Annotated in this window: 38 protein-coding genes, 1 rRNA gene and 1 pseudogene; 18 read left to right on the top strand and 22 right to left on the bottom strand. The window is 54.5% G+C overall.

From position 1 onward, the window contains the following. From PGR23_RS23870 to mdh, 8 genes and pseudogenes are all read right to left on the bottom strand, one after another. A pseudogene (locus PGR23_RS23870) lies at positions 1-200 on the bottom strand (hypothetical protein); the annotation flags it as partial. A 15-nt stretch (positions 201-215) separates the two neighbouring features. Beyond that, complete coding sequence (locus tag PGR23_RS23865; RefSeq protein ID WP_045398376.1) at positions 216-464, bottom strand: oxaloacetate decarboxylase subunit gamma; 249 nt, start codon at positions 462-464, stop codon at positions 216-218. A 140-nt stretch (positions 465-604) separates the two neighbouring features. Continuing rightward, complete coding sequence (gene ttdB / locus PGR23_RS23860; RefSeq protein ID WP_015703618.1) at positions 605-1,222, bottom strand: L(+)-tartrate dehydratase subunit beta; 618 nt, start codon at positions 1,220-1,222, stop codon at positions 605-607. Further along, complete coding sequence (gene ttdA, locus PGR23_RS23855) at positions 1,222-2,121, bottom strand: L(+)-tartrate dehydratase subunit alpha (protein ID WP_045397212.1); 900 nt, start codon at positions 2,119-2,121, stop codon at positions 1,222-1,224. Before ttdA ends, ttdB begins: the two co-directional genes overlap by 1 nt. Positions 2,122-2,153: 32 nt before the next feature. Further along, entirely contained in the window at positions 2,154-3,422 is a 1,269-nt protein-coding gene (locus PGR23_RS23850; protein ID WP_047047149.1) for an SLC13 family permease, read from the bottom strand. A gap of 200 nt (positions 3,423-3,622) precedes the next feature. Next, positions 3,623-4,288: a GntR family transcriptional regulator gene (locus PGR23_RS23845; protein WP_045397216.1), complete on the bottom strand. Its 666-nt coding sequence runs from the start codon at positions 4,286-4,288 to the stop codon at positions 3,623-3,625. After that, a complete protein-coding gene (locus tag PGR23_RS23840) occupies positions 4,275-4,904 on the bottom strand; it encodes a GntR family transcriptional regulator (RefSeq protein ID WP_047047146.1) in 630 nt (209 codons plus the stop codon). Before PGR23_RS23840 ends, PGR23_RS23845 begins: the two co-directional genes overlap by 14 nt. A gap of 131 nt (positions 4,905-5,035) precedes the next feature. Further along, positions 5,036-5,974: a malate dehydrogenase gene (mdh, locus tag PGR23_RS23835; RefSeq protein ID WP_045397222.1), complete on the bottom strand. Its 939-nt coding sequence runs from the start codon at positions 5,972-5,974 to the stop codon at positions 5,036-5,038. A 540-nt stretch (positions 5,975-6,514) separates the two neighbouring features. On the opposite strand from mdh, the gene argR reads away from it, so the two are divergent. From argR to yhcN-B, 3 genes are all read left to right on the top strand, one after another. Then, entirely contained in the window at positions 6,515-6,985 is a 471-nt protein-coding gene (gene argR / locus PGR23_RS23830) for a transcriptional regulator ArgR (RefSeq protein ID WP_015369474.1), read from the top strand. A 380-nt stretch (positions 6,986-7,365) separates the two neighbouring features. After that, a complete protein-coding gene (gene yhcN, locus PGR23_RS23825) occupies positions 7,366-7,629 on the top strand; it encodes a peroxide/acid stress response protein YhcN (RefSeq protein ID WP_015369473.1) in 264 nt (87 codons plus the stop codon). 100 nt (positions 7,630-7,729) lie between these two features. Then, the gene (gene yhcN-B / locus PGR23_RS23820) at positions 7,730-7,996 is read left to right on the top strand and encodes a DUF1471 family stress response protein YhcN-B (protein ID WP_015369472.1); all 267 of its coding nucleotides are present in this window, start codon (positions 7,730-7,732) and stop codon (positions 7,994-7,996) included. Positions 7,997-8,046: 50 nt separating this feature from the next. On the opposite strand, the gene PGR23_RS23815 is transcribed toward yhcN-B, so the two are convergent. The 4 genes from PGR23_RS23815 to aaeX all read right to left on the bottom strand — a co-directional run bounded on the left by PGR23_RS23815 (position 8,047) and on the right by aaeX (position 11,523). Further along, a complete protein-coding gene (locus PGR23_RS23815; RefSeq protein WP_045380213.1) occupies positions 8,047-8,322 on the bottom strand; it encodes a barstar family protein in 276 nt (91 codons plus the stop codon). A gap of 84 nt (positions 8,323-8,406) precedes the next feature. After that, positions 8,407-10,374, bottom strand: coding sequence for a p-hydroxybenzoic acid efflux pump subunit AaeB (gene aaeB, locus PGR23_RS23810; protein WP_047047143.1), 1,968 nt, complete (start codon positions 10,372-10,374; stop codon positions 8,407-8,409). 5 nt (positions 10,375-10,379) lie between these two features. Beyond that, on the bottom strand, positions 10,380-11,312 hold the full coding sequence (gene aaeA, locus PGR23_RS23805) for a p-hydroxybenzoic acid efflux pump subunit AaeA (protein ID WP_045397228.1): 933 nt from the start codon (positions 11,310-11,312) through the stop codon (positions 10,380-10,382). A 7-nt stretch (positions 11,313-11,319) separates the two neighbouring features. Beyond that, positions 11,320-11,523 carry a p-hydroxybenzoic acid efflux pump operon protein AaeX gene (aaeX, locus tag PGR23_RS23800; RefSeq protein ID WP_002918640.1) on the bottom strand — a complete coding sequence of 68 codons (204 nt, stop codon included), beginning with the start codon at positions 11,521-11,523 and terminating at the stop codon, positions 11,320-11,322. Positions 11,524-11,653: 130 nt separating this feature from the next. Here aaeX and aaeR point away from each other — a divergent pair, with 130 nt between their 5' ends. Beyond that, complete coding sequence (gene aaeR, locus PGR23_RS23795) at positions 11,654-12,583, top strand: HTH-type transcriptional activator AaeR (protein ID WP_015703623.1); 930 nt, start codon at positions 11,654-11,656, stop codon at positions 12,581-12,583. A 44-nt stretch (positions 12,584-12,627) separates the two neighbouring features. Here aaeR and tldD read toward each other — a convergent pair whose 3' ends face one another. The 8 genes from tldD to csrD form a co-directional block, all read right to left on the bottom strand. Continuing rightward, positions 12,628-14,073, bottom strand: a complete 1,446-nt coding sequence (tldD, locus tag PGR23_RS23790) for a metalloprotease TldD (RefSeq protein WP_015369467.1) — start codon at positions 14,071-14,073, stop codon at positions 12,628-12,630. Positions 14,074-14,187: 114 nt separating this feature from the next. Further along, a complete protein-coding gene (gene yhdP / locus PGR23_RS23785) occupies positions 14,188-17,985 on the bottom strand; it encodes an AsmA2 domain-containing protein YhdP (RefSeq protein ID WP_396279355.1) in 3,798 nt (1,265 codons plus the stop codon). Between the two features lie 89 nt (positions 17,986-18,074). Next, positions 18,075-19,544 (bottom strand): ribonuclease G, encoded by a 1,470-nt coding sequence (rng, locus tag PGR23_RS23780; RefSeq protein WP_015369465.1) that lies wholly within the window; start codon positions 19,542-19,544, stop codon positions 18,075-18,077. A gap of 2 nt (positions 19,545-19,546) precedes the next feature. Beyond that, complete coding sequence (locus PGR23_RS23775) at positions 19,547-20,128, bottom strand: Maf family protein (RefSeq protein ID WP_015369464.1); 582 nt, start codon at positions 20,126-20,128, stop codon at positions 19,547-19,549. 8 nt (positions 20,129-20,136) lie between these two features. Further along, complete coding sequence (gene mreD, locus PGR23_RS23770; protein ID WP_396279354.1) at positions 20,137-20,625, bottom strand: rod shape-determining protein MreD; 489 nt, start codon at positions 20,623-20,625, stop codon at positions 20,137-20,139. Next, the gene (gene mreC, locus PGR23_RS23765) at positions 20,625-21,623 is read right to left on the bottom strand and encodes a rod shape-determining protein MreC (RefSeq protein ID WP_015369462.1); all 999 of its coding nucleotides are present in this window, start codon (positions 21,621-21,623) and stop codon (positions 20,625-20,627) included. The genes mreD and mreC overlap by 1 nt, the downstream gene beginning before the upstream one ends. A gap of 70 nt (positions 21,624-21,693) precedes the next feature. After that, the gene (mreB, locus tag PGR23_RS23760; protein WP_002918653.1) at positions 21,694-22,737 is read right to left on the bottom strand and encodes a rod shape-determining protein MreB; all 1,044 of its coding nucleotides are present in this window, start codon (positions 22,735-22,737) and stop codon (positions 21,694-21,696) included. 300 nt (positions 22,738-23,037) lie between these two features. Beyond that, on the bottom strand, positions 23,038-24,978 hold the full coding sequence (csrD, locus tag PGR23_RS23755) for an RNase E specificity factor CsrD (RefSeq protein ID WP_015369461.1): 1,941 nt from the start codon (positions 24,976-24,978) through the stop codon (positions 23,038-23,040). A gap of 214 nt (positions 24,979-25,192) precedes the next feature. On the opposite strand from csrD, the gene PGR23_RS23750 reads away from it, so the two are divergent. The 11 genes from PGR23_RS23750 (at position 25,193) to fis (ending at position 34,707) form a co-directional block, all read left to right on the top strand. Further along, a complete protein-coding gene (locus PGR23_RS23750; protein WP_047047136.1) occupies positions 25,193-26,167 on the top strand; it encodes an MDR family oxidoreductase in 975 nt (324 codons plus the stop codon). Between the two features lie 77 nt (positions 26,168-26,244). Further along, entirely contained in the window at positions 26,245-27,246 is a 1,002-nt protein-coding gene (gene msrP / locus PGR23_RS23745; RefSeq protein ID WP_396279353.1) for a protein-methionine-sulfoxide reductase catalytic subunit MsrP, read from the top strand. Continuing rightward, positions 27,246-27,845: a protein-methionine-sulfoxide reductase heme-binding subunit MsrQ gene (msrQ, locus tag PGR23_RS23740; RefSeq protein WP_047047133.1), complete on the top strand. Its 600-nt coding sequence runs from the start codon at positions 27,246-27,248 to the stop codon at positions 27,843-27,845. Before msrP ends, msrQ begins: the two co-directional genes overlap by 1 nt. Before the next feature lie 233 nt (positions 27,846-28,078). Then, positions 28,079-28,531, top strand: a complete 453-nt coding sequence (aroQ, locus tag PGR23_RS23735; protein WP_047067131.1) for a type II 3-dehydroquinate dehydratase — start codon at positions 28,079-28,081, stop codon at positions 28,529-28,531. A 22-nt stretch (positions 28,532-28,553) separates the two neighbouring features. After that, positions 28,554-29,015, top strand: a complete 462-nt coding sequence (accB, locus tag PGR23_RS23730; RefSeq protein ID WP_015369456.1) for an acetyl-CoA carboxylase biotin carboxyl carrier protein — start codon at positions 28,554-28,556, stop codon at positions 29,013-29,015. 10 nt (positions 29,016-29,025) lie between these two features. After that, positions 29,026-30,375 (top strand): acetyl-CoA carboxylase biotin carboxylase subunit, encoded by a 1,350-nt coding sequence (gene accC, locus PGR23_RS23725; protein ID WP_015369455.1) that lies wholly within the window; start codon positions 29,026-29,028, stop codon positions 30,373-30,375. Between the two features lie 110 nt (positions 30,376-30,485). Continuing rightward, a complete protein-coding gene (locus PGR23_RS23720; protein ID WP_015369454.1) occupies positions 30,486-30,728 on the top strand; it encodes a DUF997 family protein in 243 nt (80 codons plus the stop codon). Continuing rightward, entirely contained in the window at positions 30,718-32,169 is a 1,452-nt protein-coding gene (gene panF / locus PGR23_RS23715; protein ID WP_045397242.1) for a sodium/pantothenate symporter, read from the top strand. The genes PGR23_RS23720 and panF overlap by 11 nt, the downstream gene beginning before the upstream one ends. An 11-nt stretch (positions 32,170-32,180) precedes the next feature. Further along, positions 32,181-33,062: a 50S ribosomal protein L11 methyltransferase gene (gene prmA, locus PGR23_RS23710; RefSeq protein ID WP_015703628.1), complete on the top strand. Its 882-nt coding sequence runs from the start codon at positions 32,181-32,183 to the stop codon at positions 33,060-33,062. Positions 33,063-33,420: 358 nt separating this feature from the next. After that, complete coding sequence (gene dusB, locus PGR23_RS23705) at positions 33,421-34,386, top strand: tRNA dihydrouridine synthase DusB (RefSeq protein WP_015369451.1); 966 nt, start codon at positions 33,421-33,423, stop codon at positions 34,384-34,386. A gap of 24 nt (positions 34,387-34,410) precedes the next feature. After that, complete coding sequence (gene fis / locus PGR23_RS23700; protein ID WP_000462905.1) at positions 34,411-34,707, top strand: DNA-binding transcriptional regulator Fis; 297 nt, start codon at positions 34,411-34,413, stop codon at positions 34,705-34,707. 85 nt (positions 34,708-34,792) lie between these two features. On the opposite strand, the gene envR is transcribed toward fis, so the two are convergent. Further along, the gene (gene envR, locus PGR23_RS23695; protein ID WP_047047122.1) at positions 34,793-35,449 is read right to left on the bottom strand and encodes an acrEF/envCD operon transcriptional regulator; all 657 of its coding nucleotides are present in this window, start codon (positions 35,447-35,449) and stop codon (positions 34,793-34,795) included. A 355-nt stretch (positions 35,450-35,804) separates the two neighbouring features. Here envR and PGR23_RS23690 point away from each other — a divergent pair, with 355 nt between their 5' ends. From PGR23_RS23690 to PGR23_RS23680, 3 genes are all read left to right on the top strand, one after another. Next, positions 35,805-36,944 carry an efflux RND transporter periplasmic adaptor subunit gene (locus PGR23_RS23690; protein ID WP_047047118.1) on the top strand — a complete coding sequence of 380 codons (1,140 nt, stop codon included), beginning with the start codon at positions 35,805-35,807 and terminating at the stop codon, positions 36,942-36,944. A gap of 13 nt (positions 36,945-36,957) precedes the next feature. Then, positions 36,958-40,068, top strand: coding sequence for an efflux RND transporter permease subunit (locus PGR23_RS23685; RefSeq protein WP_047047116.1), 3,111 nt, complete (start codon positions 36,958-36,960; stop codon positions 40,066-40,068). Between the two features lie 277 nt (positions 40,069-40,345). Beyond that, positions 40,346-40,567, top strand: a complete 222-nt coding sequence (locus PGR23_RS23680) for a hypothetical protein (RefSeq protein WP_015369447.1) — start codon at positions 40,346-40,348, stop codon at positions 40,565-40,567. Positions 40,568-41,333: 766 nt separating this feature from the next. Here the strand turns inward: PGR23_RS23680 and rrf are convergent. Further along, positions 41,334-41,420 (bottom strand): 5S ribosomal RNA (gene rrf / locus PGR23_RS23675); the annotation flags it as partial.

The following is a 41,420-nucleotide window of genomic DNA, read 5'->3' as shown; positions in this document are numbered from 1 at the left end:
TCGCGCAGGCGGACCCACGGGTCCTCGCCGAGGAAGCGGATGCAGGCGTCAAAGGTGGCGCCGCCCCAGCATTCCAGCGAGCGGTAGCCGACGTCATCCAGCTGAGCGGCGACGGGGAGCATATCGTCAAGGCGCAGACGGGTGGCGAACAGGGACTGGTGGGCGTCGCGCAGGACGACATCGGTAATGGCAACGGTCATGAATTCCTCCGTGAATTAAGGATTAAGGCGGCGATGGTGGTGAATAGCGGCGACAATCGCCGGTTTTAAGCGGGCGAAGTCGTCGGCGGGCGCGACGGCGGCCGGCGCCGCTTTGGACGCGGCAGGCGGCTCAGGGAACAGACGGGTAACGGCGAGAGACATCCCCCGGATGGCGAAAATGAGCAGCAGCAGGAACGCCAGCACGAAGCCCATGCCAAGAAACATCAGGGTGAAGCCCTCGCCTAACAGCGCAGCATCAGTCATAAAATAGCCTTTGGAGGGGCGCAATAATGGCGTAATGAACCCGCGATAGCAGAGTGGATTTCCCCAGACCACATGGTCAGAAGCCTCTTTATCGCGGAATTTAATTCTCGCCACTACTGCGCAATATATTTAGCCAGGAGTTATTTAATAAAACTTACGTGCTGACAGATCTCATCAGCGACAATCTCTTTGCGCTGATTAAATATCACTTTATTCTGCTCAAACAGGTTATTTCCATGGGTATCGATCGACACAATAAGTGGGCCGAATTCTTTTACCCGGCAAACCCATAAGGTTTCCGGCATACCTAAATCACGCCACTGGGCGTCTTCAATTTCTTCCACACAGACCGCGGCAACCACCGCGCAGCCGGCCGGGAATACGCAGTGCAGCGCTTTATGTTCGGCGCAGCCTTCTTCGGTACCTTTGCCCATGCCGCCTTTACCGACAATGAGTTTCACACCGGTCTTAGCAATAAATTCTTTTTCAAATTTCTCCATACGCATACTGGTGGTTGGTCCAACAGAGACCATTTCAAATTTATCTTCTGTACCTTTAATCGGCCGCACAATTGGCCCGGCATGTAATATCGCGCCGCCGGCAACGTTGACCGGCAATTCGCGACCGCCTTCAATTAAACGACGATGAGCAACATCACGACAGGTAACAATATGACCATTAAGATAAATAATATCGCCCGCTTTAATATCAGCTAAATCTTCATCTTTAATTGGCGTAGTAAGTATTTTTTTAGTCATCAGAAAGCCACTCCTGTGTGAGACGTAATGGTGTAATTCAAATCTTTATCGAAAACGATATGTCCTTTGCGGTGCGACCAGCAGCCGACGTTGACCGCCACGCCAATGGTGGAAGGATGGCGTGCGGTATTTTCGATATTGACGCCCATCACGGAGGTATTGCCGGACATCCCCTGCGGGCCAAGGCCAATTTTATTAATGCCGTCTTCGAGCATTTTCTCCAACGATGCGGCGCGTTCATTCTCATTGCGCGATCCCACCGGACGCATCAGCGCTTTCTTCGACAACAGCGCCGCCGTTTCAACGGAAGTCGCGACGCCAACGCCAACCAACAACGGCGGACAGGCGTTCAGGCCATAGCTGGTCATGACATCCAGCACGAAACGGGTTACGCCTTCGTAACCAGCGCCCGGCATCAGCACCATCGCTTTACCCGGCAGCGAGCAGCCGCCGCCGGCCATATAGGTGTAAATACTGCACTGGTCAGAATCAGGGACAATCTCCCAGAATACCGTCGGCGTACCTTTACCCACGTTTTTACCGGTGTTGTATTCGTCAAAGGTCTCAACGCTGTTGTGACGCAGCGGAGAATCCACGGTGGCTTTAATCACCGATTCGCGCAGCAGCGCTTCCAGCTCGCCAATCAGCGGGAAATTAGCGCCGCACTCAACCAAAAACTGAATGACGCCGGTGTCCTGGCAGGAGGGACGATCCAGCTCCTTCGCCAGACGCTGGTTTTCAATCATGGTGGTGAAGATGACGTCAGCCAGCTGGCTGGTCTCTTTCTTATGCAATTCTTTCAGTTTTGCAGTGACGTCATCAGGCAATACTTTGCCGGTATATCCCACGAATTTGGCCATAATATCGGTCATTCGGGATATCTGTTCGCTTTTGCTCATAAAGGCTCCTTAGTCAGAACAGCGTCCGTAAATTACGGGTGAAAAGGGAAAAGAATTGGCAGCAGTACGAGGCTGACAATGGTAGAAACGATAATCAGAGGAAGGCCCGATTTGGCGTAATCGACAAACTTATAGCCGCCTGCCGATAGCACCATCATGTTGGCGGGCATACCGATCGGCGTCGCGTAGGCGCAGGAACTGCCGATTACGGTCGCCATCAGAACCGCTTTCGGATCGGCGCCCATTCCGGCCGCGATCGACAAACTCACCGGTACCAGTAGCGCGACGGTGGCGGTATTGGACATAAAATTGGTCATGATGACGGACAGCGCAAAGACCACCACCATCAACATGAACGGGGAAGAGTTCTGGCCCAGCATGCCGATGACATGATCGGCAACCAGCTTGCCAGCACCGGTCATTTCCAGCGCTTTTGCCAGCGCCAGCGTGCCGCCAAAAATGAAAATAGTCTGTGAATCAATCGCCTTATAGGCCTGCTTTTCCGTCAGCACGCCGGTAAACACCAGTACCAACGCACCGATACAGCCTGCCACCGTCAGGCTAATGCCGGTCTGTTTCTCAAAAATCATGCCGAGGATCGTGGCGATCAGCACCACCAGCGACAGGATCTGTTTCCTGCGCGGAACGTGGCTGTAATCACGCTGTTCGCCGACGCTACCGACTTCACCGCTATTAGCGGTAGCAGGCAGAAATTTATAGCCGATAGTCAGGAAATAGAGGATGCCGCATAGCAGCATCGGTAAACCCACTTTCGCATACTCAAAGAAGCCAAAGCCGCTACCGATATTCTGCAACGCCGATTGCGCGATCAGGTTGCCGGGCGCGCCAATCAGCGACAGGTTGCCGCCGAGCGCGGCGGCAAATACCAGCGGCATCAGCAGACGCGAGCGGGCAAAACCCGATTTCGCCGCGACGCCAATTACTACCGGGATCAATACCGCCGCCGTACCGGTGTTGGAAAGAAAACCCGACATCACGCCGACGACCACCATGATGGTGAAGATCAGCTGTTTTTCGGTTTTGGCGAAGTGAGTGATCACCCCACCGACTTTATTGGCCATCCCGGTTTCAAATAACGCCCCGCCGACGATAAACATGGCGACAAAAAGAATGACGTTGGAGTCGATAAAACCGGCAAAAGCTTGTTTTAGATCCAACACGCCGGTGAGCACTAACGCCACGCAGACCACCATGGAAGTCACTGCCAAAGGCACCTTCTCCCAGACAAACATGACGATAGCGAACACCAGCAAACATAAGGTGATGGTAATCGGTTCCATATTTATAATTATCCCTATCAATGATATATGATATTGTATCCAATATTGACGAGGGAGAAATTATGCCCATGCAAAAAGTAAGTCAATGCGTTTTTAAACAAAGATCGCGCAGTGCGATCTGCATCAAGATCCTCTGCAGATCGTCACAAGAGATGATTAATAGCGTTGATGAATACGACTAAAACCAACAGGCTTTAGCGCTATACAGAGGTTTCGGGAAGGTATCGCGTGAGCATATTTTCCATTGAGCGAATAATATGCTCGCGCATGCGCTGACGCGCCAGTTCTTCATTATGCTGTTCAAGTGCCTGTAAAATCTCCTTATGTTCGCGAATGGAGATAGCGGCGTATTCTGCTTCGGTGACCTTGTGCCCCATCGACAGTCCGTTCCACATATTACAGAGCAGCATCTTCATTTTTTCGTTGCCCGCGGCGTTCCAGATCTCCATATGGAAGGCCTGGTTCAGGTCGGAATATTCAGTGAAGTTATTATCGGCCAGCGCTTTTTCCGCCGCATCGTGTACCCGGGCAATGGACGAAATATCCGTGCCGGGACGGGAGGCTTTCGCCACCGCCTCACTTTCCAGCAGCGCGCGAATTTCATAATGCTCGCGAATCGTCTGTTCGTTGATCCCCAACACCACCGCGCCTTTATTAGGGCGGACTTTAATCAGGCCATCGGCGGCTAAAATCTGAAACGCTTCGCGCACCGGCATGCTGGAAACGCCGACCATCCGGGCAATGCCTTCGAGAGTTATCTCCTGCCCTTCCACTAAATCCCGCGAAAGAATCGCTTTGCGTAATACCGCAGCGACCTGCTCTTTCGCCGAAAGAAGCTTAATTTTCCCTAATTTAGGCTTCTGCACTTTCCCAATCCTTCATATGTTGACGCATAATTTCCGCAAGCATGAGGAAATAACGCTGTGTTGCCTGAGCAATATTGCCCACATCGCCGCGGCTAATGGCTCCAGCCAGTTCATGTAGTATCAGTGCCGATTCCTGGCTATCGTCTTTCAGATACAGGATGACATAAGAAATATATCCATCCAAAAATTGCTGATACGCCTTCGCCAGATAGCGGTTATCGAGATAAGAAATCAGCAACTGATGAAATTCCAGTTCGCGAGTTTTGTCGCCAGGCTGCGCCAGCGCTTGCGCGCGCCCGAGCAGCAATTCCCCCTGGTTTGCCGGCACGAGAGTGAACAATTCGGCAGCCATCACCGCGATCACGCGAAAAATATGGCTAACATCATCGGGCACCAGCTTTGATACCTGCATATGACGGTTAGGCAAGCGCACCAGAAACCCCTCTTGTTCAAGAGACTGCAACGCTTCTCTAACCGGCATACGTGAAAGCCCTAGCTGCTCAGCAATACTCTCCTGCGCCAGCTCATCTCCCGGTTTTATCGCTCCGGAAAGAATTTGATAGCGAATGATTTGCGTAATGTGGTCCCTGGTCTGCTTTCTTTCGATCTTTTTCACAACGTCCTCATTGCGTGGGGCTTAAGACGCGGGGATTTTAGCAGATTTAGCCGCCAGGCGGCGCATTCGGCAGGGAGATGAGGCGATAAAAAAGCCGGAACGACGGTTCCGGCTTTTCTGCTAAGGAGATGTTACTTGTTGACGAAATCCTCGCCGAGGGCGATATCTTTCTTCAGCGTATCCAGCATGCCTTCCAGCGCCTGCTGTTCAAAAGCGCTGAGTTTACCGATAGACTGACGCTCTTCCACGCCATTTTTGCCCAGCAGCAGCGGCTGCGAGAAGAAACGGGCATACTGGCCGTCACCTTCGACGTAGGCACATTCAACCACGCCTTTTTCACCCTGCATGGCACGCACCAGTGAGAGCCCGAAACGCGCAGCCGCCTGGCCCATCGACAGCGTCGCCGACCCGCCGCCCGCTTTCGCTTCCACGACTTCCGTCCCGGCGTTTTGAATACGTTTGGTGAGATCCGCGACTTCCTGCTCGCTAAAGCTGACGCCAGAAATCTGCGACAGTAAAGGCAGGATAGTGACGCCAGAGTGGCCGCCAATGACCGGAACTTCAACCTCGGTTGCCGACTTGCCTTTCAGCTCGGCGACAAAAGTATTAGAGCGAATAATGTCGAGCGTGGTGACGCCAAACAGTTTGTTTTTATCGTACACGCCGGCTTTTTTCAGCACTTCGGCGGCGATAGCGACGGTGGTATTTACCGGGTTGGTGATAATACCGATGCAGGCCTGCGGACAGGTTTTTGCGATCTGCTGCACCAGATTTTTAACGATACCGGCGTTAACATTAAATAAGTCGGAACGATCCATGCCGGGCTTGCGCGCGACGCCGGCGGAAATCAGCACCACATCAGCGCCTTCCAGCGCCGGGGTTGCATCTTCACCGGAGAAACCTTTGATTTTTACATCTGTGGGAATATGACTTAGATCTACCGCCACGCCCGGCGTAACCGGAGCGATGTCGTACAACGAGAGCTCTGAACCTGAAGGCAGTTGGGTCTTAAGTAGTAGGGCAAGCGCCTGGCCGATGCCACCAGCGGCGCCGAGGACTGCAACTTTCATCCTAAACTCCTTATTATGGTTAATTTACACCCTGAATAATTCGAGTTGCAGGAAGGCGGCAAGAGCGTGAATCCCCAGGAGCTTACTGAAGTAAGTGACTGGGGTGAACGATTGCAGCCAACGCACATGCAGCTCGAAGTATGACGGGTATAGTCTTTCGTTATTCCGTCGCCTGGACCTTAATTCACAAGATGAACAATTACAATAATTATGGCTGAAGAATGCGGGGTACGCGCAATGATGCAGCAAATTCGCATTTTTCTTCCTGAGACTGGCCATCCAGCAAAGCCGTAGTACCGGATCGACTATTGGTTACAATACACCCAGCTCGCTCGGCAAAACAATATCAATTTCATAACATTTATTTCACTTTTACAGCAATTTACCCGCTGTGATGCAGGCATGTTCCTCATCAGGGTTATTTGCTAAAATATGCGCCTTTCATAACATTATTTACGCTATTCCCTTGCGGATTATTTGCATAAAAATGCACTTGTATGCATAATGATGTTGTTTTTACCACCATAATCTGGGTGACTTATGCGTAGTTCGGCAAAACAAGAAGAACTGGTTAAAGCGTTTAAATCGCTGCTTAAAGAAGAAAAATTCAGCTCGCAAGGCGAAATCGTTCAGGCGCTGCAGGAAGAAGGTTTCGAGAACATCAACCAATCGAAAGTTTCCCGCATGCTGACAAAGTTTGGCGCCGTTCGCACGCGTAACGCCAAAATGGAAATGGTCTACTGTTTGCCTGCCGAACTCGGCGTGCCGACGACCTCCAGCCCGCTGAAAAACCTGGTGCTGGACATCGATTATAACGATGCGGTGGTAGTGATTCACACCAGCCCCGGCGCGGCGCAGCTGATCGCACGCCTGCTGGATTCCTTAGGTAAAGCCGAAGGTATTCTGGGTAGTATCGCGGGGGATGACACTATCTTTACCACCCCTGCCCGCGGTTTTTCCGTTAAAGATCTCTACGACGCGATCCTGGTCCTGTTCGAACAGGAACTCTAAGCGCTCCCCCTCTGGTTCCCGCCAGAGGGCTCTTCCCCGCAAAACGCTCCCCCTCAAACCTTCAAATAAAGCAGCATTTTTTTAACATTTAGTGTGGTTTTCCACCTCTATACATTCCTTTACCGAATGATAACGGCTAAAGCGCACAAAAGATCAAAGCGCAATATCTATTTGATTTAAATATAAATAATCATGACATTCACCCCATGAATGACATTTCTAATTCTTATACGTTATAAAAACGACATTTCTTGGAAATTATTTACACTGAAAACAATTAGCATGGTATTAATATTTTTGGTGATTAGTGTATACTTGATTTTGTGATGAGGGTCACGAAACAAAGCCCCCTAATAATAAAATTCGACGAGGTGAACATCATGAAAATCAAAACCACTGTAGCCGCACTCAGCATGCTATCCGTACTGTCCTTTGGCGCTTTCGCCGCTGATTCAATCAACAGCACTCAAGCGGAAAGCCGCCAGTCACTGGGCACCGTATCTATCGGCGCGGTAGGTTCTTCCCCGATGGATATGCACGAAATGCTGAACAAAAAAGCACAAGAAGAAGGTGCTTCTTCTTATCGCATTATCGAAGCTCGCACCGGCGACCACTGGCACGCCACTGCTGAACTTTATAAATAAGCTTTAACGATTGTCGGTCATTAACTGAAACAGTATCTCTTCAGCGGCCTGGGTTCATACGAAATCTCCCGCCGCTGCACAAATGGTTGGAGTAAAGATTATGAAAAGCGCAATTATCATCGCATCCCTGGGTCTGGCATCTGTTCTCTCTTTCGGCGCAAGCGCAGCCGTACAGCAAGTGAACGCCGATCAAGCACAAAATCTGCAACCAATGGGCACTATCTCTGTATCTCAAGTAGGTAGCGCGCCAATGGATATGCGCCAGGAACTGGCGGCTAAAGCCGAGAAAGAAGGCGCCAGCAGCTACCGCATTATTGAAGCTCGTACCGGCGACAGCTGGCACGCGACTGCTGAGTTGTACAAATAAACCCTCGTCGTCTTATCCGACGACTTGCCCCCGCCCTGCCGGGGGCTTTTTTATGCCCAACGGGCATTGAAACGTAGTAGTCCTTCCAGCTCCTCTTCCGCTTCATCGAACAGCAAAATTAACGCGCCAAAGCGACGACGCTGTTTTTCATCCAGATGAACAAATTCAATCTCCAGCGGGAACGGTAAGCGCCCTCCCGTCACCGCGCTCCACAGCGCGTCGAGGTTATCCACCTGCTTATCCGGTAGCGCGAAGGCGCGGGAAAACTCGCGATAGAAATCCTGTTGCTCAGCTATTTCATCAAAATCAAAGGTATAAATAGTCATTGCCCGGCGCCCCTTAAGCTCTGTCCCTCTACACCAAATAAGTATAGCGATAAAAAAACCGACGCCGGGGCGTCGGTTCGCAGCTTAGCTGTTGGTGAGCACGTGCTGATATTTCTTCAGCATATCGACCAGCCGTCGCACCGGCTCAGTGACCTGGGGCGACGCCTGCCAGTGAAGGAGTTTTTCCTGATAAACATCAAGCTCTTCCAGCAGACGGGTAAAGTAACGGCGGCGCTTATCATCGCTGCCGGCGGAGATAACGTGATCGGCGGTTCGCCGCAGCTGGCGGTGGAAGGCCGACAGATCCTCGTTTACCGGCACCGGGGCATCGCGTAGACGCTGGTGCGCAATAATCAGCGTCAGCGCCAGCCGGAAGCGGGCGATATCGCCGGGAAACTTGTTCAGCAGTAAAAATAGCTGTTGATACAGCGCCGGCAAATGGTTCTCTTTACGCCGGGCGCTATTCGTGGTCAGCGAAGAGACCGCCGCCGAGACGAACTGGTTCAATAGCACCCGTCCGGTGCGGGCCTGCGAGTTATCACGCACTAACAGAATCACCATCAGCGCGAGGAAACAGCCGACAATCTGCCCCAGGGCGCTATCGAGGAACTGGCTAAACTGGAACTGCATCGGGTTATCCAGCACCAGAATATTGATGGTGCTCGCCAGGGCCCCAAGCGATCCCAACCGCCGCTTTTGTACCTCAATGCCGATAAAGAACGCCATCGCGGCAAGGCTGATACACAGCAGCAGCATGCTCTGCTGCGTCGCAGGCATGACGACAAGGAAGAACAGCGCGCCGAGCGGTAGAGCGGCAAGGGTGCCATAGAGGAAGTCTAAGGCCACCATCCGCGGGTTAGGCAGACGCATCGCCAGCGCGGTCACCACGGCAATCATAACCATCGCCCCGCTACCGGATGTCCAGCCGGTCCACAACCAGAACAAGGTGCCGAGAATACAGGAAATAGAAGTTCGCCAGAAATTGACCATCGCGTGGTGACGCTCGGCGGACTCAACCTTCACCACCGTTTCGCCGCGTAAGACTTCATCTTCGATACGGCTGATTTTGGTATTGCCGACCACGCCGCGCTTCAGCAGCAGGTAACGCGTCGCCGCGCCGACCCAGCTATAAATCGTAACTGGCGTATTGTGTTCACCTTTCCAGGTCAGGAAGCGGCGCATACGCTTAAGCTGTTGATGCACATCCTGTACGGTTTCTACGGGCTCGGCAAACAGCTCGCGGTAGTCGTCAGTCACCATCTCCGGGCGAGAGTTCTGGATCAGATAGGTTTCGCAGGCCTGAGTAATCAGCGTCAGCGATAGCGTGTTGATCGCCTTTAGCCGCTGGTTTACCTTCGCCCAGCGCGAAGATTCCATGATCAGGTTGCCGCGCATCCCCTCCAGCGCGGCAGTACGACGCACCAGCGCTCCCCAGGCTTTATCCACCACCTCGCTATCGCCATGGGCGACACAAAGCTGCATCAGGCGATACTGATCCAGCAGCAGGTTATCCAGTTCGAGGTCGATCTCTTTTTTGATAGAACGCGGAGAAAATAGCAGGTCAGCGACGATGGCGCTGACGATCCCGATGACGATTTCGCTGCAGCGCTCGACGGCAAACTGCGGCGCCAGCATCGGGTCGGTATGAATGGTGATGATGATAATCAGCGCCGTATAACCCGCCAGCCCCCAGGCGTAGGAGTTTTCGACCTTCACCAGCGAGGAGATCCAGGTGCAGAAACCGGCCCAGAGACAGCAGACCAGCATCATCAATAGCGGCGCGCGGATCATGAGGATGATGATCGCCAGCGCGGCAATACAGCCGATAAACGTCCCGGCAATACGCAGCATCCCGCGGTAGCGAATCGCCCCGGAATAGGGCTCACCGCCAGCGGCAAATGCCGGACCGGCGGTCACGATAGCCGCGGTCAATACGGCCCAGCGCGGCGTCTCAAGCTGAAAATGAAAGCCGACGAACAGCGCCAGCACCACCGCGCATGCAAGCTTAATGGCAAAGCGGAGATGCCGGGGAGCAATGGTATAGGTCCCCATGGCGATTAACCAAACTCACGCAAGCGCATGGCGACTTTCTGGAAGAAGTTGGCCTGGCTGGCGTCGCGATCTTCTTTGCCGGTGATGACAACGGTCGCAGTGGTGCCCGACGGCCAGAGGTTGCCCTGCTGCTGGTCAAGACGGATACGTACCGGCACGCGCTGCGCCAGACGTACCCACTCAAGGTTGGAGTCAACGGAAGCCATGCCTTTCGCATCGCTGCTGCTGCTGGCGTTGGTTACGCCCGCGGCAACGCTGTCGACGGTACCTTTTATCACCTTACTACTGCCGAGCGGGGTGATTTCGGCGCGGTAGCCTGGACGCACGCCTTCCAGCTTGGTCTCTTCCAGATAGGCCATCACGTAGAAGGTATTTTGTTTCACCAAAGCGACCGCAGTCGAACCGCGGGTGATGAATTCGCCGGAGTAGACGTTCAGGTTGGTCACCCAGCCATCGGCAGGCGCACGGATAACCGTACGTTCAAGATCCAGCTTGGCTAAGTCGCGGCTGGCCACCGCTTTCGCCAGCTGATGCTCAACGGTTTGCAGTACGTTGTTGGCCTGGTCAATCTCTTCGCGCGACATGGCCTGCACGCCGAGCCTGTTACGGCGCCCGGCTTCAACGCGTTTTTCCTGAGCCAGCGTCTGGTAATAAGAGACGTCGGCTTCCGCCTCCGCCAGCGCTTTTTGGTAACGAGGTTGGTCAATAACGAACAATACCTGGTCTTTCTTAACCAGTTGGTTATCCTTGACATTCACTTGCGAAATGAGCCCCGACACGTCCGGCGCGATGGCGACGATATCGGCGCTAAAGCGCGCATCGCGCGTCCACGGCGACGCGGTGTAGTACACCCATGCGCGAAAAATAGCGATAAACGCCAGAATAACCAGTATCACAGTGATGGCAGTACGCAGGATATTTCTTGTTAGTGTTTTCACATCGACCTCAAACGAACAAGCGCGATATCAGATAAAACAGACAGCAATACAGCGCAGTATTAAACAGTGCAGGGTGCCAGACAAAATCATAAATACCGGTCGGAACCAGCAAACGGTGCACCAGCCAGAAGATGGCTAGCGACAATAGCAGCTCAAAGAAGATCGGCGGAAACGATAGGCCGAAAATCACTATGACAGGAAACAGACTCATGATGACCTTGATAAGAAGCGTACAGGTGGTAGCGTGATGCGTTTATTATGTAGCTAACTATATATTAACGTAACAATTGCAGCCTTATCTATAATATGTGATCTAAATCACTTTTAAGCCAGAGTGAATAATGGAACGACTAAAACGCATGTCGGTGTTCGCCAAAGTGGTTGAGCTGGGCTCTTTCACCGCCGCCGCACGCCAGCTCCAGATGAGCGTTTCATCTATCAGCCAGACCGTTGCTAAACTGGAAGACGAGCTTCAGGTAAAGCTGCTCAACCGCAGCACCCGCAGCCTGGGCTTAACAGAAGCGGGTAAAATTTATTACCAGGGCTGCCGAAGAATGCTCTTTGAAGCGCAGGACGTCCATGAACAGCTGTATGCCTTCAACAATACCCCCATCGGCACGCTGCGCATCGGTAGCTCTTCAACTATGGCACAGAATGTGCTGGCGCGCATAACCGCCGAAATGCTCAAAGAATATCCGGGTTTATCGATTAATCTGGTGACCGGCATTCCCGCGCCGGACCTGATTGCCGACGGCCTCGACGTGGTGATACGCGTCGGCGCATTGCAGGATTCCAGCCTCTTCTCGCGGCGGTTAGGCTCAATGCCAATGGTGCTCTGCGCGGCGAAAAGCTATCTTCAGCACGCGGGATGTCCGGAAAAACCAGCGGATCTTGCCAGCCACTCGTGGCTGGAATACAGCGTACGGCCAGATAATGAGTTCGAAATTATCGCTCCGGAGGGGATCTCAACGCGCCTGATCCCACAAGGACGCTTCGTCACCAACGACCCGATGACGCTGATCCGCTGGCTGACTGCCGGCGTTGGCGTGGCCTACGTTCCGCTGATGTGGGCGATCGACGAGATCAACCGCGGCGAACTGGAGATCCTGCTGCCGAGCTATCAATCGGATCCGCGACCGGTCTATGCGCTGTATACCGAAAAAGATAAGCTGCCGCTGAAGGTGCAGGTATGTATTAACTATCTGACGGATTATTTTGTCGAGGTGGCGAAGATCTATCAGGGAATGCACGGGCGCGGGATGACCCGTTAACTGACATCCCGGCAGCGGCTTCGCGCCGCCGGGACCAGCCGTTATCAGGCGGTGCCGCCAACGGTAAGGTTGTCGACTTTCAGCGTCGGCTGGCCGACGCCGACCGGCACGCTCTGCCCTTCTTTACCGCACACGCCAACGCCGCTATCCAGCTTCAGGTCGTTACCGACCATGGAAATCTGCTGCATCGCTTCGATACCGGAACCGATTAGCGTCGCGCCTTTGACTGCCTTGGTCACTTTGCCTTTTTCAATCAGATAGGCTTCCGAGGTCGAGAAGACAAATTTACCGGAGGTAATGTCCACCTGACCGCCGCCAAAGTTCGGCGCATAGATACCGTAATCGACCGATTCGATAATCTCCTGCGGCGTCGACTTCCCTGCCAGCATATAGGTGTTGGTCATCCGCGGCATCGGCAGATGCGCATAAGATTCGCGGCGACCATTACCGGTCGGCGCGACGCCCATCAGACGCGCGTTGAGCTTATCCTGCATATAACCTTTCAGGACGCCGTTTTCGATAAGCACGTTGTATTGACCCGGCGTACCTTCGTCATCAATCGCGACCGAACCACGGCGATCGGCCATGGTGCCGTCATCCACGACGGTGCACAGTTCAGAGGCGACTAATTCGCCCATGTGACCGCTGAAGACCGAGGTGCCGCGACGGTTAAAGTCACCTTCCAGGCCGTGGCCGACGGCTTCATGCAGCAGCACGCCAGGCCAGCCCGCGCCAAGCACCACCGGCAGCATACCGGCTGGCGCGGCAACCGCGGACAGATTGACTAATGCCATACGTACCGCTTCACGCGCCCAGACATCCGCCCGTACGTCGCCATCCAGCGGCGCGAGGAAATAATCATAGCCAAACCGTCCTCCGCCGCCGCTGGCGCCGCGCTCGCGTTTGCCGTCTTCCTCCACCAGCACGCTCACGGAGAGACGAACCAGCGGACGGACATCAGCGGCCAGCGTCCCGTCCGTTGCCGCTACCAGGATAAGCTCGTAGACGCCGCTCAGGCTGGCGGAAACTTCCTGCACGCGCTTATCGGCGGCACGCGCCACCTTATCGACGCGGCGCAGAATATCCAGTTTCTCTTCGCGGCTCATGCTCTGCAGCGGATCGACGCTGGTATAGAGAGAGCTGTACTCCACCGCGCCGAGCGTCTGCACTTTGCCGTCGCCATGGTCGCGGACGATAGTACGCGCCGCCTGCGCGCTCTGCTCAAGCGCCAGTTTGCTGATTTGGTCCGCATAGGCAAAACCAGTTTTCTCGCCGCTTACCGCCCGGACGCCTACGCCCTGGTCAATATTGTACGACCCATCTTTAATGATGCTGTCTTCCAGAACCCAGGATTCGTGATAGCTCGACTGAAAATAAAGATCGCCGTAATCGAGACGGCGCTCAGCCAGTTGGCCAAGAATGGCAAACAGGTCCTGATGATTCAGGCCATTTGCCGACAGTAATTGTTCACTTACCAGGTTCAAACTCATCGTTACGCTACTCGTTTGTTGCCGCCTGACACAGGGGAATGCCATGCGGCGAAAAAGATGACGGGGAGAAAATGCCCTCTATTGAGAGTGCGATAATTCCCCGTACTCGTCAAATCATTGCTTTTTGTTGCTGCGAGCCTGGCGCAGCACTTCGTTGATTTCCGGCTGATCGATTGGACCCGTAATGCGATAGCGCAGAATCGACACTTTGTTCCACAGCGGCCCAAGCACCTTGCTGGCGGCAAAAACCGCCGCGCCGACGATCGGGTTGACGGCGAATGCCGCCGCTACGCCCACGGTCGCCGATATTTCCGGCGCCACCACCGCTTGTAAATCTAAACGACGGCGCACCAGATCGACCGAACCTTTCATCGCGATGTCGGCTTCAAGGCCATCCACCAGCGTATCATCCGTATTCAATACGCCGTCTTTAATCCATGCCGTACTGCGAATCGAATCAAACCAGAAGCCTTCCTGGAAGGTGTCGCTGAAATCGAAGCGTAGCTTACGCAGCAGCGCGTCAACGCTCAATAGCCGTAACAGCTGACCGGCATGACCGGTGCTCAGGTCAGTAAACTCGCCTTTGCCGAGGCGGCTTTTGAGGATCCCGTTCAGCGAAGCGACATCAGGCTGCCATGGCGGCGCGCGCCAGTGCAGATCGTAATCGACATCAAACGACGAGCCTTTTACCGGCGTCGAAACGCCAAAGAAGTTCACGAAGTCATCCGTTTTATTACCGTGCAGCTTGCCTTTCAGCGAGGTACGCACGCCGCCGGGCGCATTCACCCAGACGCCATCGGTAGTGAGTCGGCCAAAGCCGGTATCCACCAGGCCATTACTGAGGGTGAGCGTATCGCCCTTGATATCGAAGTCACCGTCGATTCGCCCATATTTTTGCCCCCACAGCCAGCACTCTTTACAGCGCAGCTGTAAATCAGGCCAGCCGCGGAAATCCAGACGGGTATCAGCCAGCGGGCCGCTCTCTTTTTTCGCCGTGCCGTTGTTATCGCTGGAAGGGTTGTAATAGAGATAGCGAATAGCCGCCAGCCAGGGCGCGTTCTTATGCATCGTCAACGTAGCGTTGATTTCGCGCCCCTGCGCCTCCACCTTCGAGCCGCTACCGTCAGGCTGGGAGACCAGACTGACGTTATTCCAGTTCTGCCCGGCGAACGCCAGCGACGGTGTACGAAGCGTCACGCGCTCAGGGAAAGCCATATTACTGCTCACTTCGTTGACGGCCCCCCGCTGGAACAACGCCAGCCATTGCGCGCCATCCATCGCCGGCATGTTCAGCTCGACGCCTGATGCTTCAGGCAGCGAAGGAATCGCTTTGCTGTCGGAGGTCAGAATCGCCCGATCGAGCGTCAGCTTATTATTCAGTAACCAGCGGCTATTGACGTGGTTCTTGCTGCCGATATTGCCGGTCAGGTCGAAGCTGTTTAAGCCACCGGTCACGTTGATTTTCACCGGCAACGGTTCGCCCGCCGATTTATTCACCGGCGCAGGTAAGTGACTACTCACATTTTTCAGATCGCCGTTGATATCGACTTTGTAGCTCGCGCTACCGCGATACGGTAACTCAATGGCCACTTTGCCATCCCAGGGGACGCTGCCGCTGAGTTCATCATTGACCGCTTTCGGCAGCAGGCCGGTACGCGTCGGCTGCCAGTTAGCGTTCATGCCGACGTCAACGAGGAAGGCTTTCGCCCCTTCAGTAGTGGTGAAATTGAGGTTCAGCGGTTGATTAAACCAGGTCGCGCTTAGCGGCCCGCTTTTTAAATCTCCGTTCTCAAAGCTGAACTGACCATTGAGGTTCTTCAGCGTCGCGTCAATCGGCTTGATAAACAGATCGTTATTTTTCAGCCGCACATCGCCTTTGGCGGTGGTCATTTCGCCATCGAGCGGGATAGCAAGATGTAAGCGAGCGCTCACATTACCATCCAGCTGCAGTTCATCCAGCGCCGAGCCGAGCGAATCCTTCAGCGGGGTCTGTTTGAAATAAGGGCCGACCTCTTTGCCCGGTCCGTTAACATCGGCATCAATAAACAGTTTTTCATGGGAATAGTCGGGGATCACCGCGTCAAGGTTGCTGGCGGTGACGTTGCCCAGCATCGCTTTATCCGCTTTCATCCATAGGCCGTTATTAACGAAGTTAAGATTGATATCCAGGCCGGTCAACGCCGGCCAGTCCGGCTGGAAGGCGAAGGTTGCATTCTTCAGCGGTACCGAGACCTGGAATTGGCCTTCGTTATGCTCATAAGGGAACAGATGCGGGTTGCCGCCGTAAACCAGGGTGGCATTGCTGGCCTGGCCACCCTTAATTGCGCCGCTCAGGTAATCCACCAGCGCTTTGCCCATCAGGTTTTCCGGGAAATAACGCCACGCCTGGCCGCCATCGTTGGTACTGATACCCGCCAGGATGCCTAACCACGGCTCATCGCCTTCCGGCTGCAGATAGCGGAAGCCGCCGCGCGCGCGAACGCCGGTAGCCTGTACATCGATATCGCGGCCATCCAACATAAAGCCCTTGCTGTTCTTCTCCCAGCTCAGAGTCGCATCGCCCTGGGCTATCTCCAGCGGCGCGCGAAAGACCGTTTCATAGGGCATTTTCGCCTGGGTCATATGCGCGCGCAGTTCGCCGTTTTCAACGCTGCCGCTCAGGCTGCCGGAAAAGCGCTCGGCCCCCGGCAGCAGCTTCCACTGCTTCCACGCCAGATCGCTCCAGTCGGCCTGGAAACGGGTCTTTTCCGTTGCCTGCAGCGGGATATCCAATGCCAACAGGTTGATTTTGCCGCTCGGCTGGGTAGTTCGCCACACTTCGCCAAAGCTCGGCGCCAGCTTATCGGCCATCGGCTGCAGACCGGTCAAGCCGCCAAGCTCGAGATTGCTGGCGCGGATGCGCAGCTCATCGCTACGCTGATTGTTATTACCACCCACTTCCTGCGCCGGGATCCACGCCATCGCCAGCGCGCCGCGCGGCCAGGCTTTACCGTCTATCGAGATCCGCGTGTCGGGGATATGAAATGCCCAGCTTTGATTTTCGCGTGTAATATGCGCCGTCAGGTTATCCACCGACAGCTGATGCAGATGCTTGTCACCCTGCCAGCTGGCGCCGCCTTTTTTCAGCCACACATCGCCGCTGGCGACATCGCCTTTATCGATGGTCATCCAGCCTTCGAGACTAAAGCGCGCGCTCTGCAGGGCGATGTTGTCCTGCATCCAGCGCCCGAGCCAGGGCTTAACGTCGATGTCGTCGGCCTGTAACCAGAGACGCCCCTTATTGAGCAGGCCGTTCTCGTCACGTAAATCCATCCGCACCTGCATGACGCCGTGCTGGCCGGTGAGACTTGAAAGGCTCAGTTGCCCCTCGGCGCGGTGGCGGTTTTTACCGTTAAGCCAGGTAAGCTGCGGGATCGCCAGCTCCGCGCGCTGACCGGAAATCGTCAGGAAGCTCAAATGGCTATCGCGGAGAATAAAGTGGTCAAACTGACGCAGGAACAGATCGCTGATGCGGTCGGTCTTCAGGCTGGCGCCGTCGTCGTTGGTCTGGATGGGGGTATTGGTGTGGATTTGCAGCTGCCAGAAGGTCAGGTCGCGGAACTGCCAGCGCATATGTAGCAGGCTTTGCCAGACGTCGAGCGCAAGGGTAACCCGTTTGATCGTCATTTCGCCACCGTCTTTCAAGGTGGCTTTAATATCGCGAACGTCCAGCGTCGGGCCGAAGTTTTCCCAGTTGGCGTTGATCTGCGAGGCATCGACCGCCACCCCGGATACCGCGGTAATTTTCTCCAGCAGTTGGGGACGCCAGTTATTTAGCTGCGGCAATGCCAGACGCAGGCCGCTCACCAGCAGCGCAACAATCACCACCACGGTTGCCACGGTGAGCAGTAATATCCCGGGCCATCGCCTCAACGCATCTCTCCTTGTCAGCCTGTTACGCCTCATCCTTCAGCCCGCCTGTTTACCGCCCCCGACGCCATCGGGAACGACGGGCTGAATGATTACATCATTACCACATCGAACTGCTCTTGATTATAGAGCGGCTCAATTTGCACTTTGACCTGCTTGCCGACAAAGATTTCGACTTCCGCCAGCGCGTGGGACTCTTCCCCTTTCAGAGCTTCCGCGACGGCAGGTGAAGCATAGACCAGGAAGCGGTCTGAGTCATACGCATGATGCACGCGGACTATCTCGCGCATGATCTCATAACAGACCGTTTCGACCGACTTTACCGTGCCGCGCCCATGACAGGTAGGACACTCGTTACACAGCACATGTTCCACGCTTTCGCGGGTGCGTTTACGGGTCATCTCGACCAGCCCCAGCTGCGAGAAGCCGTTAATGCTGGTTTTCACCCGGTCTTTACTCAGCGCCTGCTCCAGCGAGTGCAGTACCCGACGACGATGATCTTCATTATTCATATCGATAAAATCAATGATGATAATGCCGCCCAGATTACGCAGACGCAGCTGGCGCGCGATGGCCTGCGTGGCTTCAATATTGGTATTGAAGATAGTGTCGTCGAGATTGCGGTGGCCGACGAACGCCCCGGTGTTGATATCGATGGTGGTCATCGCTTCGGTCTGATCGATGATCAGATAGCCGCCTGATTTCAGCTCGACTTTACGCTCCAGCGCGCGCTGGATTTCGTTCTCAACGTCAAAGAGATCGAAAATTGGCTGGCGGCCGCTGTAATGTTCCAGCTTGCTGGTCATTTCCGGGATGTATTCCGCGGTGAACTCCAGCAGCGCCTCGTAGGTCAGGCGCGAATCCACGCGAATGCGGTCAAGCTGAGCATCGGCGAAATCGCGCAGCACGCGCTGGGCCAGCGCCAGCTCGCCGTACATCTGATAGCGGGTCTGGTTACGCTTTTTGCGTTCCATCACTTTGGTCCAGACGCGCTTGAGGTAGGCCGCATCCGCCGCCATCTCTTGCTCATGCACGCCTTCCGCCGCGGTGCGGATAATAAACCCACCCTGCTCGTCGCAATATTCGGTGACCACGCTTTTCAGACGTTCGCGCTCGGCCTCGCTTTCAATACGCTGCGACACGCCGACGTGCGAAGCGCCGGGCATAAAGACTAAATAGCGGGAAGGTATCGTAATGTCGGTGGTCAGACGCGCGCCTTTGGTGCCCAACGGGTCTTTCACCACCTGCACCATCAGGTCCTGGCCCTGACGCACCAGTTCGGAAATATCGCGAACGGTAAACTGCTTCTGCTCTTCACCCGCCACGCACTCGGTGTGCGGCATGATATCGGAAGCATGCAGGAAGGCGGCCTTATCCAGGCCAATATCTACAAAAGCCGCCTGCATTCCAGGCAACACACGACTGACACGACCTTTGTAGATATTGCCTACGATTCCGCGCCGCGCTTCTCTCTCAATATGAATTTCCTGCAGGATCCCGCCATCGATATACGCGACGCGCGTCTCGGATGGCGTTACGTTAACTAATAATTCAGCCGTCATCTTTATCCCTTTTCTTCACGCAGTGAGTTAAAGTTACTCAGCAACTCATACGTTTCCACCAGCGGTAAGCCGACTACGGCGTGATAGCTGCCATTTATCTTCCTGACAAAACAACCACCCAACCCTTGAATACCGTATGCGCCTGCTTTATCTAAAGGTTCGCCGCTGGCTACGTAGGTAGCGATATCCTGCTCGGAGAGCAGACGGAAGGTCACTTCCGTCACCACCAGACAATCCAGCGTTTGCTGTTTATCCGCCAACGCCACCGCGGTCATCACCTGGTGGGTTTTTCCGGAAAGCATGCGAAGCATTTCTGCGGCGTGCCCGGCATCGCGCGGCTTTTCCAGCACTTCGCCGTTAAGAATGACAATCGTATCCGCTCCCAACACCGGCAGATCGCGCGGCGCCATCGCCACGCCAGCCAGCGCTTTTTCACGCGCCAGACGCGCAACATAATGCGCAGCGCTCTCCTGCGGGCCGCGCCGTTCCTCAATACCCGGAACCAGGCGTTCGAAAGAGAGGCCAAGCTGAGTTAACAGTTCCTGCCGACGCGGGGAACCAGAAGCCAGATACAGAGTTGTCATATCAACCTTTATTGAACCGCAAATTGCTGACGCACTTTACGCATTAGCAGGAATAGCCACGGCCAGAGCACACCGTTTACTACACTACTCCAGAACACTTCCGGACGGAAAGAGACGTTGATCACTAAAAACTCTGCCCAGAAAACAATGATATCAACGGAAAGAGACAACAGCATGACCACCAGCGCCTGTTGCCAGAGCGCCAGATTACGGAACAGCTGATATTTTAAAGCGACCAGATAGGCAACGATACTTAACGACAGCGCGCGTACGCCAAGCGTTGAACCGCTGATGAGGTCGAGAATCGCCCCCATCACAAAGCCGGTACCGACGTTAACCCGATGCGGCAGCGCCAGGATCCAGTAAAGCAGAATCAACAACACCCAGTTTGGCCGGAAGACGGTGATGTCCTGCGGCCAGGGCATAATCTGCAGCAATAGCGCAATAAGAAACGAGAGCCAGATAACCCAGCGTCCCTGGCTACGATAACTTGCCACTATTGCCCCCCTGCTGGCAGAGGTTGCGCGGACGGCGGCGGCGTCAGGCCCGTCGCCGGCGCCGGCATCTGCGGCCCCATCGCATCAGGCGCAGGCAGCACCTGCGGCATCATTTGCATCAGGCGTTCATTGGCAACGCGGTGAACCTCTTCCGGGGTCATTGGGTTGGCGCCGTTACGATCGGCGCCCCACAGCAGCAGCAGATAGCGTAAACGCTGCAGCCCGGCAGTCGGACGAGCCTGGATTACCGTGTAAGCACGCTGAGTATCCAGACGTACCGAGGAGACCACCCCAACCGGATACCCTTCCGGGAAGCGTCCGCCGAGCCCGGAAGTCACCAGCACATCGCCGACGCGAATATCGGTATTCGCCGGCAGATGTTCAAGCTGTAAATCATCAGTGCAGCCGTTGCCGGCGGCAATCACGCGAATATCGTTACGCAGTACCTGAATCGGCAAGGCATGGGTCGCATCGCAAATAAGCAGCACGCGGCTGGTCATTTTCGCAACCGCCACCACCTGACCGACAACGCCCTTGTCGCTGATAACCGGCTGGCCTTCATAAACGCCGTTGACGCTGCCCTTGTCGATAACGACCTGATCGCTGTAGGGGTCGTTAACCGTCGAGATAACCTGAGTTACCATCTTCTGCTCGTCCTGACGCAGCGGCGAGCCTAGCAGTTCACGCAGGCGGGCATTTTCTTGTTTGTATTGGCCAAGCATCAGCAGATCGCTGTTTTTCAGCAATAACTCCTGACGCAGCGCGCGGTTTTCCAGTTCGAGCTGATCGCGGGTCGCCAGCGATTGCGATACGCTGTCGAGCAGTTCCCGGGGACCATTTGAGATAAAGTAGAAAGGACTGACGGCAGTATCCATGTACGTTCGAATCTGGCTGAACGTACCCAGGCGGCTGTCGGCGATAATGACGCCAAGCGCCACCAAAACCGCCAGAATAAGGCGAATCTGTAGCGACGGGCCACGGCTAAAAATTGGCTTCATAGGCTATGCGTATTCTCGTGTCAGTAAAGACCAGAGGCAGCCCTTAAGCTGCCCCAGACCTTCAGGCTGACTACTCTTCGCTGAACAAGTCGCCGCCGTGCATATCGATCATTTCCAGCGCCTTACCGCCGCCACGAGCGACGCAGGTCAGTGGATCTTCTGCAACTACGACAGGGATCCCTGTCTCTTCCATTAACAGACGGTCAAGGTTGCGCAGCAGCGCACCGCCGCCGGTCAGGACCATACCGCGCTCGGAGATATCGGATGCCAGCTCCGGCGGGCACTGCTCCAGCGCGACCATAACGGCGCTGACGATGCCGGTCAGCGGCTCCTGCAACGCTTCGAGGATTTCGTTGGAATTCAGGGTGAAGCCGCGTGGAACGCCTTCAGCCAGGTTACGGCCGCGCACTTCGATTTCGCGTACTTCATCACCCGGGTAAGCGGAACCGATTTCGTGTTTGATACGCTCAGCGGTCGCTTCGCCGATCAGGGAACCGTAGTTACGACGCACGTAATTGATCACGGCTTCATCGAAACGGTCGCCGCCGATACGTACGGAAGAAGAGTAGACCACGCCGTTCAGGGAGATAACCGCGACTTCGGTAGTACCGCCGCCGATATCAACAACCATAGAACCGGTCGCTTCAGAAACCGGTAAGCCTGCGCCGATCGCGGCCGCCATCGGCTCTTCGATCAGGAAAACTTCACGGGCGCCAGCACCCTGCGCGGATTCGCGGATAGCACGACGCTCAACCTGGGTCGCGCCAACCGGCACGCACACCAGCACACGCGGGCTCGGGCGCATAAAGCTGTTGCTATGCACCTGTTTAATAAAGTGTTGCAGCATCTTTTCAGTCACGAAGAAGTCGGCGATAACGCCGTCTTTCATCGGGCGAATCGCCGCGATGTTGCCCGGCGTACGGCCCAGCATCTGCTTCGCTTCATGACCTACAGCGGCAACGCTTTTCGGCGAACCGGCACGATCCTGACGAATGGCCACAACGGAAGGCTCATTCAATACGATGCCTTGTCCTTTTACATAAATAAGGGTATTCGCGGTACCCAGGTCAATGGACAGGTCATTGGAAAACATGCCACGAAATTTTTTTAACATACTAAGGGATAATCCTGAAAGCTGGGGCGGAAAACAAAATCCGCTTACTTTACCAACCACACGCAGCAGCGACAAGGCGCAAAAATCATCTGCTACGGTGAAAATTAGTGCAGTTCATTTCCTTTGTTACAAACATTTACGAAGTCCCTTCGGCGCTGAATAAATCAGCTGCGCTCCGTGCTCTGTTTGTACCTGTCAAAGGTCAGTCTTGCGTAAGTTGCGACATTCCGGCGGGTAGACAAGCACACCCCCTTTACTATGGCGCGCGTTATTCTACGTGAAATCACGCCAAACGGCAGATCAAACAGAGTATCTTTGCGAATATTTTTTCACATTTGTGTCAAGTGGCTGTGAGGCGGCAAAAAATTCCCCCTGCCCGCCGGTCACGCCGCATTGCGACAGCACCTGCCACTCGCTGCGACTGCGTACTCCCGTCGCAAAAACCTGTACCGGCATCCCTTTACAGGCCTCCACCAGACTTTGAACCAGTAACTGGTTCTCGCTGCGTTTTTCAATATTGCGCGATAGCCCTTGATGCAGCTTGATCACTTCCACGTCCAGCTGCTTGATCCAACTGGTGCCAACCAACGTCAACCCGGCCTGAACCACGGCGACGCGAATGCCCAGCGCGTTTATCAACCGCATAACCGGGTGTAAACGGCCGATATATTGACAAACATCCGCCTCTGCAAGTTCAAAAATAATCCGCCGACGTTGTGATTTTTCGCACTGCATCATGGTATCGCGCAGCCAACGCTGGAAACGCGGGCGAATCAGCGACTCCACGGTCACCTGCAGGGCCAGCGTTTGATCAGGCCAATAACTTAATAACGGCAGCAAACGCGTAATCTGTAGGCGATCGTACTCTTCCGCTAAGCCAAACTGCTGCACCATTGGCATATACTCGGCGGCAATCACCTCTTCTTTACCGTCATAGATGCGACACATTAGCTCGCGATGATGTACCCGCCCATCGCGCATGACCGCCGGTTTCTGATACAAGCGCGGGCCGCCGCGGCTAAGCATCTGCTCGATAAGCGTCCGCCAGCGCACGTTGCCGCGCCCTTTCTCCGGCAGTGAATCATCGTAAACCGCCCAGCTATTACTCCCCTGTAGCACGGCGTTGCGGGTAGCCGCTTCGGCGTGTTCCATCACCTGAGAAGTGGACTGGCCGCTGCGGAACGCGCAGATGCCGATATGCATCGTGTCGTCTTTATCCAGCACCCGTGTTGACGGCAGCGCATCCATCGCCTTGAGTAACTGCCCGGCGATACTATCAGCCTCTTTTAAAGTGCGATGCGGCAATAAGACGGCGAAATCGCTACGGTGATAGCGCGCCAGTAGCGAGCCGGGATAGCGCATAATAAAAGTAGACAGCAAATTAATTAGCGTGAAGTAATGCTCTTCCGCCGCCGCCCGTCCCCAGTTGTCGCGCAGCAGATCAAACTCCGGCAGGCGAATCATCATCACGATACCGTGCGCCCCCACCTTTTCCTGATCGTCCAGCAGCGTCGCCAGCTGGTTATCAAAGAACAGACGGTTATTGAGGCCGGTTTTGGAATCCTGGGCGGCGTAGGATCGAATCAGGGTATCCATGCGGCTGCGCTGATCGCTGGCGAACTGCAGTTCCGAGAGCAGCATATCCAGCGCGCTGCTGGTGCTGGCAGGCCATTCATGGACCGAACCGCGCACCTGCGGCCCGCGCTCGCCGCTGAGAATGCGCCGCGCGCGCAGCTCCAGTAGTTCTTGCCCCGCCAGCTGGCGGCGGATCCAGCGAATCGAAAAGAAGATAATCAGCACCATGAAGCCGATGGCGAAGGAGAGCGGCGCGGTGACGTGAAGCGAGCGGAAATAATTGACCATCGGGTCCATGTAGACCAGACGAATCGAAATTCCGGGATGTTTGAGCGAGGGTACCGTCATTTCACGATACTGGTTGTTACTGCCCAGCGGACGATAACTGTCGCCGCGGGTATGGCTGTAAAGCGATTTGCCGTTGAGCAGAAAATCAATATGTTCGACTTCTACCGGCGTCAGCAGCTCGTCCATTTGCGGTTCGAGCTTTTCAAAAGAGGTGGTTACCAGGCGGCTGTCCAGCATCGTCGCCACCGCCTGCACGCGATTCTCAACTTTAATCTGAATGCCGTTGTAAAAGCTCAGCGACGCGCCGATGAGCGTGACAAAAATCGTCAGGCTGGTGAGCAGCGTAACAAATGCTGAGAATTTCGTCGTTAATCGCATCCCTGTGTTAACTCCGCGTGTGAATAACTACCCGAAGGGCATTCGGGCCCCTTTTAAGACTTTTGCTTAAGTAAGTACTAACTTTCTGAAGCGACGCATACTACCAAAGCTGGCGTATCTGGCAATTTATTGCGTTACATCCACGTAATAATGCCGTTAGCGAGTATAGTCTGCAGAATAATTTTTCCAATCTTCAAACCGCGAGGAACCACATATGCAGGCTTTAATCTTAGAACAGCAGGATGGCAAAACCCTTTCCTCGGTGCAAAACATCGATGCCAACCTGCTGCCGCCAGGCGATGTGACGGTCGATATTCACTGGTCGAGCCTCAATTATAAAGATGCCCTGGCCATTACCGGCAAAGGAAAAATTATCCGCAACTTTCCGATGATTCCTGGTATCGATTTTGCCGGTACCGTCCATGCCAGCGAAGATCCGCGTTTTCACGTTGGCCAGCAGGTGTTGCTCACCGGTTGGGGCGTGGGAGAAAACCATTGGGGCGGCCTGGCCGAGCGCGCCCGCGTCAAAGGTGAATGGCTGGTGGCCATGCCTGAAGGTCTCGACGGACGCAAAGCGATGACCATCGGTACCGCAGGCTTTACCGCCATGCTATGCGTGATGGCGCTGGAAGACGCCGGCGTACGACCGCAGGATGGCGAGATCGTCGTAACAGGCGCCAGCGGCGGCGTCGGCAGCACGGCGGTCGCTCTGCTGCATCATCTGGGTTATCAGGTGGCGGCGGTTTCCGGTCGCGAAAGCACCCATGACTTTCTGAAAAGCCTCGGCGCGCAGCGTATTCTGGGCCGCGATGAGTTTACCGAGACCCGTCCGCTGGAAAAACAAATCTGGGCGGGTGCTATCGATACCGTCGGCGATAAAGTACTGGCGAAGGTACTGGCGCAGATGAACTACGGCGGCTGCGTCGCGGCCTGCGGCCTGGCGGGCGGTTTCGCGCTGCCGACCACCGTGATGCCGTTTATCCTACGCAACGTACGCCTGCAGGGCGTCGATTCGGTAATGACCCCGCCTGCGCGCCGCGCCGAAGCCTGGCGCCGGTTGACGCGCGATCTGCCGGAATCTTTTTACGCGCAAAGCGCGACTGAAATCTCCCTTGCCGATGCCCCGGCCTTCGCCGACAAGATCATGAACAACCAGATCCAGGGTCGTACGCTGGTCAAAATCGGCTAATCTGCAATTTTTCGTGACATATTCGCGATCGCGCTCCGCCTCCGTCATGCTTAGGAAAAAGTATGACGGAGGACGCCATGAAAACCAGAAAACTGACGGAAGCCGACGTAACGGCGGAATCGGTATTTAACCTGCAGCGCCGCCAGGTGCTGAAAATGCTCGGTATCGGCGCGACGGCGATGTCGCTCTCAACAAAGGCCCATGCCGACCTGCTCGATTGGTTCAAAGGCCATGACCGCCCGCCGGCGCCCGCCGGAAAGGCCCTCACCTTTGATAAACCCGCAGCATGGCAAAGTAAGCTCGCCCTCACCCCGGAAGATAAAGTCGCCGGCTACAACAACTTCTACGAATTTGGCCTCGATAAAGCCGATCCGGCCGCTAACGCAGGCAGCCTGCGCACTGACCCCTGGACGCTTACCATCAGCGGCGAAGTCGCCAAACCCCTGACGCTCGATCACGACGACCTGACCCGTCGTTTCCCGCTGGAAGAACGAATTTATCGTATGCGCTGCGTGGAGGCCTGGTCGATGGTCGTACCGTGGGTCGGCTTCCCCCTGCATAAACTGCTCTCGCTGGTGGAGCCCACCAGCAACGCCCGCTACGTCGCTTTCAAAACGCTGTATGCGCCGGAACAGATGCCGGGACAAAAAGATCGCTTCATCGGCGGCGGCCTGGCCTATCCCTATGTCGAAGGGTTGCGCCTTGATGAAGCGATGCACCCGCTCACGCTGATGACCGTTGGCGTCTACGGGAAAGCGTTACCGCCGCAAAACGGCGCCCCCATCCGCCTGACCGTGCCGTGGAAGTACGGCTTTAAAGGGATTAAATCGATCGTGAGTATTGAGTTAACCCGCGAGCGGCCGCCGACAACCTGGAATCTGGCGGCGCCGGATGAATACGGTTTCTATGCCAATGTGAACCCGCACGTCGATCATCCGCGCTGGTCGCAGGCCAGCGAGCGGTTCATCGGCGCCGGCGGCGTACTCGACGTAAAACGCCAGCCAACGCTGCTGTTTAATGGCTATGCCGAGGAAGTCGCCTCGCTGTATCGCGGGCTTAACTTACGGGAGAATTTCTAGTGCGTCTGAGCGTTAAACAGATAGGCTGGCTGAAAGTTGTGCTGCATTTAGCCGGTTTTTTACCGCTGGTCTGGCTGTTCTGGGCCGGGCATCAGGGCTACTTCAGCGCCGATCCGGCGAAGGATATCCAGCATTTTACCGGACGGATGGCGCTGAAGTTTTTGCTTGCCACCTTGCTTATTACGCCGCTGGCGCGTTACGCTAAACAGCCATTATTGATACGCACCCGTCGTTTATTAGGGTTATGGTGCTTTGCCTGGGCAACGTTGCATCTCACCAGCTATACGCTGCTGGAGCTAGGCATTAACAATCTGGCGTTACTCGGTTCCGAGATAATCAACCGTCCGTATCTCACGCTTGGTTTAATCAGTTGGCTGGTTTTACTGGCGCTGGCGGCGACGTCAACCCAGTACATGCAACGAAAATTAGGCCGTCGTTGGCAAACATTGCACAACTTCGTCTATCTGGTCGCGATCCTCGCCCCTATACATTATCTGTGGTCGGTGAAAATTTTATCGCCGCAGCCGCTGATTTATGCCGGGCTGGCAATGGTACTTTTAGCCAGCCGCTATAAGAAGTTTCGCCAGTGGTGGCGCTAATCTCCGGATATGTGCAGTTCCCCGCAGAACGTTTATCAACCGCGACTCTTTTTACGATAGCGGTTGATAATCTTCCCTGATAAGACCAGTATTTAGCTGCCAATTGCTACGAAATCGTTATAATGTGCGACTTTGGTTTTCCTGAAGGGGTTTTCGAACCCTGAAAAGGTGACAAGCGCGCATCGAAGGTATATTTTGTTTTTTGCCCGAGATTAGCAGGAGATAGCTGCACAATGGCTGACAAGTTTCGCATTTTGCTTTTGAACGGACCAAACCTTAATATGCTCGGCAGCCGTGAACCCGAGAAGTATGGTTCGCTAACGCTGGCAGAAATTGTTAACCGTTTAACCGCAGAAGCGGAAGCGCTAAACGTGACGCTCGACCACCTGCAATCCAATGCGGAGTTCACGCTCATCGACCGAATTCATCAGGCTAAAGACTCTGTGGACTATATCCTGATCAATCCGGCCGCGTTTACGCATACCAGCGTGGCCATCCGCGACGCGCTGCTTGCCGTGAGTATCCCGTTTATCGAGATCCACCTGAGCAACGTGCATGCGCGCGAGCCGTTCCGTCACCACTCGTATCTGTCTGATGTCGCCTCGGGCGTTATCTGCGGATTAGGTGCGGACGGCTATTCATACGCTTTACAGACGGCGGTAAAACGCCTGTCACAAACACACTAAACAAAGAGTACGGAACCCACTCATGGATATTCGTAAGATTAAAAAACTGATCGAGCTGGTTGAAGAATCAGGCATCTCCGAACTGGAAATTTCTGAAGGCGAAGAGTCTGTACGCATCAGCCGTGCAGCGCCGGCCGCCAGCTATCCGGTAATGCAGCAAGCTTATGCTGCGCCAATCGCCCAGCCTCAGGCGCCAGCCGCCGCAGCGCCGGCAGCAGCACCTGCCGCTGAAGCGAAAGCGGAAATCAGTGGTCACATCGTACGTTCCCCGATGGTCGGTACTTTCTACCGCACCCCGAGCCCGGACGCGAAAGCCTTTGTGGAAGTCGGTCAGAAAGTTAACGTGGGCGACACCCTGTGCATCGTAGAAGCGATGAAAATGATGAACCAGATCGAAGCCGACAAAGCCGGCGTGGTTAAAGCCATTCTGATCGAAAGCGGCCAACCTGTAGAATTCGACGAGCCGCTGGTTGTCATCGAGTAACGAGGCGAACATGCTGGATAAAATTGTCATCGCTAACCGTGGCGAGATCGCACTGCGCATCCTGCGTGCCTGTAAAGAACTGGGCATCAAGACCGTCGCTGTGCACTCCACCGCGGATCGCGATTTAAAACACGTATTATTAGCGGATGAGACGGTCTGCATCGGCCCGGCTCCGTCCGTAAAAAGCTATCTGAACATCCCGGCTATCATCAGCGCGGCGGAAATCACCGGCGCGGTAGCGATTCACCCGGGTTACGGTTTCCTTTCCGAGAACGCTAACTTTGCCGAGCAGGTTGAGCGCTCCGGTTTCATCTTCATCGGCCCGAAAGCCGACACTATCCGCCTGATGGGCGACAAAGTGTCCGCCATCACCGCAATGAAGAAAGCTGGCGTTCCGACCGTTCCAGGTTCTGATGGCCCGCTGGGCGACGACATGGACGCAAACCGCGCGCATGCCAAACGCATCGGCTATCCGGTTATCATCAAAGCCTCCGGCGGCGGCGGCGGTCGCGGTATGCGCGTCGTGCGCAGCGACGCTGAACTGGCGCAATCCATCTCCATGACCAAAGCGGAAGCGAAAGCGGCTTTCAACAACGACATGGTCTACATGGAGAAATACCTGGAAAATCCTCGTCACATCGAGATCCAGGTGCTGGCGGACGGCCAGGGCAACGCTATCTATCTGGCAGAACGCGACTGTTCCATGCAGCGTCGTCACCAGAAAGTCGTCGAAGAAGCGCCGGCGCCGGGCATTACCCCGGAACTGCGTCGCTACATCGGCGAACGTTGCGCGAAAGCCTGTGTGGATATCGGCTATCGCGGAGCGGGTACCTTTGAATTCCTGTTCGAAAACGGCGAGTTCTACTTCATTGAGATGAACACCCGTATTCAGGTAGAACACCCGGTTACCGAAATGATCACCGGCGTCGACCTGATCAAAGAACAGCTGCGCATCGCGGCGGGTCAACCGCTGTCTATCAAGCAAGAAGAAGTCCAGGTTCGCGGCCATGCGGTGGAATGCCGTATCAACGCCGAAGACCCGAACACCTTCCTGCCGAGCCCGGGTAAAATTACCCGCTTCCACGCGCCGGGCGGTTTTGGCGTGCGCTGGGAGTCTCATATCTACGCCGGTTACACCGTACCGCCGTACTATGACTCAATGATCGGCAAACTGATCTGCTACGGCGAAAGCCGTGATGTGGCGATTGCCCGCATGAAGAACGCGCTGCAGGAACTGATCATCGATGGCATCAAAACCAACGTTGAGCTGCAGATGCGCATTATGAGCGACGAGAACTTCCAGCATGGTGGCACCAATATCCACTATCTGGAGAAAAAACTCGGACTGCAGGAAAAATAATCCTGTACTCGCTGCAAAAGGCCGGATAATCCGGCCTTTTTTCTTTTTCTCTCCCCTCGACTTTTCCATGCGGTACAATCCCCGCTTTCTTCATCCTCAAGGGACAAAAAATGGACAAAAGATTTGTTCAGGCCCATAAAGAAGCGCGCTGGGCGCTGTGGCTGACCCTTCTCTATCTTGCCGCCTGGCTGGCTGCGGCCTATCTACCGGGCGTCGGTATTGGCTTTACCGGGCTGCCACACTGGTTCGAACTGGCCTGCCTGCTGGTGCCGCTGCTGTTCGTTCTGCTGTGCTGGGCGATGGTGCGCTTTATCTTCCGCGATATCTCTCTGGAGGATAACGATGCAGCTTGAGATTATCGTGGTGCTGATCGCTTATCTGTTTGTGGTCTTCGGGCTGTCTCTTTACGCGATGCGTAAACGCAGTACCGGGAACTTCCTTAGCGAGTATTTTCTTGGCAGCCGATCGATGGGCGGTTTTGTATTAGCGATGACCCTCACCGCCACCTATATTAGCGCCAGCTCGTTTATCGGCGGTCCCGGCGCCGCCTACAAATATGGACTGGGCTGGGTACTGCTGGCGATGATCCAGGTACCGACGATCTGGCTCTCTCTCGGGATCCTCGGCAAGAAGTTCGCGATCCTGGCGCGCCGCTACAACGCCATTACCCTTAACGATATGCTGCAGGCGCGCTACCAAAGCCGCGCGGTGGTATGGATTGCCAGCGTCAGCCTGTTGGTGGCCTTTGTCGGGGCCATCGCGGTGCAGTTTATTGGCGGCGCGCGCCTGCTGGAAACCGCCGCCGGTATCAAATACGAAACCGGACTACTGATATTTGGCATCACGATCGCGCTCTATACCGCGTTCGGCGGCTTCCGCGCCAGCGTACTCAACGATACCATGCAGGGAATGGTGATGTTGATCGGGACGATCGTCCTGCTGGTTGGCGTAGTGCATGCCGCTGGCGGTCTGCATCAGGCGGTAGATACGCTCCAGCGGATCGACCCGCAGCTGGTGTCGCCTCACGGCGCCGATGATATCCTCACGCCAACCTTTATGACCTCGTTCTGGGTACTGGTCTGTTTCGGCGTCATCGGCTTGCCGCATACCGCCGTGCGCTGTATCTCCTATAAAGACAGCAAGGCCGTGCACCGCGGGATCGTTATTGGCACCATCGTGGTGGCGATTCTGATGTTCGGTATGCATCTCGCCGGCGCGCTTGGCCGCGCCGTCCTGCCGGGCCTCACCGTCCCCGATCAGGTGATCCCGACGTTGATGGTCCAGGTGCTGCCGCCGTGGGCCGCGGGGCTATTTTTAGCGGCGCCGATGGCCGCGATTATGTCTAACGTTAACGCCCATTTACTGCAGGCATCGGCTACGATCATTAAAGATCTGTGGCTCAGCGCTCAGCCTACGAAAAAGCGTAATGAGCAGAAGCTGAAGCGGATCTCAACGATCGCCACCTTAGTGCTCGGCATACTTATGATGCTGGCCGCCTGGCGGCCGCCGGAAATGATTATCTGGCTTAATCTGCTGGCCTTTGGCGGCCTGGAAGCGGTGTTCTTATGGCCGCTGGTGCTGGGTCTCTACTGGGAGCGGGCAAATGCTGCTGGCGCGCTCAGCGCGATGTTAGTGGGCGGCGTACTGTATGCCGTGCTCGCGACGTTTAATATTCAGTACCTGGGCTTCCACCCTATCGTGCCCTCGCTGCTGCTAAGTTTGTTGGCTTTTGTCGTCGGGAACCGTTTCGGTCAGCCCGTACCGCCAGCCCCTATTATGACTACTGATAAATAAAGAGTTTTGCCATGCCTTGGATCCAACTAAAACTGAATACGACCGGCGCTCACGCGGAAGAACTGAGCGACGCGCTGATGGAGGCCGGCGCGGTCTCGATTACCTTCCAGGACACCCACGACACGCCGGTGTTTGAGCCGCTGCCGGGTGAAACCCGTTTGTGGGGCGATACCGACGTTATTGGCCTGTTCGACGCGGAAAGCGACATGAACGAAGCGGTTGCTATCCTTGAGCAGCATCCGCTGCTCGGCGCAGGCTTCGCGCATAAAATTGAACAGCTGGAAGATAAAGACTGGGAACGCGAGTGGATGGATAACTTCCACCCGATGCGTTTCGGCGAACGCCTGTGGATTTGCCCGAGTTGGCGCGATGTTCCTGATGAGAATGCAGTCAACGTGATGCTTGATCCAGGTCTAGCCTTTGGTACCGGTACTCACCCAACGACCGCGATGTGTCTGCAGTGGCTCGATGGCCTTGACCTTCAGGGCAAAACGGTTATCGATTTTGGCTGCGGTTCCGGCATCCTGGCGATCGCCGCGCTGAAGCTGGGCGCCGCCAAAGCTATCGGTATTGATATCGATCCGCAGGCCATTCAGGCCAGCCGTGATAACGCCCAGCGTAACGGCGTCTCCGAACGCCTTGAACTGTATTTGCCGCAGGATCAGCCAGAAGCCATGAAAGCCGATGTGGTGGTCGCAAACATCCTGGCAGGCCCGTTGCGTGAGCTGGCCCCTTTAATCAGCGTCCTGCCGGTTACAGGCGGCCTGCTGGGCCTTTCCGGAATCCTGGCAAGCCAGGCGGAAAGCGTCTGCGAAGCCTACGCCCCGCTCTTCACCCTCGACCCGGTGGTGGAGAAAGAGGAGTGGTGCCGAATTACCGGACAGAAAAACTAAGTAAGACTGCGGCCTACGGGCCGCATTTTTGTTTCCAGTAACCGCCGAATATTGCCAGGAAATGAGAGCCGGATCGCATTACGATGCCCTTTTTTGGCTACAAAAACAGCGTTTTATCCCGTCTCGTATCGCCTTCGTCTCAGAAAAATCGAGAAGTTTTGCGATTTTATAATTGGACACAAATTATCCCATTGCTAATAACGCAATGATTAATATGATAATTTATTCATGACTATTACGTTACTCCTGGATTCATTGATCTGTAACAGAGGATTGGTCAAAGTTTGGCCTTTCATCTCGCGCAAAAAATGCGTAATATACGCCGCCTTGCAGTCACAGTATGGTCATTTCTTAACTCATGCGCATCGGACACCACCAGCTCAGAAATCGCCTGATCGCAGCACCTATGGCTGGCATCACTGACAGACCATTCAGGACGCTGTGTTACGAGATGGGAGCAGGTTTAACCGTCTCCGAGATGATGTCCTCCAACCCGCAGGTATGGGAGAGCGACAAGTCCCGGTTACGGATGGTGCACATTGATGAGCCCGGTATTCGTACCGTGCAAATCGCCGGTAGCGTACCGGAAGAGATGGCCGCGGCCGCCCGTATTAACGTGGAAAGCGGCGCCCAGATTATTGATATCAATATGGGGTGCCCGGCTAAAAAGGTGAATCGTAAGCTCGCTGGTTCAGCCCTCTTGCAGTATCCCGATCAGGTGAAGTCAATCCTGACCGCGGTCGTCAAGGCAGTGGACGTTCCGGTGACTCTCAAGATTCGCACCGGTTGGGAACCGGAACACCGTAACTGTGTAGAGATTGCCCAACTGGCTGAAGAATGTGGCATTCAGGCTCTGACTATTCACGGACGCACTCGCGCCTGCTTGTTTAACGGAGAAGCTGAATACGACAGTATTCGGGCAGTTAAGCAGAAAGTTTCCATTCCGATTATCGCGAATGGCGACATTACTGACCCGCTTAAAGCCAGAGCCGTGCTCGACTACACGGGGGCTGACGCCCTCATGATAGGCCGTGCGGCTCAGGGAAGACCCTGGATCTTTCGGGAAATCCAGCATTATCTGGACACTGGGGAGTTGCTGCCCCCCCTGCCGTTGGCAGAGGTTAAGCGCTTGCTTTGCGCGCACGTTCGGGAACTGCATGACTTTTACGGTCAGGCAAAAGGGTACCGAATCGCGCGTAAACACGTCTCCTGGTATCTCCAGGAGCATGCTCCAAATGACCAGTTTCGGCGCACATTCAACGCCATTGAGGATGCCAGCGAACAGCTGGAGGCGTTGGAGGCATACTTCGAAAATTTTGCGTAATAGAAATAAAGAGCTGACAGAACTATGTTCGAACAACGCGTAAATTCTGACGTACTGACCGTTTCTACCGTTAACTCTCAGGATCAGGTAACTCAAAAGCCCCTGCGTGACTCGGTTAAACAGGCACTGAAGAACTATTTTGCTCAACTGAATGGTCAGGATGTTAATGATCTGTATGAGCTGGTATTGGCTGAAGTTGAACAGCCACTGTTGGACATGGTGATGCAATACACCCGTGGTAACCAGACCCGCGCTGCCCTGATGATGGGTATCAACCGCGGTACTCTGCGTAAGAAACTGAAAAAATACGGCATGAACTGATATTAATCAGTAAATTGCTGAATTAAAAAGGCGCTCTTCGGCATGGGGAAGCGCCTTTTTTTATGGCCTGATTTTTGATACTGGACTACTGCCCCACGGCAGCCATCGGCCACCCGCTATGGCCAGGTTGCTGCAGCGATAACGCCGACATAATATTGTCTACCAGCACGGGCGCCTGCTCATAGAGATTGAATTTTTCAGGGTCCATTAACCAGTTCTTAATAATTCCTGTAAAAGCGCCATGTAATATAATTAACGTGATTTCGATATTTGTTTCCGCCGGTAATAACCTGTTTCTGACACAACGTTGTAGTACGTCACGGACTATCGCGTAATTAAAGCCAATTCGCTTGCGGATTTCCGTTTCCGGCAGCATATCGCTGGCGAATTCGCATTTGTGATAAAGAATCTGTAACAGCGCCTGCTGTCGGGGTGTTTCGGCAATATATTGCAACCCGGTAATAAATTTTTTACGTAACCCCATTAACGGATTTTGGTTATCCAGTTCCCACTGCTGATGGGGCAATAACTCCCTAAGCGGCGGCTGCTGCTGCCACATTTCATTAAACAACTCCGCCTTGCTGGAAAAATGCCAGTACACCGCTCCACGCGTGACGCCAGCGGCGTCGGCGATATCAGTCAGCGTGGTATTGGTAACACCGCGCTGTGCGAACTGCTGGATCGCGGACTCAATCAGGAGCTGACGCGTTCTTAATGCGTCCTCTTTGGTTTTTCTGGCCATAACCTTTCCCACTAGCTGCCGAACGGTGAATACAAATCTTACTGACATACCTACCAACTTAACATTCCTTAAATATTATTATTTAGCAAAAATGCAGATACAAACATTTAATAACAGAGATATCTTATACATGAGATAAATATAAACAAAGAACATATTCACAAAAGAAATATTAAAGGAAGAGGAGCTAAATCAATCGCCTGTTTTTTGTTTTTGCGTGCCTTGTTCATTGTCCAAAAATAACTATTTCTTACATCCATCGGTGATTATTTGTAGGATAACGAACCGCTTTAATATTCATTATTTCTTCGCAGATTCGCCGCCCTATCCGGCCCGTAATCTATAAGGAACAGCAATGACGAGTCATGCCAGAGTTTCTCTTTTAGCCAGCCTAATTATCTCCACCTTGTTGCTTACCGGTTGTGATAATTCAGGCGATCAACAGGCGCAGCCGCAAGCGCCTCAGGTTAGCGTACATGTGGTGCGCAGCGAACCGCTCTCCGTTACTACCGAATTACCGGGGCGGACTTCGGCTTTTCGCGTCGCTGAAGTTCGCCCCCAGGTCAGCGGCATTATCCTGAAACGCAATTTTGTCGAGGGCAGCGATATCAAGGCCGGTGAATCGCTCTATCAAATCGACCCCGCCACTTATCAGGCCGCGTGGAACAGCGCCAAAGGCGACGAGGCGAAAGCCGAAGCCGCAGCGGCTATCGCCCATCTGACGGTAAAACGCTATGTTCCTCTGCTTGGAACGAAATACATCAGCCAGCAAGAATACGATCAGGCCGTCGCCACCGCACATCAGGCCGATGCCGACGTCGTGGCGGCTAAAGCCGCGGTCGAAAGCGCCCGTATCAACCTGGCGTACACCAAAGTGACCTCGCCGATTGACGGTCGCATTGGTAAATCCAGCGTAACTGAAGGCGCACTGGTGACCAACGGCCAGGCTGACGCTATGGCGACGGTGCAGCAACTCGATCCGATCTATGTCGACGTGACCGAATCCAGCAACGATTTTATGCGTCTGAAGCAGGAAAGCCTGCAGCGTGGCGATGACAGCAAAAGCGTGCAGTTGATTATGGAAAATGGCCAGCCCTACTCCTTGAAAGGATCGCTGCAATTCTCCGATGTCACCGTCGATGAGAGTACCGGGTCCATCACGCTTCGCGCGGTATTCCCTAACCCGCAACACACTCTCCTGCCGGGCATGTTTGTTCGCGCTCGTATCGATGAAGGCATCAATCCGCAAGCGATTCTGGTACCACAGCAGGGGGTTACCCGCACGCCGCGCGGCGATGCCACGGTGATGATCGTCAATGCGCAGAACCAGGTGGAAAACCGTGAGGTCACCGCCGCGCAGGCGATAGGCGATAAATGGTTGATCACCAGCGGTCTGCAAAACGGCGACAAAGTCATCGTTAGTGGATTACAAAAGGTTCGCCCTGGCGTCACCGTGAAGGCGACGGAAGATACCGCTGCCCCAGCTGCACAATAAGGTATGAATCGCTATGTCTAAGTTCTTCATCCATCGACCGGTGTTTGCATGGGTGCTGGCAATCATCATGATGATTGCCGGTGGCCTGGCCATCATGCAGCTCCCTATTGCGCAATATCCCACGATCGCGCCGCCTGCGGTGGCGATTTCTGCTACCTATCCTGGCGCGGATGCGCAAACCGTGCAGGACACCGTCACCCAGGTTATCGAACAGAACATGAATGGTATCGATAATCTGATGTACATGTCCTCTACCAGCGACTCATCCGGTAGTGTGACCATAACGCTCACTTTCAAATCCGGCACCGATCCGGATATCGCTCAGGTTCAGGTACAGAACAAACTGCAGCTGGCGACGCCGCTGCTGCCACAGGAAGTACAGCAGCAAGGTATTAGCGTTGAGAAATCCAGCAGCAGCTTCCTGCTGGTTGCCGGTTTTATCTCTGATAATCCAAACACTACCCAGGATGATATTTCCGACTACGTTGCCTCTAACATTAAAGACCCTATTAGCCGCCTTAACGGCGTTGGCGATGTGCAATTGTTCGGCGCGCAATATGCCATGCGTATCTGGCTTGACGGCAACCTGCTGAATAAATATAACCTCACGCCGGTCGATGTTATCAACCAACTGAAGGTGCAAAACGATCAGATTGCCGCCGGGCAACTTGGCGGAACACCATCTGTTAAAGGTCAGCAGCTTAACGCCTCGATCATTGCTCAAACTCGCCTGAAAGATCCGGAGGAATTCGGTAAAGTCACGCTGCGGGTGAACGCCGATGGTTCCGTCGTTCGCCTGAAGGATGTCGCGCGCATTGAATTAGGCGGCGAGAACTATAACGTTGTCGCCCGCATTAACGGTAAACCCGCCTCTGGATTGGGGATTAAACTGGCGACCGGCGCCAATGCGCTGGATACCGCTACGGCGATTAAGGCGAAACTTGCCGAGCTGCAGCCCTTCTTCCCGCAAGGGATGAAAGTTGTTTATCCCTACGACACCACGCCGTTCGTTAAAATCTCCATTCATGAAGTGGTGAAAACGCTGTTTGAAGCCATTATCCTCGTCTTCCTCGTGATGTATCTGTTCCTGCAGAACATCCGTGCGACGCTTATCCCGACGATTGCCGTGCCGGTGGTTTTGTTGGGTACCTTTGCGGTACTGGCGATGTTCGGCTACTCCATCAATACGCTAACGATGTTCGGCATGGTGCTGGCGATTGGGCTACTGGTCGATGATGCCATCGTGGTGGTAGAGAACGTCGAGCGCGTCATGGTCGAGGACAAGCTTTCCCCCGTTGAAGCCACAGAGAAATCAATGGAGCAGATTCAGGGGGCGCTGGTTGGTATCGCCATGGTGCTCTCGGCGGTATTCGTCCCGATGGCCTTCTTTGGCGGCTCTACCGGGGCGATTTACCGCCAGTTCTCAATTACTATCGTTTCCGCAATGGCGCTCTCTGTGCTGGTCGCGTTGGTGTTGACTCCGGCGCTGTGCGCGACCATGTTAAAACCGTCATCCGCCGACCATCATGGCAAGAAGGGGTTCTTCGGCTGGTTTAACGCCAGGTTTGACCAAAGCGTTAACCATTACACCAATAGCGTAAGCGGGATCTTACGAGGTACCGGGCGCTACCTGGTCATCTACCTGCTGATCGTTATCGGCATGGCAGTACTGTTTGTCCGCCTGCCTACATCCTTCCTGCCTGATGAAGACCAGGGTGTGTTCCTGACCATGGTTCAGTTACCTGCTGGCGCTACGCAAGAGCGTACGCAAAAGGTGCTCGACTCCGTCAGCGACTACTATCTACAGAAAGAGAAAGCTAATGTTGAGAGCGTGTTCACCGTTAACGGCTTTAGCTTCAGCGGACAAGGACAAAACTCCGGTATGGCGTTTGTCAGTCTGAAACCATGGGAAGAGCGCAGCGGTTCGGAAAACGGCGTTGAAGCCATTATCAAGCGTGCCACCGCCGCATTTAGCCAGATTAAAGATGCAATGGTCTTCCCGTTCAACATGCCGGCCATCATCGAGTTAGGTACCGCGACCGGTTTCGACTTCGAGCTGATTGACCAGGGGGGCTTAGGGCATTCACAGTTGACCCAGGCTCGAAACCAGCTTTTAGGTATGGTAAGACAGCATCCGGATCAACTTGTGCGCGTACGCCCTAACGGTCTGGAGGATACGCCGCAGTTTAAACTTGACGTCGATGAAGAGAAAGCGCAGGCGCTGGGGGTCTCACTATCCGACATTAACGAAACCATCTCGGCAGCCCTCGGCGGCTACTACGTAAATGACTTTATAGACCGCGGCCGCGTGAAGAAAGTCTATGTTCAGGCCGAAGCGGAATTCCGAATGTTACCAAGCGATATCAATAACATGTACGTTCGCAGCGCCAACGGCGAGATGGTGCCCTTCTCAGCGTTTGTCACCTCGCATTGGGTATATGGCTCCCCACGACTGGAACGTTACAACGGCCTGCCTTCAATGGAGATCCTCGGCGAAGCGGCTCCGGGCAAGAGTACAGGGGAAGCGATGGCGCTGATGGAACAACTCGCCAGTAAACTACCTACGGGTATTGGCTATGACTGGACCGGCATGTCCTATCAGGAGCGTCTATCAGGTAACCAGGCGCCAGCGTTATATGCTATTTCGCTGATAGTCGTCTTTCTCTGCCTGGCAGCGCTCTATGAAAGCTGGTCTATTCCATTCTCAGTTATGCTGGTTGTGCCATTAGGGGTTATCGGCGCATTATTAGCAGCTTCGCTTAGAGGGTTGAATAATGACGTTTATTTCCAGGTTGGCCTGCTAACGACTATTGGTTTATCTGCGAAGAACGCTATTCTTATTGTCGAGTTCGCTAAAGATCTTATGGATAAAGAAGGGAAAGGCATTATTGAGGCAACCCTGGAGGCATCCCGTATGCGTCTACGCCCTATATTAATGACTTCATTAGCCTTTATTCTTGGGGTCATGCCGTTAGTGATTAGCCATGGCGCTGGTAGCGGCGCGCAAAACGCTGTCGGTACGGGTGTGATGGGCGGTATGCTTACTGCAACGCTATTGGCCATCTTCTTCGTGCCGGTGTTCTTTGTGGTCGTAAGGCGTCGCTTTACCCGCCACGCAGAATAATCGACTATAATTATCAAGGCGCCACGCGGCGCCTTTTTTTATATTTATCAGAACAACAAGTTAGTAGAAATATTAATTTTTCATCCCCAACTAACGCATTGGTATATCCCTTCCTGCATATTCTCTTCATTATTTCTCATTTCTCTTCACGATATTTACACTGCTCATAATTTGAGATTATTTCCCCTTCCAGGCCCGGGTCATTGCGGTGGTAAAATAAGCTATTCCGTTATGTGTTAACAACGTTGACAGCAAACGGTTATTTAGAGGTAATACCATGAAAAAATTAATATTAGTGACATTGTTAGCAACGTTGCTTGCTGGCTGTGCCCATGATTCCCCGTGCGTGCCTGTCTATGACTCGCAGGGCCGACTGGTGCATACCAATACCTGTGTAAAAGGCACAACACAGGATAACTGGGAAACGGCTGGCGCGATCGCCGGTGGGGCCGCAGCGGTTGCCGGTCTCACGTTAGGTATCGTGGCGCTGACTCGTTAGCAATTCCTCTCCATGAATGCTCAGCCTGGAGGCGTTCCCTTTGGCTCAGTCGCCAGAAAAACAAAAGGCCCAGTCGTGTGACTGGGCCTTTTGTTTACGTTGATATGGCAGCGGCTTTCCCCGGAGGCGGTGCTGCGCACCTTTTCCGGGCTACGGGTTGCGTAGCCCCGGTAAGCGTAGCGACACCGGGGGAGATGGCGGCGTGTCTGGCCGCAAAAGACAAAAGCAGAAAGCCCGGTCTTCCGACTGAGCCTTTCGTTTACGTTGCTATGGCAGCGGCTTTCCCCGGAGGCGGTGCTGCGCACCTTTTCCGGGCTACGGGTTGCGTAGCCCCGGTAAGCGTAGCGCCACCGGGGAACTGGTGCCGCGTCTGGCCGCAAAACATAAAAACAAAAGGCCCAGTCTTTCGACTGAGCCTTTCGTTTACGTTGCTATGGCAGCGGCTTTCCCCGGAGGCGGCGCGATGCGCCTTTTCCGGGCTACGGGTTGCGTAGCCCCGGTAAGCATAGCGCCACCGGGGAACTGGTGCCGCATCTGGCCGCAAAACATAAAAACAAAAGGCCCAGTCTTTCGACTGAGCCTTTTGTTTTATTTGATGCCTGGCAGTTTATGGCGGGCGTCCTGCCCGCCACCCTCCGGGCCGTTGCTGCGCAACGTTCAAATCCGCTCCCGGCGGATTTGTCCCTACTCCGGAGAGCGCTCACCGACAAACAACAGATAAAACAAAAGGCCCAGTCTTCCGACTGAGCCTTTCGTTCTATTTGATGCCTGGCAGTTCCCTACTCTCACATGGGGAGACCCCACACTACCATCGGCGCTACGGCGTTTCACTTCTGAGTTCGGCATGGGGTCA

The organism is Klebsiella sp. 141162, from assembly GCF_050600755.1.
GTDB lineage: Bacteria > Pseudomonadota > Gammaproteobacteria > Enterobacterales > Enterobacteriaceae > Klebsiella > Klebsiella aerogenes.
This window is presented reverse-complemented; position numbering and strand designations above follow the sequence as displayed.

Coding starts and splice junctions, on each gene's coding strand:
- PGR23_RS23865 (WP_045398376.1), bottom strand. CDS start 464: ATGACTGATGCTGCGCTGTTAGGCGAGGGCTTCACCCTGATGTTTCTT.
- ttdB (WP_015703618.1), bottom strand. CDS start 1,222: ATGACTAAAAAAATACTTACTACGCCAATTAAAGATGAAGATTTAGCT.
- ttdA (WP_045397212.1), bottom strand. CDS start 2,121: ATGAGCAAAAGCGAACAGATATCCCGAATGACCGATATTATGGCCAAA.
- PGR23_RS23850 (WP_047047149.1), bottom strand. CDS start 3,422: ATGGAACCGATTACCATCACCTTATGTTTGCTGGTGTTCGCTATCGTC.
- mdh (WP_045397222.1), bottom strand. CDS start 5,974: ATGAAAGTTGCAGTCCTCGGCGCCGCTGGTGGCATCGGCCAGGCGCTT.
- argR (WP_015369474.1), top strand. CDS start 6,515: ATGCGTAGTTCGGCAAAACAAGAAGAACTGGTTAAAGCGTTTAAATCG.
- yhcN (WP_015369473.1), top strand. CDS start 7,366: ATGAAAATCAAAACCACTGTAGCCGCACTCAGCATGCTATCCGTACTG.
- yhcN-B (WP_015369472.1), top strand. CDS start 7,730: ATGAAAAGCGCAATTATCATCGCATCCCTGGGTCTGGCATCTGTTCTC.
- PGR23_RS23815 (WP_045380213.1), bottom strand. CDS start 8,322: ATGACTATTTATACCTTTGATTTTGATGAAATAGCTGAGCAACAGGAT.
- aaeB (WP_047047143.1), bottom strand. CDS start 10,374: ATGGGGACCTATACCATTGCTCCCCGGCATCTCCGCTTTGCCATTAAG.
- aaeX (WP_002918640.1), bottom strand. CDS start 11,523: ATGAGTCTGTTTCCTGTCATAGTGATTTTCGGCCTATCGTTTCCGCCG.
- aaeR (WP_015703623.1), top strand. CDS start 11,654: ATGGAACGACTAAAACGCATGTCGGTGTTCGCCAAAGTGGTTGAGCTG.
- tldD (WP_015369467.1), bottom strand. CDS start 14,073: ATGAGTTTGAACCTGGTAAGTGAACAATTACTGTCGGCAAATGGCCTG.
- rng (WP_015369465.1), bottom strand. CDS start 19,544: ATGACGGCTGAATTATTAGTTAACGTAACGCCATCCGAGACGCGCGTC.
- PGR23_RS23775 (WP_015369464.1), bottom strand. CDS start 20,128: ATGACAACTCTGTATCTGGCTTCTGGTTCCCCGCGTCGGCAGGAACTG.
- mreC (WP_015369462.1), bottom strand. CDS start 21,623: ATGAAGCCAATTTTTAGCCGTGGCCCGTCGCTACAGATTCGCCTTATT.
- mreB (WP_002918653.1), bottom strand. CDS start 22,737: ATGTTAAAAAAATTTCGTGGCATGTTTTCCAATGACCTGTCCATTGAC.
- csrD (WP_015369461.1), bottom strand. CDS start 24,978: ATGCGATTAACGACGAAATTCTCAGCATTTGTTACGCTGCTCACCAGC.
- PGR23_RS23750 (WP_047047136.1), top strand. CDS start 25,193: ATGCAGGCTTTAATCTTAGAACAGCAGGATGGCAAAACCCTTTCCTCG.
- msrP (WP_396279353.1), top strand. CDS start 26,245: ATGAAAACCAGAAAACTGACGGAAGCCGACGTAACGGCGGAATCGGTA.
- aroQ (WP_047067131.1), top strand. CDS start 28,079: ATGGCTGACAAGTTTCGCATTTTGCTTTTGAACGGACCAAACCTTAAT.
- accB (WP_015369456.1), top strand. CDS start 28,554: ATGGATATTCGTAAGATTAAAAAACTGATCGAGCTGGTTGAAGAATCA.
- accC (WP_015369455.1), top strand. CDS start 29,026: ATGCTGGATAAAATTGTCATCGCTAACCGTGGCGAGATCGCACTGCGC.
- PGR23_RS23720 (WP_015369454.1), top strand. CDS start 30,486: ATGGACAAAAGATTTGTTCAGGCCCATAAAGAAGCGCGCTGGGCGCTG.
- panF (WP_045397242.1), top strand. CDS start 30,718: ATGCAGCTTGAGATTATCGTGGTGCTGATCGCTTATCTGTTTGTGGTC.
- prmA (WP_015703628.1), top strand. CDS start 32,181: ATGCCTTGGATCCAACTAAAACTGAATACGACCGGCGCTCACGCGGAA.
- dusB (WP_015369451.1), top strand. CDS start 33,421: ATGCGCATCGGACACCACCAGCTCAGAAATCGCCTGATCGCAGCACCT.
- fis (WP_000462905.1), top strand. CDS start 34,411: ATGTTCGAACAACGCGTAAATTCTGACGTACTGACCGTTTCTACCGTT.
- envR (WP_047047122.1), bottom strand. CDS start 35,449: ATGGCCAGAAAAACCAAAGAGGACGCATTAAGAACGCGTCAGCTCCTG.
- PGR23_RS23690 (WP_047047118.1), top strand. CDS start 35,805: ATGACGAGTCATGCCAGAGTTTCTCTTTTAGCCAGCCTAATTATCTCC.
- PGR23_RS23685 (WP_047047116.1), top strand. CDS start 36,958: ATGTCTAAGTTCTTCATCCATCGACCGGTGTTTGCATGGGTGCTGGCA.
- PGR23_RS23680 (WP_015369447.1), top strand. CDS start 40,346: ATGAAAAAATTAATATTAGTGACATTGTTAGCAACGTTGCTTGCTGGC.